The sequence below is a fragment of the Glycomyces salinus genome (assembly GCF_016428645.1).
GTDB lineage: Bacteria > Actinomycetota > Actinomycetes > Mycobacteriales > Micromonosporaceae > Glycomyces > Glycomyces salinus.
Map to the genome: position 1 here is coordinate 1 of NZ_JAELXW010000011.1, position 57,671 is coordinate 57,671.

The window sequence follows — 57,671 nt, forward strand, 5'->3', positions numbered from 1 at the left end:
CCGGTCCCCTCCGCGCCCCGCGGCCGGGCATGTCGCCACCCAAGATCTGAGCCGTGTTGCCGGGAGCCCTTCATTCGGAGGACACCGCCGTTTCCTGAGGTGGAGCCGCGTCAGCGCCCGTGACAGCGCCATGTCAGGCCGGTGTCAGCACGGGCGCCGACGCTTGCCCGCATGAACGAAACAGCGATTGCGGTCTCCGGACTGCGGAAGGCGTTCGGGGACAAGGTCGTGCTCGACGGCATCGACCTGGACGTCCCCGAAGGCACCATATTCTCCCTGCTCGGCCCCAACGGGGCCGGCAAGACCACGACGGTCAACGTGCTCACCACGTTGACGAGGGCCGACGGCGGAACGGCGCGCGTCGCCGGGCACGACGTCGCCACCGAGCAGAAGGCGGTGCGGTCGGCGATCGGCGTCACCGGCCAGTTCGCGGCCGTGGACGAACTGCTGACCGGCCAGGAGAACCTCCAGCTGATGGCGGACCTGAGCCCGGTGCCCCCGAAAGAGGGCAAGCGGATCGTCGCGGACCTGCTGGAGCGCTTCGAGTTGACCGAGGCGGCGGGCAAGCCCTCCTCGACCTACTCCGGCGGAATGCGCCGCAAGCTCGACCTGGCGATGACCCTGGTCGGCAGCCCGCGGGTCATCTTCCTCGACGAGCCGACCACCGGGCTGGACCCGCGCAGCCGCCGCACGATGTGGTCGATCATCCGCGAACTGGTGGCCGACGGCGTGACCGTCTTCCTCACCACCCAGTACCTCGAGGAGGCCGACCAGCTCGCCGACCGCATCGCGGTCCTCGACCAGGGCCGCCTGGTCGCCCAGGGCACCTCCGACGAGCTCAAGCGCCGCATCCCCGGAACCCACGTCCGGCTCCGGTTCACCAGCGCCGCCGAACTCGACGCGGCCGAACCGCTCTTCCCCGGCGCCACCCGGGACTACGAGGCGCTGTCCCTGCGCGTGCCCGGCGACGCGGGCACGCGGTCCCTGCGGGCCCTGCTCGACCGGCTCGACGAGCACTCCCTCAACGCCGAAGAACTCTCGGTCCACACGCCCGACCTCGACGACGTCTTCCTCGCCCTGACGGGCCACACCACGGAGGTGGAAGCGAAATGAAGTCCCATTCGATGGTGATGTTCCGCCGGAACGTCAAGCACGTCGCCCGGAACCCGTTCTCGGTGTTCAACGGCATCCTGATGCCGGTCATCGTCATGCTGATGTTCGTCTACATGATGGGCGACGCCTTCGACGTCGGCGTCGACTACATCGACTACTCGACACCGGGCCTGATGGCGCTGGCCGTCTGCTACGGGCTGTCGGGCATCGCGCTCGCGGTCAACTCTGACATGACCAAGGGCATCATCAACCGCTTCAAGGTCATGGACGTCTCCCGCAGCGCGGTGCTGAACGGCCACCTCATCGCCAGCGTGCTGACCAACCTGGTCGCCGTCGCCGCCCTCACCGGGGTGGCGTTCCTGCTGGGTCTCGACCCGGCGGCGGGAGTCGCCGAGTGGTTCGGCATCGCCGGCATGGTCGTCCTGCTCAGCATCGCGGCCGGCTGGATGACCGTCGCGATGGGCCTGGCCGCGAAGACCCCGGAGACGGCGGGCATGGCGACCGTGCCGCTGGTGATGCTGCCGTTCTTCAGCAGCGCGATCGTCCCGGCGGACGCGATGGGGACCGGGCTCAAGCAGTTCGCGGAGTATCAGCCCCTGACTCCGATCATCGAGACCGTGCGCGGACTGCTGGCCGGCTCGCCGGACGGCACCGACGCGATCATCGCCGTCGCCTGGTGCGTCGGCATCGCATTCATCGGCTACCTCTGGGCCAACGCCACCTTCAAGAAGCGGGCCTGACCGGTGGGCGCCGACTAGAACCTTCCTCAACACCCACACCCGAAGCCGTCTCGGTGGACCGCAAGCCACCGGGGCGGCTTCGGGCCGTCCCGGTCAGTCGCGCGGGACTGGATCTCACGCTGAGTCCGGCCGCCGCCCTGGTCGATCAGCCCGCGTTGGAGATATAGCCCTCGAGCTGTTCCTTCTCGAACTCGAGCTGCCCGATGCGTCCCTTCACGACGTCGCCGATGCTCACGATGCCCGCCAGGACACCGCTGGCGGTGAGGACCGGGACGTGCCGGACTCGCTGCTCGGTCATCAGCAGCATCAGGTCCTCGAGGGAGTCCTCGAGGGCGCATGTGTGCACGTCGGCGGTCATGATCCGCGAGACGGGCGCGTCCAGCAGATCGGGATCGGCGTGGAGGCCCCGGGCGACGTCGCGCTCCGAGGCGATACCGGCTACCGCGAGGCCGTCCGCACTCACCACGAGCGCGCCCAGATTATGCTCGGCCAGCTTGGCCAGCAAGGCGCGCACCGGCTCCTCGGGCCGGACGGTGACCACGACGGACCCCTTGGATCGCAGAATGTCACTTATTCTCACAGCGACCCTCCCGTGTGTATATCGGGTAATCCCTCACGATACAGGAGCCAAGGCCGGTGAAACAGAGCAAATGCCGGAAGAATGCGGCCCGGCGGGCTACGACCGCTCCACCGGAGGAGTGGTGCTTTCGCGGACGACCAGTTCGGTGGCGAGCTCGATCCGGGCCCGGGGGAGGGGACGGCCCTGGGAGAGGGCGACGACCATCTCCGCCGCCGTCGTGGCCATCTCCTTGAGCGGCTGGCGGATCGTGGTCAGCGGCGGGATGTTCCACTCCGCCATCGGCAGGTCGTCGAAGCCGACGACGCTCATGTCCCGGGGAATGCGCAGCCCGGCCTCGGCGGCCGCCTGGTAGACGCCGAGGGCCTCGCCGTCGTTGCAGGCGAACACGGCGGTCGGGGGATCGGGCAGCCGCAGCAGCTCGCGCGTGAAGCGCCGTCCGTCCTCGATCTGGAAGTCGCCGTGGCACACCAGGTCGGGATCGACCGCGACTCCGGCCATGTCGAGCGCGGCCCGGTAGCCGTCCAGTCGCGCCCGAGCCGCCAGCATGTGCTCGGGACCGGTGATCACGGCGATGCGGCGGTGGCCCAGATCGAGCAGATGCCGGGTCGCCGCGAGGCCGCCGTTCCAGTTCCCGGCCCCGACCGACGGCACCTCGTGGCTCGGCTCCCCGGTGGGGTCGACCATCACCAGTGGAATGTCGCGGCTGCGGACCTGGTCCAACTGCCGGTCGGTCAGGCTCGAGAAGACCGAGATGATCCCGGTCGGGCGGCGCGCCAGCACGTCCTCGACCCAGCCGCGGCCGGGCGTGTGGCGGCCCTGCAACTCGGTGACGACCACGCCGAGGTGCTCGCCCCGGGCCACCTCCGCCACCCCGTTGAGGATCTCGATCCCGTAGAGCCCCTGAAGCTCGTGGAAGACCACCTCCACCAGCGGATTCGCCTTCATGGGCCGCTTCTGCCTCCGGTAGCCGTGCTGGCGTATGAGCGCCTCGACCAAGTCCCGGGTACCGGGAGCGACGTCGACCCGCCCGTTCACCACCTTCGAGACGGTAGCGACAGAGACCCCCGCCCGCTCGGCGATCTGAGCGATGGTCAGCGGCCCGGCGTTCGTCGCGTCATCGGCGCTGCTGTCAGGACTGGAGGTCATCGCGAAAGTTTAGCGTCATGTCGTCGAAGCGCTTTCCAAGGTGATCGGCGATGTCACGGCTCACCGCGGAGGCCGAGCCCGTCCCGTCGCGGATTCCGGACACTGAACATAGAGGATCGACACCCGAATGCGAGCTCGGAGACAGGTCGTCTGCAACGGCATCGAGATTTCATACCTGGTCGACGGTCGGCCCAATGCGCCGGTGGTGGTGGTGCTGATCCACGGCGGCAGCCTCGATTCTGGTTCCTGGGCGGAAGTGCTGGACGAGCTCGTGGAGGACCATCGGGCGTACGCGCCGGAGATGCGGGGCCACGGGCGAGGCAGTTGGACACCGACGTATTCGTTCGATCTGCTCGCCGAGGATGTCGACGGCTTCGTCGAGTCGCTCGGGTTGTCGGAGGTCGCGTTGGTGGGGCGCTCAATCGGGGGCGCCGAGCGTATACCCGATGCCCGGGTCGAGGTCATCTCGGTCGGACACGGCATACATGAGGACGCTCCGGAGCGGTTCCTGCGGGCGCTGCTCGCGTTCTTGAGGCGGTGAACCTCACGCACCCCGGCGTTCGATCGGGCTGATTCCGAGGGCGGGGTCCGTGGAGGTGTTCTCAGTGTGTTCAAGCGTTTACTCTTTCTTGAGCTGCGGTGGGGGCGGGTAGTGGGGTGGGGGACTTGACTCGTATATGTAAGCGCTTTAATCTTGGTGACGCTCGGCCCAAGGATTTGTCCGGGATGTGATCTGGAGGTGGTCGCGCCGGCGGGTGTCGTCGGTGGCTCGGCTCGTTCCGGGGTCCGAGAGGACGCCCCCGCGTGGGCGCGGCAGCGGGTGGACCGGCCGTGATGGCCCCGGAGAGCCACCCGTCGGCGGCCCGCGCGTTCCGAAGAGAGAAGAAAGAGGTGGCCTGCGGGTGCCACGAATACCACTGCCGCCGACCGACGGGATCGGCTCGCCGTACACCGGATGGACCAGGGCCCACTGGGAGGCGGTCGCCGACCACCTGCTCGAAGCGGTCGTTCCGTTCGCGACGCCTGATTTCGCGCAGATCCGCCTGCCGGGGCGGACCGGTCGGGCCGGGCTGGAGAGCGACGGTCTGGAGGGGTTCGCGCGCACGTTCCTGCTCGCCGCGTGCCGCATCGGCGGCATCAAGCGGGCCGGAGACGCCGCCACCGGCGAGGTCGAGGACCGGCTGCTGGAGCGGTACGCGCGCGGCCTGGCGGCGGGCACCGACCCCGGTCACCGCCACGCCTGGCCGCAGATCTCGGACTGCTCCCAGCAGCTGGTCGAGGCGGCCTCGATCGCCGTGGCGCTGCACGAGACCCGGCCCTGGCTGTTCGACAGGCTCGACCCGGCCGTCCGCGAGCGGGTCGTGGGCTGGCTCGCCGGCGTCATCGGCAAGCGCACCCGCAACAGCAACTGGGCGCTCTTCCCGGTCGTGATCGAGCAGTTCCTCGCCTCCGTGGGCGGACCGCACGCTCCCGAGGACATCGAGGGCGGCCTGGACCGGATCGAGCAGTGGTACGCCGGCGACGGCTGGTACACCGACGGCGACGGCCAGTCCTTCGACTACTACGCCGGCTGGGCCATGCACCTGTACCCGCTGCTGTGGGCCCGCATGTCCGGAGACGAGGACCGCGGAGCGCTCTACCGCGAACGTCTGCGGCTCTTCCTGTCCGGATACCAGCACTTCTTCGCCGCCGACGGCGCGCCGATCCACCAGGGTCGGTCGCTCTGCTACCGGTTCGCCGCCGTCTCTCCCCTGTGGCTGGGGGAGCTGTCGGGCGCCGGACCGCTCCCGCCGGGCCGGACCCGCCGAATCGCCAGCGGCGCGCTGCGGCACTTCGTCGAACGCGGCGTCCCCGACTCCCGCGGTCTGCTCAGCCTCGGCTGGTACGACCGGTTCCTGCCCTCCACGCAGGCATACTCCGGTCCGGCCTCCCCCTACTGGGCGAGCAAGGCGTTCCTCGGCCTGCTCCTGCCGCCCGACCACCCCGTGTGGACGGCCCGGGAGGAGGGAGCGCCGATCGACGAGGACGACCAGGTCGTCGCGCTGCCGGCACCGGGCTGGATCCTGCACGGCACCCGGCACGACGGCGTGGTGCGGCTGCTCAACCACGGCAGCGACCGGGCCCGCCACCAGAGCCCGGACGGTATGGACGACCCGCACTACTCGCGCATCGCCTACTCCACGCACACCGCCCCCGAGACCGGCGAAGAGGCGCGGCGGCGCGCGGTCGACGGCCACGTCGCCGTGCACGACCGGGACGGCGCGGTCTCGCGTCGGCGCTACATCCAGCGCATCGGCGTGTTCGACCGGTTCGCCGCCTCCGCCTACGAGGACGAGCTGCCCTCCGGCCCGGTCCGCGTCGAGACCGCCTCGGTCGTCCGCGGCCCCTGGGAGGTCCGCATCAGCCGGGTCACGGCCTCGGCCGGGACCACCGTCAGGGACGGCGGCCACAGCCTGGCCCACGAAAGCCGGCCGACCGCCCGCTCCGGCGACGCCTGGTCGCTGGTCACGCGGCCTGACGGCCTCGGCAGCGCGATGGTCGCGCTGCACGGCTACCAGACCGCCGGGGTGGCGCGGGCCGCCTCGGCCAACGCCTTCGGCCCCTGCTCGGCCGCGCCCTGCCTATCGGCGCCCGACCATCCGGGCGGCACCACGATCCACGCGTCCCTGGCGGTCCTCACCGGCGACCGCCTCGACCCGGCCGCGCTGGCCGAGTCGGTGCGCGCCGAGGTCGACGGCGACCAGGTCACGGTGCGCTTCCCCGACGGCGAGCGAGTCGAAGTGACCCTGGGGGAGCGGCCCGCTTACGCGCGCCACCCGGCCGACGCCGCCGAGGCGGTGCACTGGCCCGGCTGACCGGCCCCGGCTTGACACCTTCTCGACGACCGGGAATCATTGTTTCTGAAACCGGTTGTCGAAAATTTTCAAGCAAGGTGGATTCGGTGGCGCGTAAGGCAGGCAAGTCCGAGGACGGGGCACGGCAGTCGACCATCCGCGAGGTCGCCGAACACGCCGGGGTCTCCATCGCCACCGTCTCCCGGATCCTGTCGGGCAGCTATCCGGCCTCCCCGGCCACCCGCGGCAAGGTCATGCGAGCGGTCGAGGAGCTGGACTACGTCGCCAACGTCCACGCCCGCGCGCTGGCCGGCACCTCGCGCAAGAGCGTGGCCATCGTCGTCAATTCGGTGGTCTCGCCGCACTACGCGCATGTAGCTCAAGGCGTCCAGGCGCAGACGGCCGAGGCCGGCCAACTGTGCCTGATCGGCACCACCGGAGGGGACGCCGAACGCGAACTGGACATGGTCCGGTTCATGCGCGAGCAGGGCGCCCAGGCGGTGATCCTGGTCGGGAACGTCGCGGTCGACGACTCCTACCGGGCCCGCATGAGCCGGTACGCGCACGCGCTGGCGGCGATCGGTTCGCGGCTGGTGCTGTGCGGGCGGCCGCCGCTGGGCCCTGACACCCCGGCGGTGGTCGTGGAGTGCGACTACATCGGCGGGGCGTTCGCCGCGACCAGCCACCTGCTGTCGGCCGGGCACAAGCGGATCCTCTTCCTCGGCAGCCGCCCCGGCTACACCACCGCCGAGGCCCGCGCCACCGGCTACCGGAACGCTCTGGCCGCGCACGGAGTGCCGCATGACCCGGACCTGGAGATGGAGGGCAGCTTCCTGCGGTTCGAGGGCTACCGGATGATGACCGAGCGCCTCGACTCGGACCGAATGGACTTCACGGCCGTGTTCGCCTGCAACGACCAGCTCGCGGCAGGGGCCCGGCAGGCCCTGGTCGAGCGCGGCCTGGGCGTGCCCGAGGACGTGTCCATGGTCGGCTTCGACGACCTGCCGCCGGCGGCCGACATCAACCTGACCACCATCTACCAGCCGCACGAGGAACTCGGGCGCACCGCCGTGCGGCTCGCGATGGAGCACGCCGAGCACGGCGGCCCCCCGCCGCACACGGTCCTCGGCACCCACCTGGTGGTGCGTGATTCGGTCCGGCCTCTGGTCGGGCCGCGACCGGGCGACTAGGACTCGGTGGGGTCGGTGGGCATGGGGTAGGGTTCGGCCTCGCTCATCCTCTCGTCGTCCCAGTACTCGCTGAGCTCCTCGCCCTCCAACTGCTCGGCGGGTGCGCTGTCGGGACTGACGATCTCGTCCGGGGCCGGCTCGCCGGGCGACTGGCCCGGACGCGAGACGGCGAGAACGACGCTTCCGATCGCCACCAGGACGGTGACGCCCGCCACCAGGTATACCGTTCGACTGACCATGGCTTCCTCCCGACGGTCGGGGGCGGCGGTGCCACCGCCCCCGATCTGTTCATCGCCTTACAGGGCGCTCATCTGCGTGTAGAAGTTCCAGACCGAGTCGTCGAAGTAAGGACTGAAGTTCGCTCCATCCGACGACCGCCAGGTGGACATGGTTCCATTCGCCACTCCGAGTCCGGTGTAGACGGAAGAGTAGTTCATCAGCCATGGACCGCCGCTGGCTCCGAAGTTGAAGTCGCAGTCCAGCCTCACCTGGGGGTTGAACAGCCCTGCCCGGGACACGTCGCCCCAGCAGTGCCACTGAATCTGGTTGTTGTCGTGGTTCTGCGGATAGCCGATCACGTGCAGTTCGTGCCCGTAGCCCTGGCCGGTGGAGAGTCCATGGCCGCCGGTGACCTGGGTGAGGTTCTGTCCGCTGGAGTTCGGACTGACCAGGTACATGCCGACGTCGCGCTGGAGATTGCCGCTGCTGTACCAGGAGCTGAAGACGTTCTCGGTGGCGTAGATTCCGTTCCAGGTCCCGCGCGGGCGGTTCCCGTTGTTATAGCCGGGTATGAAGATCACGTTCGTGGACCAGCTCGACGCGGATCCGTTGCCCGCGTGCAGGCAGTGTCCCGCGGTCAGCACCACGCTCTGGTTGCCGCTCGAGACGGCCGAGGCGGAGCAACTGTACGAGCCGCCGTCCTGGTTGAAGAACATCCGGCCCGTCGCGTAGGAGTGGTCCACCTGGGTGTCCACGCCGCCGTCGGGCATGCTCGGTGCGATCTCCCGAACCATCCCGGGATCGAAATCCGTCACCGGGTCGGGGGCCGACTTCGGCTGCGCCAGGTCGAGTGGCACCGTATCGGCGATGCGCTCGTCGGTCCAGTAGGCGTCGAGGTCCTTCTGCGCGCCCACGGCGGGGCCCGTTGGCGAGGCCAGGTCGGCTACGACCTCGTCCGCCCGGTCCGACTCGGCCGTGGCGGAACCTGGAAGGAAGAACACGGCGGCGAGGACCGCCGAGATGAGGATCGCGAGCAGCTTCGCCGGTCGCCTGATTTCATGGGGGAGTATCAAGAATCCTCCTAGAATCTCGAAAGAATGGGGTTTCGTAAGTCAACATAATGTGGATTGTTCATGATCACAATGGGCAAAGATTGATCAGTTTTAAATGGAGCGGGTCCATGGTTCAAAACCGATCTTGTTTATTGAAGATTACGAATATAACTACGATCGACCGTGTAACGAAGTCACAGCTCTTCAACTATCTCGTGGGATATTCAGGCGAGGCTAGTCGTCTGCTCAGGAGGCATACTTCTTCATGAATGTTGCTGTCAGAGCACGGATGTGCTCGAGTGGGCGGCGGAGAGTTCAGGGGCTGGTGGTGCGAGCAGTGGCTGAGGAGTCGCGTGCTGTAGTGATGTGATTATCCGGGTCCCCTGGTCGGGTAAGAGGTGTGAAAGGATCCCGGAAATCGGTGCGGATCGGTTACTGAACAGGATTGAACGACCCGGAGAGTTCACTTTGAATCTCCATTGTCGGCATTTTTGAGATAGATTGGAACTGTCACAATGAGAGGTCCCGGGCGGAACGACGGTCCAACTAGAGTCCACGCACATCTCCACGAGCGGTGCCGCTCCACCGGACCGGCGCGCAGGTCTACCATGTGAGCTCTGCCTATATGGGAGGCGCGCCTTGAGCGGTTTCATCGAGACCCACGCGGTCACGAACCAGCCTCCGCCGCTGGTCGACCGGAACCTGTTCGACACGAACACGCCCCTGCGCGAGGCCGCCGAATGGTCGGGCGCGGGCTGGATCGCCGGGCGGGCGAGCGCGCTCGGCGAGGTCCTGGCCGGCGCCGAGGCCGCCGGATGGGCCGAGGAGGCCCACCGGCACCCGCCGGTGCTGCGGACCCACGACCGCTACGGCAACCGCGTCGACGAGGTCGACTTCCACCCCTCCTGGCACCACCTCATGCGGCTCGCGGTCGAGAACGGCGCGCACGCGCTGCCCTGGGCCGAGCCGAGGCCGGGCGCCCACGCCGCGCGGGCGGTGCTGCTGTCGATGCTCGCCCAGACCGAGCCCGGGCACTGCTGCCCGATCTCGATGACCTACGCCGCCGTCCCGGCCCTGCGCGCGAGCCCCGAACTGGCCGCCGAATGGGAACCGCGCATCACCGCCCCCGTTTACGACCCCGGCCTGCGTCCGCCCCAGTCCAAGAGCGGCGTGCTCGTCGGCATGGCGATGACCGAGAAGCAGGGCGGCTCCGACGTCCGCGCCAACACCACGACCGCGACCCCGACCGGGGAGGGCACCTATGTGCTGCGCGGGCACAAGTGGTTCTGCTCGGCGCCGATGAACGACGCGTTCCTCGTCCTCGCGCAGGCCCCCGGCGGGCTCTCGTGCTTCCTCTTGCCCCGCGTCCTCCCCGACGGCACCCGCAACGCGATCCGCTTGCAGCGCCTGAAGGACAAGCTCGGGAACCGCTCCAACGCCTCGGCCGAGATCGAACTGGACGACGCGGTCGCCCACCTGGTCGGCCAGGAGGGACGCGGGGTGCCCACCATCATCGAGATGGTCGGCCACACCCGCTTGGACTGCGTCATCGCCACCGCCGCCGGGATGCGCCAGAGCGTCGCCGAGGCCGCCTGGCACGCCGCGCACCGCAGTGCCTTCGGCCGGCGGCTGATCGATCAGCCGGCCATGACGCAGGTCCTGGCCGACCTGAGCGTCGAGTCCGAGGCCGCCACCGCCATGATGATGCGCCTGGCCTCGGCCTACGACGAACCGGCCGAGGCCCCGTTCCGGCGGCTGGCGACCGCCGTCGCCAAGTACTGGGTGTGCAAGCGCGGTCCGGCGCACGCCGCCGAGGCCCTGGAATGCCTGGGAGGCAACGGCTACATCGAGGAGGCGTCGCTGGCGCGACGTTACCGCGAGCAGCCCCTCATGTCCATATGGGAGGGATCGGGGAACGTCATCTGCCTCGACGTCCTCCGCGCGCTGGCCTCGGCCCCCGAGACCGCCGAGGCGGTCCTGGCCGAGATCGAACCGGCCGCCTCCTCCGACGCCCTCCTCGGCGCGCACCTCGAGCGCCTGAAGCAGACCCTCGCCGCGGGATCGGACCAGGCCGAGGCCCGCCGCCTCACCGAGGACCTCGGCCTGGCGCTCCAGGCGTCCCTGCTGATCCGCCACGCCCCGGCCGAGGTCGCCGACGCGTTCTGCGCCTCGCGCCTCGGACCCGGCCGCGGCCTGAACTACGGCGCCGTGCCGACCCCGGCGGCGGAGGCGATCGTCGCCAGGCACCTCCCGGGCCCTGGGGCTCAGAGCTCCATGTAGTCGATGTTCGGCAGGCCGCCCGAGCCGGTCGCCACCAGTGCGACGGTGTTCGCCACTTCCTCCAGGTCGACGGTCACGGTCTCGGTCGACCAGCCGTTCCAGGCGCCGGTGGGCTCGAACGAGACCGAGGCGGCGGGGGAGCCGTCGACGACCACGTCGGCGTCCCGGGCGCTCGACGTGCCGTTGGCGAACCGGATCTCGATCGCGACCGGGCCGGTTCCGTCGGCCTCGACGCTGAACGTCGCGGCCGCCCCGACGGTGTTCTCGGTGTTGCAGAACCCGCTGCCGGAGTAGCCGGAGTGGTTCGAGTCGATCGTGCCGTCGCAGTCGGCCGACGCGTCCTCGGCCTCGTAGCGGTCGGAGCCGGGCTCGTCGCCGTCGCCGAAGTCCGCGCCGAGGCCCGGATAGCCCTCCGGCCGCAGGAAGTCCGTGGCCGGGATCGAGCCGTCCGCCTCGCGCGGCCCCTTGATGGCCGCGGCATCGGTGCTGACCAGGTCGGCGTCGCTCCAGTCGTCCTTGATGTCCCAGGAGTTCCCGCTCCCGCCGGAGGCACCGAGGCTGGCGGCGTCGGTGTTGGAGACCGAGAGGTTCCGGTTCAGGGTCGAGGTCGAGCGGTCGAAGACGAACCCGGTGCCGCCATTGGCCCAGGCGGTGTTGTTCTCGATGCTCAGCGAGGCGGTGTTCCCGTTGTCGATGACGCCGTGGTGGGCGTTGTCGAAGGCGATGCTGCCGGTCACGACGTGGTTCGCGTCGCCGCGGCCGAGCTTGAAGCCGTTGCCGTCGCCCTCCCAGTCCGGGAAGCCCCAGCGGTCGAAGCCGTTGCCCCAGGCCGCCGAGTCCTCGATCGTGATCGGGGACAGGAAGTCCCAGGAGTCGAAGCCGTCGTCGGCGTTGTTCCACGTCCGGGCCCCGACGACGACGTTGCCCGATCCGGAGCCCTGCTTGATGGCCAGGCCGTCGGCGCTCTCGCCGTTCTTGCGCGGGTCGCGGTTGCCGTAGCTGTCGAGGTTGATGACCTGGTTGTCGCTGGAGTCCAGGACCAGGTGCAGGCCGGTCTCGTAGTTGTCGCGGGTGACCAGGTCCCGGTAGACGTTGTGGCTGGACTCGATGGCGAAGATGCCGTAGGGCCCGTTGATCAGCTCCAGGCCCTCGAACCGCCACCAGTCCCCGGCGACGTGGATCGCGCCCCGCTCGATGCGCGGATACGACTCGCCGACCGGGGCCGGGGTGTTCGGCATGTTCTCCCCGTCGATGACCACGTGCTCGCCGCCGTAGGCGCGCATGGTGATCGGCTCGGATGAGGTGCCGCTCGTCTCGATGCGGATGTTGACCTCGGGCGCGTAGGTGCCGCCGCGGATCTGGATCACGGTGCCGGGTTCGGCCAGATCCACGGCGCGCTGGACGCTGCGCAGGGGCGATGAGACGGTGCCGGGGTTGGAGTCGCTGCCGTCGGTGGCGACGGTGAGCGTCCCGGTCTGGGCGGTGGCCGGCTGCGACAGCGCGAGGGCCGCGAGCAGGCCGAGTGCGGCCGTCGCGATCGCGACCGGCAGCGCTCTCGGTCGGTGTCGGGTGCTGCTGACGGACATGGGATATCGGCCCCTCTCGGGTCGGTGACGAGTGGATGCAAACGGTTGCACGCAACCTGTCCGAGCAGCGTAGCGACGAATCGACATTGAAGTCAACTATTCAGATGTATGAATCAAACGGCGCGACCGCGGGAGCTCCCGCGCCTCTTCCGCGGAGGTGGGGGACAATCCCCGCATGGCACAGCGCTCCCGACATCCCCGAAAGCCCCGTCCGGCCGCCCGGCCCGAGGCGTGCCCGTGCGGCAGCGGTACCGGCTACGCCGAATGCTGCGGCCCGCTGCACTCCGGGGCGGCCAGGGCCGGGACCGCCGAGGCGCTCATGCGCTCGCGCTACAGCGCCTTCGCGGTCGGCGACACCGCCTACCTGCTGCGCACCTGGCATCCGCGCACCCGTCCGGCCGGGATCGACCTGTCCGGCGGCCTGACCTGGACCGGCCTGGAGATCACCGGCACCTCCGGCGGCACCGCGCTGCACACCACCGGCACGGTCGCCTTCCGCGCCCGCTTCAACGACGCCGACGGGCCCGGCGTCCAGGTCGAGACCAGCGCGTTCGAGCGGGTCGACGGCGATTGGCTCTACGTCGAGGCGGCCGATCCGGGAGTGCCGTAGCGGGGCCCTGGCCGGCGGATCTCCGCTGTCGAGACCACTCGAAACCGCAGTGGTATGTGATATGTTACTGTCGACGCGGCGGCACGGAGACGGCGATCCGTGCGACGCCCAGTGGCATATCACATGTCACATAGAAGACCGATGCAAATGCGAACGGGCACCGGACCGGACGGCACGCGAGCGGCGCCTCGCGTTCCCCGGATCGGCCGACCGGTCGCGAGGGCACCGTGGCCCGCAGGTTCGCAGAACCACCGAAGCCAGCAGCTCCGGCCCCCGGGCAACCGACGGGACCGACCGGCGCGAAGAAGCGATTGGAATTCCCTCATGATCAAGAAACTGACGCGCGCCTCGGCGGGCCTGGCGGCAGCGGCACTGCTGCTGTCGGCCTGTTCGGGCGGCAGCGGCGGCTCCGAGGACGGCGGCGGAGACGGCCCCGTCTCCGGCGGAACCGTCCACATGCTCCAGAACGCCGACTTCTCCTACCTCGACCCGGCCCGCGGCTGGGACGGCGGCGTGAACGCGTTCTACCGGCTGATCTACCGCGGCCTGACCATGCAGGCGGCCGGCGACGCCGAGGACCCCAACGCGATCGTCCCCGACCTGGCCGAAAGCCTCGGCACCGCCTCGGAGGACGGTCTCACCTGGACCTACACCCTCAAGGACGACCTGAAGTTCGACAACGGCGACCCCATCACCTCCGCCGAGATGGCCTTCGGCATCTCCCGCGCCTGGGACCCCGAGATCGGCATCGGCTCGCCGTACCTGAAGAAGACCATCGACGCGCCCGAGGACTACCAGGGCCCCTACATCTCCGGCGAGCACCCCGGCATCGAGACCCCGGACGAGAACACCATCGTCTTCCACCTCAAGGAGCCTTTCCCCGAGTTCGACAACGTGCTCGCGCAGCCGAACGCGGTGCCGTTCCCGGTCGACTCCGGAGCCGGGGACGAGTTCATCAACGACATCATCGCCTCCGGGCCCTACACCCTCGAGACCTACACGCCCGGCAGCCTCATCAAGCTGGAGCGCAACGAGCACTGGGACCCGGACACCGACGACGTCCGCAAGGCCTACCCCGACGCCTGGGAGTTCGAGATCGGCCTCGAAGGCGCCACGATCGACGAGCGGCTCCTGGCCGGCCAGGGCGGCGACGTCAACGCCATCTCCGGGAGAGTCCAGCCGGCCACCCTGGCGCGGCTCCAGTCCCCTGAAGTGGCCGACCGGGTCCTGACCGCGGACGCCTACTGCACGACCTACATGGGCATGAACACCACCAAGGCCCCGTTCGACCAGGTCGAGGTCCGCCAGGCGATCAACTACGCGATCGACCGCGAGTCGCTGGTGACCGCCTCGGGCGGCACCCAGCTGGCCGACCCCGCCACCACGATCATCCCCCCGTCGGTCACCGGCCACCGCGACTTCGACCTCTACCCGAGCGATGACAATGCCGGCGACCCCGACCAGGCGGTCGAACTGCTCACCGAGGCGGGACTCGAGGACGGCTTCACCTTCACCCTCGACATCCGCTCGCAGCCGGCCATGCAGGCCCAGGCCGAGGCCATCCAGCAGGCGCTGGCCGAGATCGACGTCGAGGTCGAGCTGAACGTCATCGACACCTCCACCTACTACGAGACGATCGGCACGCCCTCGCAGCAGTCCGACGCCGCCATCACCGGCTGGTGCCCCGACTGGGCCTCCAGCGCCAGCACCATGGTCCCGCCGCTGGTCGACGGGGACGCCATCACCGACAAGGGCAACACCAACCTGGCCCAGATCGACGACCCCGAGATCAACGACCGCATCGACCAGATCATGGCGATGACCGACCTCGAGGCCGCCAACCAGGAGTGGGGCGCCTTCGACGAGGAGGTCATGGCCCTGGCGCCGATGGCCCCGATCCTGTGGGAGAAGGGCATCTTCCTCCCCGGCGAGAACATCGCCGGCTACATCCCCAACACCAGCATGACCGATCTGACGATCATCGGGCTGAAGGACCCGTCCCTGGGCTGATATCCATGACCTTCACTCCGACAGATCTCGAAGTCGAAGGTGCGGCGGGCGGCGAGACGGCGGGCGAATCCCTGCCGGCCTCGCCGCCGGCCTCCGGGCGGCGCCTGGTCCGCACCTTCCTCCGCGACCGCGCGGCCGTCGCCTGCTGCGTCTACATCCTGCTGGTGATCGTCGTCGCCCTGGCCGCGCCCCTGCTGGTCAAGATCAGCGGCTGGGGACCGTACGAGTTCGACCAGAGCGCCGTCGACCCCGATCTGGGCGGCATCCCTCTGGGGACCGCCGGCGGGATCAGCGCCGAGCACTGGTTCGGCGTCGAGCCCGGCAACGGGCGCGACATCTTCGCGCGCATCGTCTACGGCGCGCGCGTGTCGATGACGATCGCGCTCCTGGCGACCGTGCTCACCAGCGTCCTCGGCGTCGTCTTCGGCCTCATCGCCGGATACTTCGGCGGCCGGGTGGACATGATCGTCTCCCGCGTCATGGAGTTCCTCATGGCCTTCCCGGCGCTGATCTTCATGATCGCCGTCCTCTCGGCGCTTCCGGCCGAGAACCGGCAGCTCCTGCTGGTCGTCGTCATCTCCTTCTTCGGCTGGCCGTACCTGGCCCGCATCGTCCGCGGCCAGACCATGTCGATCAAGGAGCGCGAGTTCGTCGAGTCCGCGCGTGCCTCGGGCGCCTCCAGCGCGCAGATCATCTTCAAGGAGATCCTGCCGAACCTCACCTCAACCATCATCGTGATGACCACCCTGGCCGTCCCCGGCTACGTCGGCACCGAGGCCGGGCTGTCGTTCCTCGGCGTCGGCGTCGTCCCCCCGACCCCCTCGTGGGGCCAGATGATCGCCGGCTCCGTGCCCTGGTACGCCGTCGACCCGGCCTACTTCCTGTTCCCGGGGGCCTGCCTGTTCCTGCTCGTCCTGTCGTTCACCGTCCTCGGTGACCGCGTCAAGAAGATCGCCGAGTCCGGGGAGGGCCGGGTATGAGCCGCTTCCTGATCAACCGCGTGCTCGGCATGGCCGTCGTGCTGTTTCTGGTGTGCCTGTTCACCTTCGTGGTCTTCTTCGTCCTCTCGCCCGACCCGGCGGTGCAGATCTGCGGCAAGAACTGCACCCCCGAGGCGATCGACCAGATCCGCGCGAACCTCGGCCTCGACCAGCCGTTCTGGACCCAGTTCTGGACGTTCCTCAGCGGCCTGTTCGCCGGGCGCACCTACGGGACCGGCGCGAACGCCATCGAGTGCGCCGCCCCGTGCCTGGGGTACTCCTTCCAGACCAGCCAGCCGGTCACCGACATGATCGTGCAGCGGCTCCCGGTCTCGGCGACCGTCGCGATCGGAGCAGCGGTGCTGTGGCTGCTCGCCGGGGTCTCGGCCGGACTCGTCAGCGCCGTCCGCGAAGGGCGCTTCGCCGACCGCTTCGTCACCGGCCTCACCCTCACCGGCATGTCCATCCCCAACTACGTGCTGGCGCTGTCGCTCCAGTTCCTGCTCGTGGTCACACTCGGCTGGCTGCCGTTCCCGCAGGCGGTCCCGTTCGCCGACGACCCGGTGCGCTGGTTCCTGAACTTCCTGATGCCCTGGATCGTGCTCGCCATCGGCGCCGCGGCCGTCTACACCAGACTCACGCGGGCCAACGTCATCGACACCCTCCAGGAGAACTACGTCCGCACCGCGCGGGCCAAGGGACTCAGACCCGACCTGGTCTGGCGGCGGCACGCGCTGCGCCCGGCCCTGACCCCGATCGTCACCATCTTCGGCATGGACTTCGCCAACCTGCTCGGCGGCGCCCTCATCACCGAGACCGTCTTCGGGCTCAACGGCATCGGCAAGCTCGCCGCCGACTCGATCACCAAGAACGACCAGCCGGTCATCATGGGAGTCACGCTCCTGGCCGCGTTCCTCGTGGTCGTCGGCAACATGGTGGTCGACCTGACGTACACCGCCATCGACCCGCGCGTGCGAGTGGGGAGCGCCAAATGACCACGACCGCACCCGAAACCGGCGCCGACCCGACGCTGCTGCGCGTCCGCGACCTGACCGTCGGCTTCACCACCGCCCAGGGCCCGGTCGACGTGGTCGAAAACCTCGACTTCGACCTGGAACGGGGCGGCGCGCTCGGCATCGTCGGCGAATCCGGCTCGGGCAAGTCCATGACGAGCCTGGCGATCATGGGTTTGCTGCCCAAGGGCGCCAGGCGCTCCGGTTCCATCGAGTTCGCCGGGACCGAGCTGACCGGCCTGCCCGAGCGGGGCATGCGGGCCGTCCGCGGCGACCGCATCGGCATGATCTTCCAGGACCCGCTCTCGTCGCTGAACCCGTACTACACCGTCGGCACCCAGATCGCCGAGGCGTACCGGTCGCACCGCAAGGGCGTGACCAGGCGGCAGGCGAGGACCGTCGCGATCGAGGCGATGGAGCGGGTCCACATCCGCGACGCCGCCCGCCGCGTCGACCACTACCCGCACCAGTTCTCCGGCGGCATGCGCCAGCGCGTGATGATCGCGATGACCCTCAGCATGGAGCCCGAACTGATCATCGCCGACGAGCCGACCACGGCCCTCGACGTCACTGTGCAGGCCCAGATCCTCGACCTGCTGGCCGAGATCCGCGCCGAGACCGGCGCCGGACTCATCCTCATCACCCACGACCTGGCCGTGGTCAGCGAGGTGACCGACCACATCGTCGTCCTGCGCGACGGCGACCTGGTCGAGGCCGGACCGGTCGAGCGGATCTTCACCGACCCGCAGGAGGAGTACACGCGCATGCTGCTGGACGCCGTGCCCCGCATCGACGACGAGATCGGGCTGCTGCGCACCACCTCGGCCGCGGAGGAGGGGCGATGACCGACACTCCCGAACCCCTGCTGCGGGCCCGCGACCTCGTCAAGGAGTTCGCCATTCCCGGCGGCGGGCCGCTGAGCCGGGCCAGGCGGTTCCGCGCCGTCGACGACGTCTCCCTCGAAGTCCGCACCGGAGAGACCCTCGCCCTGGTCGGCGAGTCGGGCTCCGGCAAGTCCACCACCGCGCGCCTGATCGCGCGGCTCATCGACATCACCAGCGGCTCGATCGAGTTCGCCGGCAGGGAGGTCCACGCTCTCACCGGCCGGGCCCTGCACGCCTACCGCAGCGAGGTGCAGGTCGTCTTCCAGGACCCGTACTCCTCGCTCAACCCCAGGCACTCGGTCGAGCGGATCGTGACCGCGCCCCTGGTCTACCAGCGGCGCCGCGTACCCGGCGGCGCGAGGGCCTTCACCAAGGAGCTCATGGAGCGCGTCGGCCTCGACCCCGACCACTCGGCCCGGTTCCCCTCCCAGTTCTCCGGAGGGCAGGCCCAGCGCATCGGCATCGCCCGCGCGCTCGCCGTCTCACCGAAGCTGATCATCGCCGACGAGGCGGTCTCAGCCCTCGACGTCTCGGTGCAGGCGCAGGTGATCAACCTGCTCCGGCGGCTCCAGGACGAGGAGGGGTTCAGCTACCTCTTCATCGCCCACGACCTCGCGGTGGTCCGCCAGATCGCGACCAGGGTCGCGGTCATGAACGGCGGCCGCATCGTCGAGACCGGCGACCGGGACCAGGTGTTCGAGGAACCCCGCGACGACTACACGAAGAAGCTGCTGTCCGCGATCCCGCGCATCAGGCCCGAGTGGGACGCTGCACGACGGAGGAACGAGCGGGCCCGCCGGGACCGAGAGCGACAGGAGGCGGTCGAATCATGAGAGAAGCGCACGTGGAGTACTCGATGCCGGGCATGCGGGTGCGCGAGCGGACCGTCCGCGTCCCCCTTGACTGGTGGGACCGCGACCGAGGCGAGATCGAGGTCTTCGTCCGCGAGATCGTCGACCCCGACAAGCGCGGCGACGACCTGCCGCTGCTGACCTACCTCCAAGGCGGCCCCGGCGGGGCGAACCCGCGCCCCACCGAGGCCTCCGGCTGGATGGAGGAGGCACTCAAGGACTACCGCGTCGTCCTCGTCGACCAGCGCGGCACCGGACGCAGCACCCCCGTCGACGCCCGCACGGTCGCCGAGATCGGCGACGCGCAGGCCGGCGCCGAGTACCTCGCCAGGTTCCGCGCCGACTCGATCGTCCGCGACCTCGAGCACGTGAGGACGGTGCTCTACGAGGGACGGAAATGGGCCACCCTCGCGCAGAGCTACGGCGGCTGGCTCACCCTCGCCTACCTCTCGCACGCACCGGAGGCGCTGGCGGCCTGCTACGTGTGCGGCGGCATCCCCGGGAACCCCATGAGCGCCGAGGAGGTCTACCGGCGCACCTTCGACCGCGTCGCGGACAAGACCGCCGAGTACTACCGGCGGTACCCCCAGGACGTCGAGAAGGTCGCCGCGATCGCCGACCGGCTCGCGGCGGAGACCGTCCTGCTGCCCGACGGCGACCGGCTCACCGTGCGGCGCTTCCAGTCGCTCGGCCTCGACCTGGGCATGAAACCGGGCCTGGAGCGGATGCACTGGCTGGTCGAGGACGCGTTCATCACCGCGGACCGCCTCTCCGAGGGCTTCCTCGCCGCCGTCCTCGCCCGCACCTCCTCGGCGGCCAACCCGCTGTTCTGGACGCTCCAGGAGTCGATCTACGGCGACGGCGCCAACGGCCCCACCGACTGGGCGGCCCAACGCGAACGCGACCGCCGCCCCGAGTTCGGCGAGGAGGTGCGCCCGCTCCAGTTCACCGGCGAGATGGCCTTCCCCTGGATGTTCGACGAGGTCAGGCTCCTGCGCGGGTTCGGCCCGGCCGTGCGCGACCTGGCCGAGCGCCGCGAGTGGAGCCCGGTGTTCGACGCCGACCGACTCGAATCGAACGAGGTACCGGTGGCCGCGGCCGTCTACTTCGAGGACATGTTCGTCGACTCGGGGCTGCAACTGGACACCCTCAAGGGCCTGGGCAACTCCCAGTCCTGGGTCACCAACGAGTTCGAACACGACGGCATCGGGTCGGGACGGGTCCTCACCCGCCTGCGAGAGATGGTCCGCGACCGAGGAGGCGAGCGCCGATGACCGAAACGAGCCGTCCGCCCTACGCGGGCACCCGCTACCCGAGACTGTCCGAAGTCGAGGCGTTCACCGAGTTCGTCGCGACCGGCTGGAGCGACGAACCGGTACCGGCGACGCCGGTCGAGGGCGCCGCGGGGGCCGCCGCCTCCCACCGCGGGCGGCTGAGCGAGCGCCTCCCCGGCCGGACCGTCGTCGTCTCGGCCGGGACCGCCCCGATCCGCAACGACGACAACGACTACCCCTTCCGCGCCGACAGCGACTTCGTCTGGCTCACCGGCTGCCAGGCCGAAGGCGGCACCCTCGTGATGCGGCCCCGGCCCGGCGGACACGACGCGACCCTGTACCTGCCCCCGCCGTTCCGGCCCGGCGAGACCGGGTTCTTCGGCTCCGTCTCCCACGGCGAACTGTGGGTCGGCGCCTCGCCCGGACTGCGCGAATGGTCCGAGGCGCTCGAGATCGCCGTCGAACCGGTGGCCGCCATCGACGAGGCGACCATCGACGGCGCCCTGGCGAGCGACTCGGTGAGCGAAGCCCTCGTGCGAAAGCATGGGCTCGAACGATCCGCGCTCCTCGAACGCCACCTCTCCCGGTTGCGGATGATCAAGGACGCCTGGGAGATCGAACAGCTCCGCGGAGCGGTCGACGCGACCGTCGCCGGTTTCACCGCCGTCGCCGAGCAGATCCCGCGCGCCGTCCGCGACGGACTCGGTGAACGCTGGCTCCAAGGCACGTTCGACCGCCACGCGCGCACCTTCGGCAACGGCACCGGATACACGACCATCGTCGGCTCCGGCCCGCACGCGCCCGTGCTCCACTGGGTCCGCTGCGACGGGCCGATCCTGCCCGAGGCCGTGATCCTGCTGGACATGGGCGTCGAAGCCCGCAGCCTCTACACCGCCGACGTCACCCGGACCCTCCCGGCGAGCGGTGCCTTCGATACCGAGCAGCGCGCCGTCCACGACCTGGTCGAACGGGCCCACCGGGCCGGGCTGGAACGGATCCGGCCCGGCACGAACTACCTCGACTTCCACTTCGCCGCCATGGAGGTCATCGCCCAGGGCCTGCACGACTGGGGGCTCCTCCCGGTCTCGGTCGACGAGGCCCTGTCCCCGCGGGGCCAGCAGCACCGCCGCTACCTCGCCTGCGGCATCGGCCACCACCTCGGCCTGGACGTCCACGACTGCGGAAGCGCCGAATACGAGGACTACATGGGCGCCGACCTCGAACCGGGCGTGGTGATGACGGTCGAACCCGGCCTGTACTTCCATGCAGGCGACCTCACCGTCCCACCCGAGCTGCGCGGAATCGGCGTCCGCCTCGAAGACGACGTGCTCGTCACCGACACCGGCTCGGAAGTCCTCTCCGCGGCGCTGCCGATCGACGCCGACGGCATCGAAGCCTGGACGAAGGAACAGCAGCGATGACCGCACCGACACCCTTGCGGCCCTTCGCGCTGGAGGCGGTCCGCATCGACGGCGCCAGTGTCTTCGCCCGCGCCCGCGACGAGATCCTGCACCTGGCGCGCGCCTACCCGGTCGACCGCCTGCTGGCCGTCTTCCGCCGCAACGCGGGCCTGGACACCCGCGGCGCGGCCCCGCCCGGCAACTGGGAGGACTTCGGCCACGCCAACGAGGAGCCCTGGAGCGAGACCGACTACCCCGGCCGCGAACGCGCCCAGACCGCGAACCTGCTCCGGGGTCACTACGCCGGGCACTTCCTCTCGATGCTCGCCATGGCCGCGGCCGGAGAGCGGGACCGGTCCCTGCGCGCGAAGACCGAAGAACTCGTCTCCGGACTCGGCGAGGTCCAGGACACCCTCGCCGCGACCGGCCGCTACACCCACCCCGGATTCCTCGCCGCCTACGGCGAATGGCAGTTCTCGCGCCTGGAGGACTTCGCCCCCTACGGCGAGATCTGGGCGCCCTACTACACCTGCCACAAGATCATGGCCGGACTCCTCGACGCCCACCGGCTCACCGGCTCGGACCGTGCCCTGGAGATCGCCACCGCCATGGGCCACTGGGTCCACCACCGGCTCTCGCGCCTCGAACCCGAACGCCGCCAACGCATGTGGTCGATCTACATCGCCGGAGAGTTCGGCGGCATGAACGAGACGCTCGCTCGACTCGCCGCGGCCGCCGCCGAGCCGACCTTCGCCGACACCGCCGCGTTCTTCGACCAGGAGAACCTGCTCGAAGCGGGCGCCTCCGGCGCCGACATCCTCGACGACATGCACGCCAACCAGCACCTGCCCCAGCTCATCGGCTACATCGAGCAGTACGAGCTGACCGGCGAGCGCCGCTACCTCGAAGCCTCGAAGGGCCTGTGGGACCAGATCGTCCCCGGCCGCACCTACGCCCACGGCGGCACCGGCGAGAGCGAACTGTGGGGCCCGCCCGAGACGGTCGCCGGCGACATCGGGCACCGCAACGCCGAGACCTGCGCCAGCTACAACCTGCTCAAACTCGCCCGGAAGCTGTTCGCGCACACCCGCGAGGCGCGCTACATGGACTACTACGAGCGGACCGTCCTCAACCACATCCTCGGATCCCGCAAGACCGCCCGCTCCGATGTCGGCCCCGAGGTCGCCTACATGTTCCCGGTCCACCCCGGCGCGCTCCGCGAATACGACAACGTCGGAACCTGCTGCGGCGGCACCGGACTGGAGAACCACGTCAAATACCAGGAGGCCGTCTACCTCCGGGACGACGACGGCCTGTACGTGAACCTGCCGATCGACTCCGAGGCCGACTGGGACGAGGCGGGCCTGCGCATCGGGCTCGAATCCGGCTACCCCTTGGGGAGCGAGCTCGCGCTCCGCTTCGACCGGCTCGACGGGGCCGAACCCGACCGCGCCGAGCGCACGATCCGCCTGCGCGTCCCCGCCTGGGCCGCGGGCGAACTCGAACTGCGGCTGAACGGCGCGCCGAGCGGCGTCGAACCCGTCCCGGGCGAGTACGCCGCGATCACCCGCGCCTGGCGGCCCGGAGACGAGCTGCGCCTGGACACCCCCGCCGCCCTCCGGGCCGAGGCCACGATCGACGACCCCGGCCTGTGCGCGCTCCGGCTCGGCGCGACCGTGCTGCTGGCGCGGTCCGAATCGACCACCCGCATGCGGTTCCCGCTGGCCGGCCGGCTCGACGGCGGCCCGGTCGAGGGCAGGACCGGCGCCGAACTGCTGGCCGAGCTCGCCCGGGAAGGCACCGTGCGGCTCGACGGCGTCGACTTCGAACCCTGCTGGTCCGGCCTGGAGACCAGGTACCACATGTACGTGCGCTCCAGAGCGGCCGAAGCCGCCTACGCCGGCCGGCCCGGCGGCCCCGGGCTCGCCATCGAGGTCCTCGACGAGCCGGCCCCGTCCGGCTGGTACACGACCGCGCCGACGATCCGCCTGCGCGCCTTCGGCACCGGTGATCGGCCCGGCCTGGAGCTGCGCGTCGCCGGAGGCGACTGGACCCCCTACACCGAGCCGGTCCGGATCACCGCCGAAGGCGAGCACCTCATCGAGGCGCGCGCCACCGGCCCGGACGGGTCCGCGGTCACGGCGAGCCGCGAGATCAGCGTGGACACCGACCCGCCGAAGTCGTACGCGACGGTCAAAGACCTCGGCGCGGGCGTCGAGATCACCCTCCACGCCACCGACGAGGTCTCCGGCGTCGAACGCATCCAGTGGGAGGGCCCCGGCACGTTCTGGGGCACCTTCCAGGAGGCGTTCGTGCGGGCGATCGACGACGAGCCGCAGGTCATCGAGTTCGCCGCGACCGACCGGGCGGGCAACGAGGAACCGCGCCGAAGACTCGTGCTCCCCGGCCGAGAGGGCTCACAATGAACACCGGAACGGAAGGCCGCCCAGACCGTGCGGTGTACCCTGCAAAGCGACGGCATCGGTCTCGACCGTGCGTTACAGAAAGGCAAGCGGGAGAGTGACGTTGCTATCCATCCAACGGCTGGAACCGGGCGAGAGCCTGCGGGCGAGGGTCGAGCGCACCCTGTCGCTGGCCATCATCTCCGGTGAGCTCGCGCCGGGGACGCTGCTGACCGTGCCGACCCTGGCCGAGAGGTTCGACGTGTCGGCCACGCCGGTCCGCGAGGCCATGCTCGACCTGGAGAAGCGCGGCTTCGTCGAGCCGGTGCGCAACAAGGGCTTCCGCGTGACGGCCGTCAGCGACGACCTGCTCCACGACATTGTGGAGATCCGGCTGCTGCTCGAACCGCCCGCCATGGCTCGCCTGGCCGAGTCGTTCCCGGCCGAGCGGCTGGCGGAGTTCCGCACCCAGGCCGACGAGATCGTCACCGGCGCCCACTCGGGCGACCTGACCGCCTACCTCCTGGCCGACCAGCACTTCCATCTCGAACTGACCTCCCTGCTCGGCAACCCCGTGCTGGTGGAGACGATCGCCGAGCTGCGCGCGCGCACCCGGCTGGTCGGGCTCGTCTCGATGCTGGAGACGAGCATGCTCCACGTCTCGGCCGAAGAGCACCACCGGCTGCTCGACAACCTCGCCGCCGGCGACGCGGACGCGGCGGCCGACCTCATGCGGCAGCACATCAGGCACGCCGTCGGCTGGTGGGCCGGCAAGACCGAGGATGACGCGGGGGAGTAGCCCCCGCGGTCGAGTGAACGAATCCGAGTGTCGCACATATAAATGTGTGACATATTACTGGAGCGGGAGGTGGCCATGAGAACCGACGTCGTCATCGTCGGTGCCGGCATCATCGGCGCCGCGTGCGCGCGCGAGGCCGCGCGCGCCGGACTGAGCGTCACCGTCGTCGACCGAGGCGCGGCGGCCAGCGCCACCAGCGCCCGCGGCGAAGGGAACCTCCTGGTATCCGACAAGGCCCCGGGCCCCGAGCTCGACCTCGCCCTGCTGGCCGCCGACCACTGGCCCGGTCTGGCCGCCGAGCTCGCCGACGAACTCGGCGGAGCGTTCCCCGACATCGAATACCAGCGCAAGGGCGGCGTCGTCGTCGCCACGACACCCGAAGGCGCCGAACCCCTCCGCGCCTTCGCCCGCCGCCAGACCGAACTCGGCGTCGAGGCCGCCGACCTGTCCGTCCCCGAGGCCCTCGAACTCGAACCCCACCTCGACCCCGCCGTCGCCGCGGCCGTCCACTACCCGCAGGACGCGCAGGTCCAACCCGTCATCGCCACCGAGGCCCTGCTCGCCTCCGCCAGGCGTGCGGGCGCGAAGATACTGCCCCACAGCGAAGTCGTCGGCCCGGTCCGTGACAGGAACGGCCGCCTCGGCGGCGTCCGCACCGCCGCCGAGGCGATCTCGGCCGGAGCGGTCCTCGTCGCCGCCGGGCCCTGGTCCGGCGAGGTCGCCCGGACGCTCGGCGCGGATCTGCCGGTCCGCCCCCGCCGCGGCATGGTCCTGGTGACCTCCCGCATGCGGCAGCGGGTCTTCCACAAGGTGTACGACGCCGACTACTTCGGCGCGACCCAGTCCTCGGACGAGGGCCTACAGACCTCCAGCGTCATCGAGTCCACTCCCGGCGGAACCGTCCTCATCGGCTCGAGCCGCCAGCAGATCGGCTTCGACGACCGGCTGCGCGTCGAGGTCCTGGCGCGCATCGCCCGCAAGGCGCTGCGCCTGTTCCCGTTCCTGGAGACCACCTCCGCGATCCGGGCCTACGGAGGCTTCCGCCCCTACGTGCCCGACCACCTCCCGGTCATCGGCGAGGACCACCGCGACCCCGGACTCTGGTACGCCACCGGACACGAAGGCGCCGGGATCGGCCTCGCCGGCGTCACCGGAGCCCTGATCGGCGCCCAGCTCACCGGTGCCGAACCCGCCCTCGACCCGAGACCGTTCCAGCTCTCCAGGCCGAGCCTGGCCGCCCACCTGAGCCCCGGAGGTCCGACGTGAGCAGCATCGTCCCCTTCGAATCCGACCCGATCCGGCCCGCCGAACCGCGATGCCTGACCATCAGCGTCGACGGCGAGCGGATCGAAGGGCTGCGAGGGCAGTCCATCGCCGGAATCCTCCTCGCCCAGGGCCGGACCGCCTGGCGCACCACCGTCGCCGGCCGCGAGCGCGGCGTCTTCTGCGGCATCGGCGTCTGCTTCGACTGCGTCGGCACCGTCAACGGCGAGAGCGACGTCCGCCTGTGCCTGCGGCGGGCCCGCGACGGCGACACCGTGGAGACCCAGGACGACTCCGAGGAGGACACCCGATGAAGCACGTCCTCGTCATCGGCGCCGGACCGGCCGGACTGACCGCCGCCGTCGCGGCGGCCGACGCCGGAGCGCGCGTCACCGTCCTCGACTCCGGCACCGGCCCCGGCGGCCAGTACTGGCGGCACCTGCCCCCCGAGCGCCCGAGCCGCCGCGAAGCCCGGCTCCACCATGGCTGGTCCGAATTCGAGCGGCTGCGCGAGCGCACCGAACGCGACGGGTCGATCGACGTGGTCACCGAGGCCCAGGCCTGGGCGATCGAGACCACCGGCGGCGCGACCGTCCACGCCTTGATCGGGCCGAGCGACGCCGCCGGACGCGAGGCGCTCGCACTGGAAGCCGACTCACTCGTGTTCGCCACCGGCGCCCACGACCGCACCCTGCCCTTCCCCGGCTGGAACCTCCCCGGCGTGTTCTCCGCCGGAGCCGCCCAGGCCCTGGCCAAAGGCGAGCGGATCGCCGTCGGGCGCCGCGCCGTCGTCGCCGGAGCCGGGCCGTTCCTGCTGCCGGTCGCCCAGTCGCTCACCGCTACCGGGTCGACCGTCCTCGGCGTATACGAGGCCGCGCGCACCCCGGCCCTCGCGAAAGGCTGGCTGCCGCGCCCGTGGCGACTGCTGTCCTCGGCGCGCAAGGGAGGCGAACTCGCCGGCTACCTGGCCCACCACCTCCGCCACCGCGTGCCCTACCGCCTCGGCCGGGCCGTGGTCGAAGCGCGCGGCGACGGCCGCGTCGAAGAGGCCGTCATCGCGCGCCTGGACGCCGACTGGTCCCCGATACCCGGCACCGAACTCACCGTCGCCGCCGACGCCGTATGCGTCAGCCACGGCTTCACCCCGCGACTCGAACTGCCCATCGCCGCCGGATGCGAGATCGGCCCCGACCGCTTCGTCACCGTCGACGACGACCAGCGCACCAGCGTCGACGGCGTCTGGGCGGCCGGAGAGATCACCGGCATCGGCGGCGTCGACGCCGCGCTCGCCGAGGGCCGCGTCGCCGGACACCTCGCGGCCGGAGGCGACCGGTCCGCGATCGGACCCGCCCGGCGCCGCCGCCGCGCGAGTGCCGATTTCGCCCGCCGCATCGAGGCCGCCCACGGCGTCCGGCCCGGCTGGACCGCCTGGATGCGCGAGGACACCGTCGTCTGCCGCTGCGAAGAGGTCGCCTACGGCGCGCTGCTCGGCACCGCCGCGGCGACCGAGCAGGGCTCGCTGCGCTCGGTCAAGCTCACGACCCGGGCGGGCCTGGGCATCTGCCAGGCCCGCATGTGCGGCCGCACGGTCGAGGAGCTCACCGGAGCCGACCCCTCTCGCGCCGCCGACACCTCCGACCGGCGGCCCCTGGCCGCCCCAGTTCGACTCGGCGACCTCGCCGGGCTCTCCAGCAAGGACGACCCCCAGAAAGGTGAACACTGATGAGCGAGAAGAACTTCGACCTAGGCGGCGTCATCGTCGCGACGACGCTGGCGTTCAAGGAGGACCCGAAGGCCCCCGGCGGACTGGCCGTCGACTACGACAAGTTCGCCGAGCACTGCGACTTCCTCATCGAGAACGGATGCCGCGGCGTCGGACCCAACGGCTCGCTCGGCGAGTACTCGTCCCTGACCGACGCCGAGCGCCGCAAGGTCGTCCAGGTGGCCGTCGAGACCGTCGGCGACCGCGGCCTGGTCGTCGCCGGAGTCCACGGCGTCGGCTGGCACCAGTCCGTCAAGTGGGCCGAGTACGCCGAAGAGGACGGCGCCGACGGCCTGCTGCTGCTGCCGCCCACGATCTACCGCTCCAACCGCGCCGAAGTGATCGAGCACTACACCAAGGTCGACGAGGTCGGCCTGCCGATCATGATGTACAACAACCCGATCGACACCAAGGTCGACATGGAGCCCGACCTCATCGCCGAGCTGTTCCAGCTCGAGAACGTCGTGGCCGTCAAGGAGTTCTCCACCGACGTCCGCCGCGTCCTGGAGATCAAGGAGCTGTGCGACATCGACGTCATCGCCGGCGCCGACGACCTCCTGTTCGAGTCCCTGGTCGTCGGGGCCGTCGGCTGGTTCGCCGGATACCCGAACGCGTTCCCGCGCGAGGCGGTGGAAATCTACGATCTCGTCCAGGCCGGCGAGATCGCCCGCGCCCGCGAGCTCTACACCGGCCTGGTCCCGGTGTTCCGCTGGGACACCAAGACCGAGTTCGTGCAGGCCATCAAGCTGTCGATGGACGTCGCCGGCAACAGCTACGGCGGCCCGACCCGCCCGCCGCGCGGGCCGCTCACGGCCGCCCAGCGCGAGCAGGTCGTCCGCGACACCCGCCGCGCCCTGGACCACTCCGCCCGGACCTTCGGAGCCGGCGCGGCCCGCTAGCGGCTACCCCGCGAGAGGACGGATATGAGAACGACACGGCTGATCAGCGCGGTCGACTCGCACACCGAGGGCATGCCGACCCGTGTGGTCACCGGCGGCGTCGGCCCGATTCCCGGCGCGACGATGAACGACAAGCGCCTCCACTTCATCGACCACATGGACGACATCCGCCGGTTCCTGGTCAACGAGCCGCGCGGCCACGCGGCGATGAGCGGCGCGATCCTGCAACCGCCGACCCGGCCCGACTGCGACTGGGGCGTGGTCTTCATCGAAGTGTCGGGCTGCCTGCCGATGTGCGGGCACGGCACGATCGGCGTCGCCACGGTCCTGGTCGAGACCGGCATGGTCCCGGTCGTCGAACCGGTAACCGAGATCCGGCTCGACACCCCGGCCGGCCCCGTCACCGCCCGCGTCGCCGTCTCCGGAGGCCACGCCGACTCGGTCACCATCGAGAACGTCCCGAGCTACGCCGAGACGCTCGACGCGACCGTGGAGGTTTCCGGGCTCGGCACCGTCCCGTACTCGATGGCCTTCGGCGGCAACTTCTACGCCATGGTCGACCTCGACGACGTCGGGCTGCCGTTCGACCGCTCCCGCCAGCGGGAGATCCTGGAGGCGGGCCTGGCGATCATGGACGCGGTCAACCGGACCGCGCCGCCGGTGCACCCGCACATAGCCGGGCTCGACCACTGCCACCACGTCGAGTTCATCGCGCCCGGCTCGACCGCGGCGCACTCGCGGCACGCCATGGCCATCCACCCCGGCTGGTTCGACCGGTCCCCGTGCGGGACCGGCACCTCGGCCCGGATGGCCGAACTGTGGGCCCGCGGCGAACTGGCCCTCGGGTCCGACTTCGTCAACGAGTCTTTCATCGGCTCCCGCTTCACCGGACGCCTCGTCGCCGAGACCACCGTCGGCGACCGCCCGGCGGTGGTCCCCGCGATCACCGGCCGCGCCTGGGTCACCGGCACCGCCCAGTACATGCTCGACCCCGCCGACCCGTTCCCCACCGGCTTCCAGTTCTAGGAGTATCGATGACCGACCAGACGCCCCCCGACCGCATCGACCAGACCGCCCGCGCCGCCGACGCGGCCGCCCGCGCGCTCGCGGCGGTCCCCCCGGCGACCCGCGCCGCCGCGCTCGTGGCGGCGGCCGACGCGGTCACCGCGCACGCCGACGAGCTGGTGCCGCTGGCGATGGACGAGACGGGCCTGACCGAGCCGCGGCTGCGCGCCGAGCTGAAGCGCACGGCCGTCCAGCTGCGGCTGTTCGCCGACACCATCGTCGACGGCGCCTACCTCGACGCCCGGATCGATCGGGCCGACCCCGAGTTCGCGCTCGGTCCCCGGCCCGACGTGCGCCGCGTCAACGAACCGGTCGGGCCCGTGCTGAACTTCGCCGCCGGCAACTTCCCGTTCGCGTTCTCGGTCGCCGGAGGGGACACCGCCTCGGCCCTGGCCGCGGGCAACCCGGTGATCGTCAAGGCCCACCCCGGGCATCCGCGACTGTCGGAGCGCACCGCCGCGATCGTGGCCGCCGCGCTCGAAGAGGCCGGACTCCCGGAGACGGCGCTGCAATTGATCGAGGGCCGGGAGGCCGGGGTGGCGATGCTGAAGCACCCGCTGGTCAAGGCGTCGACCTTCACCGGGTCGATCCCCGGGGGCCAGTTCCTCGCGGGCGAGGCCGCCTCCAGGCCGGTCCCGATTCCGTTCTACGGCGAGCTCGGCAGCGTGAACCCGGTCTTCGCCACCGCGGGCGCCGTCGCCGAGCGCGCCGAGTCGTTCGTGTCCGGGATGGTCGCGAGCGTGGCCGGTTCCGCCGGGCAGCTGTGCACCAAGCCCGGATTCGTGTTCCTCCCGGCCGACCACGGGCTCGAGGAGGCGATCGCGGAGGCCGCGGGCGGCGTGGCCGAGCACCGGATGCTCGATGCGCGCATCGCCGGCGGATACCGGGAGCGGCGCGCGACGATCCTCGACAGCGCGGGCGTCCGTGTCGTCGCCGAGGGCTCGATCCGGATCGACGCGGACGGCCACGGCTGGGCGACCCCCACGATCGCGGCCGTCGGCCTGGACGGCCTGCGCGAGGCGTTCGACGCGCTGCGGGACGAATGCTTCGGCCCGCTGGCGATCCTCGTCGAGGTCCCGGCCGAAACCGACTACGCGGACCTGCTGGGGGAGTTCTTCGAGGGCGACCTGACCGTCACCGTGCACCGGACCGAGGGCGAGAACGTCGAGCGCCTCGTCCGGGCCGCGGCCGGTCACGCCGGGCGGGTCCTGTTCGACGGATGGCCGACCGGTGTGGCCGTCACCCCGGCGATGCAGCACGGCGGGCCGTGGCCCGCGACGACGTCGGGCGGCACGAGCGTCGGCACGGCGGCCATCGCCAGGTTCGTGCGGGCGGTGGCCTACCAGAACGCGCCGGCCGACCTGCTCCCGCCGCCGGTGCGCGACGACAACCCGTGGGGCGTCCCGCAGCGGATCGCCGCGCCCGGCGAGTCGTCCCGGTGGGGCGACCGCTCGGCGCGGCGTTGAGGCGACCGGCGGGCCGGTCAGTCGGTGAGCAGGCGCGCTTCCCGCTGGAGGCGGAGCGCCGCGAACATCGGGTGCCTGGACGGTGATTCGGCCAGGCCGCTGTAGAGGACCGCCTTGATGGCGACTCCGGCGGCGGCCTGGTCGGCGGCGGTGACGCCCGCGGCGATCATGTCGAGGATCTCGTCGGCGGCGGCCGCCACGAGCGCGGGATCGGCCGTCTTGGCCGCTTTGGAGAACCCGAAGGCGAGGTCCTTGTCGCCGGTGACCTTCCGGGCGGCGCAGGTGTGGATGCGTCGCCCCAGTCCGGTGCCCTCGATCCAGGTGTCGATCTGGTACACGAGGGTCAGTTCCGCCTGATCCCACAGCATGTCACCGTCGAGGAGGTCCGACAGCGCGGGCAGCCGCCGCGCTTCGGGGTATTTGGATTCGACCACGGCCGCGGCAGCGGCCTGAGAAAGATAGCTGTAGGTCATACATGAACCGTATCCTGCGGGGACGGTAACGCCACGTCCCGATACGACCGATTTCGGCGCCGAGGCGGCGCCCCGGCCGAGAGAGTGGTCACCGCAGCGCCGTGACGTCGAAGACCGCGACGGTCCGTTCGCTGGTCAGGACCGCCAGCAGGTCTCCGGACAGCTTCATGCTCTCGGGTGTTTCGGCTCCGACCTCCTGGGGCGCCGTCCGCGTCCCCGAGGCGACGTCCCAGACGATGGCGTCGTAGACGATCCGCCCGTCTCGGTCCCCGGTGGCGTTCACGGCGGCGAGTCCCTCGTTGACCGCCTGCGCCTCCCGGTACATCGCGGGCTCCAAGATCGACTCGCCGTCGTCACCGAGCAGTCGGGCGTTCCAGATGGACGGGAGGCTGGCGAAGGGCTTGTCCCCGAAGACCATGCCGTCCGGGGCGGTGTACCAGGCCGCGTCCATCGACCAGTCCACCGGCATCGACCACGCCTGTTCGCCGTCCTCGATGTCGACGGCGATCATCCGGGACAGGTCGCCGTCGCCGGTGTTCCCGATCGCGGCGCAGACCCGCGTCGCTCCGCACGGTTTGACGACCTCGATGCCGTCGCCGGCGTCGAGCGGGAGCTCCCACATCTGCTCCAGCCCGGACAGCGAGTAGGCCGCCAGGACGTCGCGGCCCGGCGACGCGTCGTCGGAGAGCTTCCCGATCGCCAGGTCCTCGTATACGGTCCAGAACTCGGCGTCGAGCGGCAGCGAGCCGCTGGCCTCCGACTCCCCGGTGGCCGCGTCGCGAATGTACCCGGTGTCGGTCTCCGGGTCGATCTCGATGATCCGGGGGCCCGCGATCAGGTTGTCATGGAGCGCACCCGAGTCCGGCGCGAGAGCTCCGGCGGCCTCACCACCGTCGTCCCAATACGTGGACGGCTGGATGCGCCGCTCGTCGCTGATCCACAGACCGTCGGGTCCGGCCTCGGTCCACACCTCGTCTCCGGTGGCGAGGTCGATGCCGAGCGCGGCGTTGTCGTAGATGCCGTCGTTGACCTCGACGACGACCTGGGTGCCGTAGTAGGCGACCTCCCGGCGCAGGTCCTCCCACGGGCCCTTCCACTGGAGTTCACCGTCCTCCAGAGACACGACGACCCGCATGTCCCGGCCGTCGTCGGTGGCGGACTCCTCGGCGTCGACGACGAGCAGGCCGCCGACGACGGTCATCTGCAACTCGGTCGGCTCGATATCGAAGGCGCCGGCCCACACCTGCTCGCCTTCGATCCCGGTCAATGCGCTGATCTCGGTCTGCCCGTCCACGGCCTCGGCGATGAGCGCCAACTCGTCGGTGACCGCCACGGCGGCGGCTCCGGTCCCGGCCAGCTCCCACTCGTGCAGCCGCGGCATTTCGACCTCGCCGCCGTCGCCGCTCGCGGTTCCGCCGTCTCCTCCCAGCGCCGCCAGGTCCTCGGTGAGGTTCCAGTCGTAGCGCTGGATCACGAGACCGAGCGCCACGGCGACGGCGATGACCAGCGCCGCGGCCACATATCCGGCAGCCCGGCCGCGCCTTTGCGTCGGTCGGGGCGGAGGCGGCCCGGTCTGCGGCAGCGGGAACGCCGGGGTCGGATCCGGCACACGGCCGCCCGCCGGCGGCGTGGCGTCCGGACCCGGCGCCGGGTATGGCGCGTACTGCACCGGCGTCAGCGGTTCGGGCCGCGGCGAGACCGAGGCGGGAGGCGTTCGGGGAGGCGAGTCGGCGGCCCGCTCGGCCTCGGCCAAGCCGTGCAGCAGCGCACCGTAGGCGACCGGCAGCTCCGGCTGCTCGGGCACGACCGGGGCGACGCCGAGGCGGGCGTGGAGGCGGGTGGCGACCTGCGGCATCCGGCTGGTCCCGCCGACCAGCAGCAGCATGGCCAGGTCGGGCGGGGCGATCCCGGCGCGCTCGATGGTCCGGCGGGTCTCGTCGACGGCGCGGGCGATCAGCGGGTCGGCCAGGCTCGTCAGCTCGTCGCGGGTCAGGTGCAGGTCGGTCGAGTCGCGGCCGGGCACGGCCACGGGCGCGCTCGAAGCGCGCGAGAGCATCTCCTTGGCGGCGCGCACTTCGGACCAGAACGCCAGTCGGTCGCGGCGGTCGGCGGCCTCGTCGGGCCGGTCGAGGCGGCGCCACAGCTCGGGGTCGCGGGAGGCCAGGATGCGGCCGAGGTGGGCGACGAGCGTGTGGTCGATGTCCAGGCCGCCGAGGTCGTCGAGGCCGCCGACGGCGAGAGTGCGCGTCTCGGCGTCCCCCGGATGGCCGCGTCGGACCACGGCGACGTCGAGGGTGCCGCCCCCGAAGTCGAAGATGGCGATGCCCGCGCCGTGGGAGATATCGCCGTCGAGCTCCTGCGTGCAGTAGGTTGCGGCCGCCACCGGCTCGGGGAGCAGCCGGACCGGGCCGAGGCCGGCCTCGGCGGCGGCCCGCTCCAGGATGCCGCGGCGGACCGGGCCCCAGTCGGCCGGGTGGGTGAGGATCACGTGCGAGGGGCGGAGCCCGGAGCCGGCCGCTTCCTCGGCGACCCGGCGCAGACCGGCGGTGAGCAGTCCCTCCACCGGGACCTCGCGGTCGCCGAGCAGGACGCTGCCGTCGTCGATGCGGCGCTTCGGATGCGGCTCGAAGCGGTCGGGCTCGGTCGAGGCCAGGCGCTGCGCGTCGCGTCCGGTGTGGAGCGAGCCGCCGGAGTCGAGGTAGACGCCGGAGGGAAGCAGCGGGGAGCCGTCGAACAGCAGGGCACGAGGCCGCTGGTCACCGCGGCCCACCACGGCGACGGTGTGGGTGGTGCCTAGATCGACGGCCAGCCGGACGGAGGTCGGGGGTTGGGGCACAGGCCGAGAATACAGTCCCGAGTCGACGATCGCGAAGGTCGAGCCCGCGACCGTCCGGGTCCGGTGGGGCGCGCCCCACCGGACCCGGAGAGGTCAGTCGAGGACGGCGAACGCCTCGACCTCGACGAGCACGTCCGGCTCGAACAGGTAGTCCACGCCGATGAGCGAGACCGGCGGCAGCGGCTGCGGCAGTTCGAGCTCTTCGACGACCTTCTCGATGCCCGCCATGAACGCGTCGGCCTTGTCCGGGCTCCATTCGGTGACGAAGAACCTGAGGCGCACCACATCGGAGAAGGTCGCTCCGGCCCCGGCCAAGCCGCGCGCGGTGTTGCGCAGGGCCTGGACGACCTGGCCGGTGAGGTCGCCGGTCGCGATGCGGTTCGCCTCGCCGTCGCGGGCGATCTGTCCGGCCACGTGGATCTGGCGAGACCCGGTGCCGATCGCGACGTGGTGGTAGGGCACGGGCTGGAACATGCTTTCGGGGGTGAGCAGTCGGACGGTCATGGGGTTCCCTTCGTTCGGCGACTTGCAGGTATCTGATGTATACCTGGTTTACGAAGGGAACTTCAACTATACTAGGTTTCATGGCCGAAACCGCGAAGCCCGCCACCGATCCGCCCCGTCTCGACTCCGCCCACCGCGAGCTGCTCGACCAGGTGCTCGACAAGTGGTCGTTGCAGGTCCTGGACCGGCTCTGCGAACGGCCCTCGCGATTCAACGAACTCCGCCGGGCCATCCCGGTCGTGACCCAGAAGTCGCTCACCGCGACCCTGCGGCGCCTCGAACGCAACGGCATGGTCGACCGCGTGATCGTCGGCACCAGGCCCATCGCCGTCGAGTACCGCATCTCGGCGCTCGGGAAGACCCTCCAAGGCCTCATCGACGCGCTCCTGCACTGGTCGACGACCAACATGCCCGACGTCGAACGCGCGAGAGAGCGGTTCGACCGGCAAGGGGACTGACCCCGGCCGAATGCGACGACGCCGATTCGCGGCCGGGCGGTTCGGCGGCGGGAGCCCGGCAGCACCGCTCCTCTGTTATGGAATCGTCACCGAATTATGATCTAGTGCATGACCCGTCACCGCCCCGTCGAGGAAGAGCCCGGTCTGCGCGTGGACCTCCTGGGCCCATTGGTGGTCTCGGTGGAAGGCAGCGTCGTCCGGCCCACCGGCAGCCAGGTGCCCCGGCTCCTGTCGCTCCTCGCCCTGCGCAACGGCATGCCGGTCCGGATCGAGACCGTCATCGACGTGATCTGGTCCGACTCGCCCCCGGCCCAGTCGAGGCGCGTGGCCCTCAACCTCGTGGGCCGCCTGCGGCGGCTCGTCGGCGGCCGGTCGGCCGTCACCCACCAGGGCGCGATCTCCCTGGCCGGAGCGACGACCGACCTCGACCGGTTCCGGGAGCTGTGCGCCGACGCCTACCGACTGCGCCGCGCGGGCGACGAGACCCGCGAACGAGCCTCCCTGGAGGCGGCGCTCCGACTCGTCCGCGGCGTCCCCTTCGCCGAATGGGAGGACGACGCCTTCTTCAACGGCGAATCGGCCCGGCTTCAGCGCGAGATCGACCGGGCCCGGCTGCGGGAATCCAAACTGGCGCTCGACCAAGGAGACCACGACGCCGCCCGCCGCGGTGCCGAGGCGGTGCTCGCGGGCGATCCACTGTCCCAGGAGGCGCTCGGCATCCTTATGTCCGCGCTGGCCGCCGCCGGCCGGGTCCACGAGGCGCTGGCCGCCTATCAGGACGTCAAGGGGATGCTGGCCGAGGAGACCGGCCTGGACCCCGACCCGGGCCTGACGGCCCTCTACTCCGAGATCCTCCGCACCGACGGCGGCGACGCCTCCGAGCCGGCGCCCGAGCCCGCTCCCGTCCCGCGGCAGCTTCCCCGGCTGCCCGACCACGTATCGGTCCATCCGCGCGAGCGCACACGCGCCCGCAGGGCCATGTCGGTCCTGGACACGACCTCGCCGGCCATCGTCGCCGTCAACGGTCCCGGAGGGATCGGCAAGTCCGCCTTCGCGCTCGAACTGGCCCACAGCCTCAAGAAGTGCTATCCCGACGGCCAGCTCTTCGCCGACCTCCACGGCAACGCCCCCGGGCACGAGCCCCTCGACACCGGACAGGTCGTCAGGCGCTTCCTCCGGTCGCTGGGCGCCGGGGGCGACCAGTGGATCGACGTCGAGGAGGCGGCCGCGCACTTCCGCTCGGTCACCGCCGACCGCCAGGTGCTCATCGTCCTGGACGATGTCCGCGACGCCGCGCAGATCCGCCCGCTGCTGCCCAACGGCTCCAGCTGCGGAGTCATCGTCACCAGCAGGCGCGCGCTCCCCTCGCTGCGAGGAGCCCGCCACATCAGCCTGTCTTATCTCGATAGAGAAACTTCCCGCGTGCTGTTCAGGGACGGCGTCGACCACCGGTTCACCTCGGAGGACGAAGCGGCGCTCGACGGCGTGCTCGACCGCTGCGGCGGGCTGCCGCTGGCGCTGTGCATCGCGGCGGCCCGCTTCAACGCGGGCGAGCCGGGTTCGCTGCCGGTCATCCTGGACGGCCTGTCCGACGAGAGGCTCGGCCTGTCGGGCTTCGACGACGGTGAGAACTCGCTCGCCGCTTCGCTGGCGGGGAGCCTCGAAGCCCTCGCCGCCACCGATTTCGGGGCGGAGGCGGCGGAGCTGTTCACCCTGCTGGCCCTGCATCCCGGACCGGCGGTTCCGGTCGAGATCGCCGCCGCACTGGCGGACAAGCCGGTGCCGAGGACGCGGCACCTCGGCGAGCTGCTGCGCCGCTACCGGCTGGTCGAACAGGACCGCCTCGGCGACCTGGCGATGCACGACCTGGTCCGGTCGTTCGCGGCGGAGGAGGCCCGAAAGCTCGACCGGTCCGAGGTCGCGGCGGCCGAGAAGCGAATGCGCTCGGCCTATCTGGGGATCGCCGTGGATGCCTACCGGTTCTACCGGAAGCAGGTCGACAAGTCGGTGGTCCGCAATCGCCTGGACCTCATGTCCGAACATCCGGCCTCACCGATCGAGTTCGCCTCCTCCCAGGAGATCGACGAATGGCTCGTGGCGCGCCTGCCCGCCCTCACCGAAGTCGCGCGCACCGCCGGTGAGGCCGACCGGCGATTCCCCGGACTGATCTTCATCCTCGTCGGGCCCCCGGTCGGGGTCCGGGCCGGGATGATCTCCGAGCTGGTGGCGATCGGCGAAGCGGCATCGGCCGCGCCCTGGATCGACGACGAGCCGTGGTCGGTGTACTTCCACCACGACCTCGCGGCCAAGTACTCCTGGCTGGGCGACCACGACGCGGGAATCCGCGGTCTCGGCGACGCCGAGCGGTCCGCCCTCAAGCACGGCCTCATCGCCGAGGCGCTCGCCGTGAGGGCCACACTGGTCAGGGCTCTTCAGCGCCACGGCAGGGAGGACGAGGCGCTGGAACTGGCCGACAAGACCATCGCCGAGGCCCGGCAGCGGGACCTGCCCGACGTCGCCGAGCGGGTCTGCGCCTTCAGGTCGTACATCCTCGATCGGCGCGGAGAGCACGATGCGGCCATCGAGCAGAGCGCCCAACTGGCGGCGCTGGCCGAGGACGAGACGGCGGGCGTCGCGCCGCTTCGCCGGTCGATGCATCTGATCAACCACGCCTTTCGGCTGGTGCACGGCGGCAGGGCCGCCGAGGGCCTCACCTTCGCCGAAGCGGCTCGGGCCATCGCGGTGGAAGAGGGCTTCGAGAAGTCCGAGACCTACATCGAGATCCTCTGGGGCCAGGCCGAGGCCCAGCAGGCGCTCGGCGACGCCGCCGCGGCGGAGTGCCTTTGGAAGGAAGCGGCCGAGCTCATGCTGGCCAGCGGCCAAATCGACCAGGCCGAGTACGACGACATCCTGGCCGGGCGCAGACCCCGGGTCGACCCGGCCAACTGAGAGCGCGTCGTCGACCGGGACGCGCCGGGATCTTGACGGAAGGCCCCGCGGCTGCTGGAATGTCGAGAAGTACCGAAACTTCCATGGAAATTGGTGACCCATGACCGAAATTTCCGAGATCCGCAGGCACCGAGCCGCCGATGCGACCGTCACCGTGACCCGCGACGGCGAGCCGCTGGCCGGGCACGAAGTCGAACTCCACCAGGTGCGCCACCGCTTCCTGTTCGGATGCACCGGATTCGAGTTCATCGACTACGCGAACGGCGAATCGGAGGACCCCGAGCGGGACGGGCGCGCGGTCGAACTCTGGGAGGGCCTGTTCAACTTCGCGACCCTGCCGTTCTACTGGGGCCGCTTCGAGCCCGAGCGCGGCAAGCCGGACACGCACCGCCTGCTCGGGGCAGCGCGCTGGCTGGCCGACCGCGGCCACACCGTCAAGGGCCACCCGCTGACCTGGCACACCGTGACCGCCGACTGGCTGCTCGACCTCGACAACGCCGAGATCGCGCGGGTCCAGACCGACCGCATCCGCCGCGAGATGAGCGACTTCGCGGGCGTGATCGACATGTGGGACGTCATCAACGAGGTCGTCATCATGCCGATCTTCGCGCAGTACGACAACGGGATCACCAGGCTCTGCCGCGAGATCGGCCGGATTCCGATGGTGCGGATGGTCTTCGACGCCGCCCGGGAGGCCAACCCCGGAGCGGTGCTGCTGCTCAACGACTTCGACATGTCGGCCGCCTACGAATGCCTCATCGAGGGCCTGCTCGAAGCGGGCGTCCGCATCGACGCGCTCGGCCTCCAGAGCCACATGCACCAGGGCTACTGGGGAGAGGAGAAGACCCTGTCGATCCTGGAGCGGTTCTCCCGCTACGGCCTGCCGATCCACTTCACCGAGACGACCATTCTCTCGGGGCACCTGATGCCGCCCGAGATCGTCGACCTCAACGACTACCAGATCGACCGGTGGCCAACCACGCCCGAAGGCGAAGAGTGCCAGGCCGACGAGATCGAACGCCACTACCGGACCCTGCTCTCCCACCCCTCGGTCGAGGCGATCACCTACTGGGGCATGGGCGACGGCGGCTGGCTCGGCGCCCCGGGCGGCTTCGTGCGCGCCGACGGGACGCCCAAGCCCTCCTACGAGCGGCTCCACCGACTGGTCAACGAGGAATGGGGAACGCCGCCGACCAAGGCCGTCACCGACGCCGAGGGCCGCCTCCGCTTCAACGGCTTCCTGGGCGACTACCGCCTCACCTGGCAGGACCGCACCGCCGAGTTCGCGATCGAGGCCACCGGCGACCAGCGCCTGGACGTCGGCCTCCGCTGAGCCGCCTACCGGCCGCCGCCCGAGTCGGACCGCGCGACGGTCTCCCAGGCGAACCCGTCGGGGTCGGTGAACGGCTCGGCGTCGGTGCCGATCGTGATCCGGTGGGACCCGCTCCCCTCGGGATCGACCCCGGCGAGCTTGGCGAGGCCGCGGCGGCCGTAGAGAGCCAGCTTCACCGGGGAGCCCGTCGCGTCGAACTCGACGTACTTGCGGCCGAAGCTCTTGGCCACCTCGAGCCCGTGGTCGACGTAGAACTGCTTGGTCGCGAGCATGTCCTCGACGCCCAGCAGCAGCACGACGTCGTCGATCTCCCGGGTGGCCGGGCCGGTGTCCTTCTTCTGGGAGGTCGAGATCTGCCAGATCGTCCCGTCCGGGGCCTGCACGATGCCGCCGAAGCCCCAGAACGACTTCTTGGCCGGTTTCAACGAGGTCGCCCCGGCCTCCAGCGCCGAGTCGAAGAACCCCCGGGCGGTCGCCGGTTGCGACACGATCAACGAGACCGTGAACCCTCGGAACCCGGAGGCGGGCGCCTCGGCGGTGCGCGTGCGCACCCGCGAGTCCAGGCCGAACGCGACGGAGTAGAACCGGTCGGCGGCGGTGGCGTCGTCGACCTCGAGCGTGATGGATTCGATGGAAGTCATGGTCACCACGCTATGCGCCCACCGGCACCCCCGCTTCTCGATTCCTGACCGACCCGCGTCGTCGCCCCGGGACGCCCCGGTTTGCCGTTCTGCCGCGACGGGTACCTCCCGCGGATGACACGGGGGGACCGGTTGGACGAATACCGGAGGAAACGGGATCTTTCGCAGTCCGGGGAGCCGTCGGGAGGCCGGCGCAAGGGCGGCGGCGACCAGTTCGTCGTCCAGCGGCACGACGCCTCCTCGCTGCACTTCGACTTCCGGCTCCAGGTCGGCGAGGTCCTGGTGTCCTGGGCGGTGCCCAAGGGCCCGTCGGTCGATCCGGGCGAGAAGCGGCTGGCCGTGCGCACCGAGGACCACCCGGTGGACTACGCCGACTTCGAGGGCCGCATCCCGTCCGACCAGTACGGCGGCGGGACGGTCGTGGTGTGGGACTCCGGCACCTACCAAAACCTCACCGAGAAGGACGGCCGGGAGGTCCCCGTCACCGACGCCGTCGAGGACGGCCACCTGGTGGTCCGGCTCGACGGGGAGAAGCTCGCCGGGGCGTTCGCCATGACCAGGATGCGCGGCCGCGACCAGTGGCTGCTGGTGAAGAAGGACGACCAGGGCGCCGACCGCCGCCGCAAACCGGCCAAGACCCAGCCCGAGTCGGTGCTGTCCGGGTGGACCAACGAGGATCTGGAGGACCAGTGAGCCGCTGGCGCGAACCGATGCCGGCGACGCTCACCGAGCGTCGCTTCTCCGACCCCGACCGGATCGCCGCGACCGGGGTCGCCGTCTACTACTACACCGAATAGACCGGCGACGGACTGCTGCGGCACCCCCGCTACCAGGGAATCCGCACCGACAAGTCGCCCGACGACGTAGTGAGGGAGACGAGCTGATGGCACCGCCCACGATCCACGCCGACGGGCGCGACGTCGACGTGTCCAGACTCGACAAGGAGTTCTATCCCGAAGACCACGTCAGCAAGGGCGACGTGCTCGACCACTACCGCGCGGTCGCCGACACCATGCTTCCGCATCTGGCCGGGCGGCCCCTGACCATGCGCCGCTTCCCCGACGGGATCGGCGCCGAGGGGTTCTTCCAGAAGCACGCCTCCGACCACTTCCCCGAATGGCTCCGCATCGCTCCGATGCGGCAGCGCGGCGACGGTTCGGTCAGGCACGTCGTGTGCGACGACGAGGCCACCCTGATATACCTGGTCGACCAGGCCACCATCGAGTTCCACGTCTGGCTCTCCACTGTCGACCGGCCGGAGTCGCCCGACCGCCTGGTGATCGACATCGACCCGCCGCCCCGCACCGAGGCGGCCACACTGCACCAGGTCGCGCGCCGGGTGCGGGACCTCGGCAGCGAGATCGGCCTCGCCCCGTTCTTGCAGGCCACGGGCGGCAAGGGCTACCACGTCGTGGCGCCGCTGGACCGCTCCGCGGAGTTCGACCTCGTGCGCGGCCTGGCCGCCGACATGGCCGACCTCCTGGTCGAGCGCGACCCCGACCTGCTGACCACCGCGCAGCGCAAGGACAAGCGCGGCGACCGGATCTTCCTCGACGTCAACCGGAACGCCTACGGGCAGACGTTCATCGCCCCGTACTCGCTGCGCGCCCGGCCCGGCGCGTCGGTGGCCACGCCGCTGGACTGGTCCGAGCTCGGCCGCTCCGCCCCGAACGGCCACACGCCGGAGACCGTCCGGCGCCGGCTCGCGCAGAAGTCCGACCCGTGGTCGAGCCTCGCCGAGCACGCCGCCGCGCCCGCGGCCGCCCGGGAACGCCTGGACGCCGTCGGCCGCTGAGCGGGTGACCGCGACCCTGGCGATCACCCGTTCGGCGGAACACCCGCGACCGATCCCGGCGGACCGGCGCTCGGGTTCAGCGGCGCTTGAAGTTGTCGAGCAGCCCGAACGGGTAGGGCTTCTTGAGCTCGCTGACCTCGGTGAGGCGCCCGGCCAGCTCCGGGTCCAACTCTTGCTCGACGGCGGCGAGGTTGTCCTCCAGGTGCTCGGGCGTTCGTGCGCCGATGATCGGGGCCGTCACGCCCGGCCGGTCCTTGACCCACTGCACCGCGACCCGGGACGGGCTGCCGCCGGTCTTCTCTGCTACCTCCAGGAGGGTGTCGATCACGTTCCAGGTGCGGTCGTTCGCGTAGACGTCCCAGGCCTCGGGCCAGCCTCCGCCGTTGTTCTCGGCGCGGCTGCCCTCGGGAGGTCCGTCCATGCCGCGCCGGTATCGGCCCGAGAGCCACCCGCCCCGCAGCGGGCTCCACGGGATGACCCCCAGGCCCTCCTCCTGGCAGACCGGGATCAGGTCCCACTCGGTCTCCCGGTCGAGGAGGTTGTAGAGCGGCTGGAGGCACGAGAAGCGCTCCCAGCCGCGCATGCTCGACACGTCGATCGACTTCTGGAGCTGCCAGCCGGCGTAGTTGCTGGCGCCCAGGAACCTGACCTTGCCGTCGTGGACGAGGTCGTCGAGCGTGCTGAGGGTCTCCTCGATCGGGGTCGCGTCGTCGAAGACGTGGACCTGGTAGAGGTCGATGTAGTCGGTCCTGAGGCGGCGCAGGCTGGCTTCGACGGCGCTGCGCAGGTGCTTGCGCCCGGCGCCGCCGTCGTTGGATCCCGGACCCATGTCGCCGTAGAACTTCGTGGCGACCACCAGGTCGTCCCGGTTCTGGCGCTCCAGCCAGCGCCCGAGGATCTCCTCGGAGACGCCGTTGCTGTAGACGTCGGCGGTGTCGATGAACGTCCCGCCCGCCTCCACGAAGCGGTCGAGCATGCGGTGGGCGGTCTCCTCGCCGGTGGCCGCGCCGAAGGACATCGTGCCGAAGCACAGTTCGCTGACTTTCAGGCCGGTTCGGCCCATGTATCGGTACTTCATGCGGGGGACGCTATTCCTTGGAGTGCACTCCAAGTCAAGTCGAGTCTCGAAGGCGGGCGCGGGAACTCAGCGGGCGGCGGCGCCTCGCAGGTGTCCGAGCAGGTCGTCGACCAGGTCACCGGGGTCGGCCCTGCCCTTGCCGTGAGCGGAGATGTGCCCGGCCAGAGCCAGGTCGGCCGCGCCGTGGGTCAGGGCGCGCAGCAGCGACGACAGCCGCTCCGGGTCCCCGGGCGGCAGGTCGCCGGACTCCTGGGCCGAGGCGACCACGTCCACGAAGGCCCCCTGGGCCTGCTCCGCGGCCTCGCCGAGCTCGGCCGATTCGATCGTCCAGGACTTGAACACGAGCCTGAACCGCTCGGGGTGGCGCTGGGCCCATTCGATGTAGCCGTGCAGGACCGCGCGCAGCGCCTCGCCGGGGGGCCGCTCGCGGCGCACCGAGTCGGTGAACGCCGCGCGCAGACCCTCGAGCTCGCGGGCCGCGATCGCCGCCAGCAGGGCCTCCTTGCCCGCGAAGTGCTTGTACGGCGCGTTGTGCGACACCCCGACCAGGCGTCCCACCTCGCGCAGCGTCACCGCCTCGACGCCGCCGCCGTCCAGGAGCCGGGCGGCCGACTCCACCAACGCGTCCCGCGTGTTGCTCATCACATCCTCCAGGGAGTAGGTTGACGGCATCAACCTAGCAGCCTCGGGTGGGCCGCCGACCGAAAGGAACCGAACCGCGCCGCCGCCCGCGAAAGCCGCGGTCACTGCCGGGCAGTGTCGGCGGCCCGGTCTACCGTGGCGGATATGAGCGACGACGACACCTGGTGGGAACCGCCCCTGGCCGGGACGGAGACCGAGCACCTGATCGGCTCTCTCGACCGGCTTCGCGCGACCTTCAGATGGAAGACCGACGACCTCGACGCGGACGGGCTCGCCCAGCGGATCGGCGCCTCGACGCTGACGCTAGGCGGGCTGCTCAAGCACCTGGCCGCGTGCGAAGACGTCATGTTCACCGGGAAGCTCTCCGGGAACCCGCCCGGCGAACCGTGGGAGTCCTTCGGCTGGAGCCCCCTCGGAGACTGGGCCTTCACCTTCGACACGACCGGCCATGCGCCCGAGGAGCTGTACGCGCTGTGGGACGGCGCGGTCGAGCGCAGCCGCGAGCGCCTCGGCGCGGTGCTGGAGGACGGCGGCCTCGACCGGCCGGTGTACCTGGAGTGGCCCGGCCGCGGGCATCTGAGCCTGCGGCGGCTGGTCTTCGACCTGGTCGAGGAGTACGGCAGGCACACCGGGCACGCCGACCTGCTGCGCGAGGCGGTGGACGGCCGAGCCGGCGAGGACCCACCGCCGGGTTGGAACCCGGTCAGCGGCCGTCCGTGACCGCCTCGCGCCGGCCCGGCCGTGCTCACTTGATGCCGGTGGTCGCTATGCCTTTGGTCAGGTAGCGCTGGCCGAAGACGAAAATGAGGAACATCGGGGCCAGGGAGACGATGCTCATGGCGAACATCGAGCCGTAGTCCGAAGTCGACTGGGCGTCGAGGAATCCCTTCAGCGCCACAGAGACCGGCCAGGACTCAGGTAGGCGCAGGTAGACCAGGGGGCCGAAGAAGTCCGCCCACGTCCAGATGAACGTGAAGATCGCCGTGGCCGCGAGGGCCGGCATGATCAGCGGAAGGGTGATCTGGAGGTACGAGCGCAGGTGCCCGGCGCCGTCGATGCGGGCGGCCTCGAAGATCTCCCTGGGCAGTCCCCGGATGAACTGCACCATCAAGAACACGAAGAACGCCTCGGTCGCGAGGAACTTCGGGGCGATGAGCGGCAGGAACGTGTTCAGCCAGCCCAGTTCCTTGAAGATCAGGAACTGCGGCACCAGCAGCACCTGGAACGGGAGCATGATCGAGCCGAGCATGATCGCGAACATCAGGTTGCGCCCGCGGAACCGCAACCGCGCGAAGGCGTAGGCCGCCAGGGAGCACGAGAACAGGTTCCCCGCGATCGCCCCGAAGGCGATGACCGAGGAGTTCAGGAGGAACACTCCGAACGGGAATTGCAGGTCGTTCCAGCCGTTGGCGTAGTTCTCCAGGGTCAGGTCGGTGGTGAAGATGCTCAGGTCGCGGAAGATCTCGCTGTTGGGCTTGAAGCTCGAGACGAGCAGCCAGAGCAGCGGGTAGATCATCACCAGCGACAGCGCGATCAGCATCGCGTGCTTCACCACGGAGCGGAACCCGCCCCGTCGCGTTCCGCCGGGGCGCCGGGCCGGAGCGGTCTCGGCGCGGACGAGGGTTTCGGTCTCAGTCGTCATAGAACACCCAGTACTTCGAGAGCCAGAAGTTGAACGCGGTGAAGGCGGCGATCACGATCACCAGGAACCAGGCCATGGCGGACGCGTAGCCCATGTTGAGCTCGGTGAATGCCTCCTTGTAGAGCAGGAGCGTGTAGAACATCGTCGAGTCGCCGGGGCCGCCGGTGCCCCCGGAGACCACGTACGCCTGCGTGAACGCCTGGAAGGCGAAGATGATCTGGAGCACCAGGTTGAAGAAGACGATCGGTGTCAGCAGCGGCAGCGTGATCGACAGGAACTGCCGGAACCGTCCGGCGCCGTCGATCGCGGCGGCCTCGTAGAACATCTCCGGGATCTGCCGCAGCCCGGCCAGGAAGATCACCATCGGCGAGCCGAACGTCCACACGTTCAGGACGATGAGGGTGCCGAGGGCGTAGTCCGGGTGGCCGATCCAGCCGGGACCGTCCACTCCGAACCAGGAGAGGGCGCCGTTGACCAGGCCCTCCTTGCCGAACACCTGCCGCCACAGGATCGCGATCGCGACCGACCCGCCCAGCAGGCTCGGCAGGTAGAACACCGATCGGTACAGCGACAGGCCCCGCATGCCCTTGTCCAGCAGCATCGCCAGTCCGAGGGCGAGCGCGAGTTGGATCGGGACGCCTACGAGCACGTAGACCGCGGTGACCCGGAACGAGTTCCAGAATCTCGCGTCGCCGAACATCGCGGTGAAGTTGTCCAGACCGGACCATTCGGGCGGTCGGAGCAGGTTGTAGTCCGTGAACGAGAGGTAGAGGGAGGCGATCATCGGTCCGATGGTCAGGCCGAGCAGGCCGATGAACCATGGGAGCAGGAAGAGGTACGCGGCCTTGTTGTCGGGGTACTTCTCCTCGGTGCGGCGCCCGCCCTTTCGTTTGTTCACGGCGATGCTGCGAAGCTCGCCGAGACTGCTCATACTTCCTCCTGGATAAGAGTCCGAAATGGAGAAAGCGATTACCCGACTGCGTTGATTATGGCCGCCCCCGAGTGGGCCGTCAATAGCCCCGGATCTACGAAACAGTTTCCCATTCTAGGGAGACCCGCTGGCGAGAGTCGGTAGATGGATGCACGGAGGGGAATATTGACATCCAGAGATGCGGATGTTAGGTTCGCTCAACAAGCGGTTGCATTCCCGACTGAAACCGCCGATGCCGGCTCCCTCACCGCGTACGAAAAAGTTTCCACGCGACCATCGGCTCCCCTAGGTGGCCCCGACACCACCCCGATTCACGAATTGAGGGCGCAAAGATGCGTACAAGACGTTCGCGCGTGGCCGTTGGAATCCTCGCGGCGACGACCCTGCTTCTGTCCGGATGCTTCGGCTCCGACGGCGGGTCCGCCGGAGAGTACGACCCGGACGAGGAGATCGAGCTCGAGATCTCCTGGTGGGGCGACGACAATCGCGCTCGCCTCTTCGGCGAGGTCATCGACCTGTTCGAGGATGAGCATCCCAACATCACCGTCGTCGAGACCCCGGTGGGAGCGCCCGACGACCTGTTCAACCGCCTCGCCACCGACTTCGCCGGCGGCGGGGACACCGCCCCCGACGTATTCGCGCTCGGCGGTGCCAAACCCCAGGAATACGGCGACCTCGGCGCCCTGCTCGACCTCTCGACCGTCGGCGACCGCCTCGACACCACGGCCTACCCCGACTTCTCGCTCACCAGCGCCATCGTCGACGACACGCTGTACGGCCTCCCGACCGGCGGGAACGCCACCGCCGCGTTCATCAACGCCGACATCTTCGAGCAGGCCGGCGTGCCCCTGCCCGAAGAGGGCTGGAACTGGGACCAGCTCGTCGAGGCTGCCGGACAGATCGGGAGCGCCGGTCTCACCAACGACGAGGGCAACCCGATCTTCGGCATCGACCTGCGCATCCAGGACATCCTCGGAACCTACGCGGGCCAGCTCAGCGAGGTCGGGATGTACGACTGGGACGGCGGGCTCGGTGTCGACGCCGACCAGATCGCCGGCTGGTACGAGATAGAAGAGCGGTTGCTGGACAACGGCGGACTGCCCGACCCGTCCATCGTGACCGCCAACTGGCAGCTCCCGCCCGACCAGCAGCCCTTCACCATCGGCCAGGCCGCCGTCACCTTCGGATACACCAACCTGATGTCGGCCTACAGCGCCGCCGGCGACGTCCGGATGATGCTGCCTCCGACCGACACCGGCGTGTCCGGGGTCGCACTGCTGCCCTCGGGCTTCTGGTCGGTCAACGCCGCCAGCCCGCACCCGGAGGCCGCGGCCATGCTCATCGACTGGTTCCTGCACGAGCCCGCCGCCGTCGAGCTGGTCCTCGACACCCGCGGCGTGCCGTTCAACCCCGACTCGCTCGAGATCGTCTCGCCCCTGCTGGACGAGCCCGGCCAGGCCGCGGCCGACTACGTCGGCATCGTCTTCGACGAGGGCGTGGTCGCGCCGCCGCAGCCGGCGGGCGGCTCGATCATGAACGAGCTGTCGCAGCGCATGGAGACCGAGGTCCTGTTCGGCCGGATGAGCTCCGACGAGGCCGCGGACCAATGGGTCCAGGAACTCGGGGAAGCGCTCGAGTGATCGAGGAGGCGCTGGCCCGTCTCCGCGCGGGCGACCCGGCCGAGCGCGCCGGCGTCCAGGGGACGGGCCTGGGCGCCGGACTCGCCGACCAGGGCGTGGGCTTCGCCGCCGTGGGCGGCCCGCTCGAGCGGCGCTGGCACCAGGCGCTCGCCGAGCTCGACCAGTGCGTGCGACCGCTCGGCGGCGGCGCCCCGGTCCTGAACGAAGGCGGCGTCTACGCGGGCGCGTGGCTGGAGAGCACCGGCACGATCAGCGCCGAAGTGCTCGCCCGCTTCGCGCCCGCCCTCGCCCGCGACACGCACCTGCTGTTCGCCGCCCACCGGCGCGAGGACGGCATGATCCCGTACAAGGTCACCGACTCCGGGCCCGGATTCAGCCAGATCCAGATCGTCACTCCGCTGGCGCGCACGGTGTGGCACCACTACCGGCTGACCGGGTGCGACCGGTCCTTCCTGGAGGCCGTGTACCCCGCGATGGCCTACTACGACGCCTGGCTCGAGCGCTACCGCGACACGAGGGGCACCGGCGGCGTCGAGGCGTTCTGCACCTTCGACACCGGGCACGACCTCTCGCCGCGGTTCTGGTTCGCGCCCGACCGCGCCTTCGGCGGCGACGCCCGCCGCTGCGACCCCGACTCGCCGACGCTCCCCTATGTGGCGCCCGACCTGACCGCGAACGTCGCCTGCCAGCGCGCTTACCTCGCGCGGATCGCAGAGGAGCTGGGGGAGGACGGCGAGCCGTGGCGGTCCCGGTCGCGCGCGTCGGTCGCGGCCCTGTACGCCCGTTGCTTCGACGCGGACGACGGGAGCTTCTACGACCTGGACCGGTCGGGCCGGCACGTCCGGGTGCGGTCCGATGTGCTGCTGCGGGTGCTGGCCTGCGAGATGGGGGACGGCGAGTTCTTCGACCGGGCGCTGCGCGAGCACCTGATGAACACCCGGAGGTTCCTGGCGCACTACGGGTTCACGTCGCTGGCCATGGACGACCCGCGGTTCGACGCCGACGCCTCGCACAACTCCTGGGGCGGGCCGGTCAACTTCCTGTCCCTGCTGCGCGCGCCGCACGCGTTCGAGCATCACGGCCGCGTCGCCGAACTGGCCGTGGCGACCGCGCCGGCCCTGGCCGCTACGGCGGTCGCCGACCGCTTCCCGCAGTGCCTCGACCCGTGGTCGGGCGCGCCGGGGTTCACCTCGGTGTACTCGCCGGCGATCCTGTGGTTCCTGGACACGGTGGAGCGCAGCGCGGGCATCCTGCCGCGCCCCGACGGCGAGGTGTGGTTCACCGGCACGCCGCCGACGCGGCTCGACCACGGCGCGGCCGCCCGGGCGACCGCCTACGCCCGGAGTGTCGGCGGGGCGCGGTACGAACTCGCCGCCGACGACGAGCGAGCCGAGGTCCACCGCGACGGGAGGCGGCTCTACTCCTTCCCGCGCGGGTGGCGGATCGCGACCGACTCCGCCGGGGCGGTCCGGGCGGTCGTCGGCATGAGCCCGGCGGCGGTCTCGGGGGACCTGGAGATCGGCGCCGGGCCGGGGGCGGCGCGGATTCCGTTGTCAGCCGCGGCCAATGAGCGGATCGAACTCGCCCCGGACGGCCGCGTCGAGGCCAGGTCTGCGGTGCCGTTCGTGCCGCCGGGAACCGGCTGAGGGGCGCGCTCACCGCAGGGCCATGCCGCCGGGGACCTCCTCGACCTCGATGAAGCGGGCCCGCTCCTCGGGGGTCCGGTTCGGCCGGTGGAGCGCCAGCAGCAGCCGTCCGGTCGCGTCCTCGAAGACCATCCCGTGGCCGCCGTCGGCCGGCCACAGCGGCTTGTGGGCCTGCCGCCAGGGTCCGTGCAGGCGGTCGGTCTCGGAGGCGGCGACCCCGAGGGCGTAGCCGTCCTCGCCCATGCTCGACCAGAGCATCAGCAGCCGGCCGTCGGAGTTGCGGTGCAGGAAGGGCCCGTCGGTGACGTGGGCGGTCGGCCCCGGCCTGTCGAGCGGGCGCGCCCACGGTGCCTGGGAGGCGGTGAACAGCAATTCCGGTTCGCCGATCGTCCCGCGCAGGTCCGGGGTCAGCCGCACCGAGCGGATCTCGCCGTCGCCGACGTCCTTCCACTCGTGGCAGAACACCATGTGGGGTTCGCCGTCCTCGACGTGGAGGGTGCCGTCGAGGCATTCCCAGTCGCGGGGCGTCAGGGGGCCGTCCGACCAGGGCTCGTACGGGCCCTCGGGGTTTTCGGACCGGAGTACCTGGGTGCCGCGGCAGTGCCCTTCGGCCGTGAACGTCGCGAACATGTAGTACGCCCCGCCGAAGCGGTGCACCTCCGGCGCCCAGTACTGGGTGCGCGACCAGAAGTCCGGGCCGGGCCGGAAGGCCGGGATCGGGCCGTGCCAATCGGCCAGGTCGGTGCTCCAGTACGTGTCGAACCCGGTCGCCGGTCCGCTCCAGATGTCCGGGTCGGTGCTGCCGAACAGGTAGTAGCGGTCCCGTTCGGGCACGCGGAGCACGAACGGGTCGCGGATCTGGATGTCGCTCAGTGCGGGCACTGTCGTCCTCTCGTCGCGGTCAGGCGGCGGCCAGGCGGATGATCGCCGCCGCCACGGCCGCCGGTTCCCGCAGCATGTGCAGGTGGCCGCCGTCCATCGTCTCGACCGGCCACCCGCGGCTCCGGGCGTCGTCCCGCTCGTCGGCGTAGGCGTCGCCGAACGCCAGGTAGGCGGCCGGGGCCCGGTCCCATCCGTCGGGGACCTCGACGCGGGCGTCCAGATAGGCCAGCGGCATGCGCCGCTGGCCGGCCTCGACGCTCGCCTTGGTCGCGGCGTCGGGGAACAGCTCGTCGACGACCCGCTCGGGCCACCATCCGGTCCAGGGAGGCAGCAGCCCGTCCTCGTCGGCCTCGGCCGCGAGCGCGTCGCGCAGGCCCGGCGGGGCCACGGGCAGGGTCCCGTTCGGCGGCGGCAGGATCGCGTCGACGAACACCACCCGGCGCCTCGGGGCGTCGAGCGCCAGCGCCGGTGCGTACAGGCCCGCGTTGCTGTGGGGGACGAGCAGGAGCTCCTCGCCGGGCGGCAGTCGCTCGCGCAGGGCGGCCAGGATCGCGTCCGGGTCAGAGGCGTCCGAGTCGTGGACCGCCACCGTGGTCGCGGGCGTCCCGAAGCCCTCGCGCAGTTCGGCCTCGACCCCGGACCATACGGCCGGGCCGAGGAACGGGCTGGAAATCAGGACCGCGGTAAGACTCATATCACCAAGCCGGATCGTTCGGGGGCTCCTCCGCTGCGACGCGGTGACCGACAACGCTATCAAAGGCCCCCGGCCCGGCCGGGGACTCGGACGCGCCGGTCGAGTCGTCCAGGGCACCGGGGCGCGGCCGCCCTTCGCGGCGACCGCACGGGAGTGAAAGATGACCACTCATGAGCGCATTCCCCACCGAGCCGTCGGCCTGGCTCCTGCTGGCGCTGGGCGCGGCCCTGGTCGGCTTCGCCAAGACCGGGTTCGGCGGCGTCGCCTCGCTGGCGATCCTGCTGTTCGCGACGGTCATCCCGGCCAAGGAGTCGACCGGGGCGCTGCTGCCGGTCTTGATCGTGGCCGACTTGTTCGCGATCCGCTTCTACCGCCACCACGTGGAGTGGCCGGTGCTGGTCGGGCTCGCCCCGTGGGTCGTGGCCGGTGTCGGGGTCGGCGCGGTCGTGCTGTGGTTCGCCGACGACTCGCACATGCGCGTCGTGATCGGGACGATCCTGCTGGCGCTGCTGGCGATGCAGGTCTACTCGAAGCTCCGCCCGAGTCCGGCGGAGGCGAGGCCGCCGAGCGGGCTCGCGCGCAGGAGCGCCGCCGCCGGAGCCGGGGTCGCGGCCGGGGCGGCGACGATGGTCGCCAACGCGGCCGGGCCGGTCATGGTGCTCTACCTGATGCTGTCGGGCTTCTCGAAGCTGCGGTTCCTGGGGACGATGGCGTGGTTCTTCTTCTCGGTGAACCTGTTCAAGGTCCCCTTCAGCGCCGCCCTGGGCCTGACCACCTGGCACACGCTCGCGCTGGCCGCGGCGCTGGTCCCCGCCGTCGCCTTGGGCGCCTTCGCGGGCCGGGCGCTGGTGCACCGGGTCGACCAGCGCCAGTTCGAGATCGCGACGCTCGTGCTCTCGGGAGTGGGCGCGGGGCTGCTCATCATCTGAGCGGGGCCGCGCCCGCGCGTGGAAGGATTGGTCGTGCCTCCCGGCGAATCCCGGTTCGGCGGCGGCCCGCGGAGTCCCTCTTATCTGGAACGGTGGTTGGAGATGTCAGCGACGCCGATCATTCCCGGGTTCTACCCCGACCCGACGATCTGCCGGGTCGGGGACGACTACTACCTGGCGAACTCGAGTTTCGAGTACTTTCCCGGCGCGCCGATCTTCCACAGCCGCGACCTGGTGACCTGGCGTCAGATCGGGAACATCCTGGACCGGCGCAGCCAGTTCGAGCGCGGCGACGGCCGCCCCTCCGGCGGGATCTACGGCTCGACGCTGCGCCACCACGGCGGCCGGTTCTGGTTCGTCACCACCAACGTCGGCGGCTCCGAGCCGGGCCAGACGATCGTGACCGCCGCCGATCCGGCCGGGTCGTGGAGCGAGCCGGTGTTCGTCCGGGAAGCGCTCGGCATCGACCCCGACCTTTGCTGGGACGAGGACGGCGAATGCTTCCTGACCTGGAAGGGGACGGTCGCCGGTGGCGAGGGCGACGGGATCTTCCAGGTCCGCCTCGACCCCGAGACCGGGATGTTCAAGAGCGAGCCCTACCCGGTCTGGCAGGGCCTCGGCCTCCACGCGCCCGAGGCCCCGCACCTGTACCGGATCGGCGAGCGGTGGTACCTGATCCTGGCCGAGGGCGGCACCGAACGCGGGCACACCGTCACCGTCGCGCGCGGCGAGAGCCCGGCCGGGCCGTTCGAGCCGTGCCCGGACAACCCCGTGTTCAGCCACCGCAGCACCCCGCACCCGGTGCAGAACACCGGCCACGCCGACCTGGTCCAGACCCCCGAGGGGGAGTGGGCGGCGGTCTACCTGGCGGTGCGCCCGCTCGGGTTCACCCCGCACTTCCACGTCCTGGGCCGCGAGACCTTCCTGGCCGGGGTCGACTGGGTCGACGGCTGGCCGGTCTTCGACGAGGAGCGCCACCGGGCGCCCGGGGCCGACACGGCCTTCACCGACGACTTCACCGGGCCCGGTCTCGATCCCCGCTGGGTCGCGCCGGGAGCCGAACCCGACTCGATCGCCCGGCCGCACCCCGACGGGGGACTGGAACTGCGCGACGCCCCGGACGGCGCCCCCGGCCTGCTGAGCGCGCGCGTCCGCGACCTGAGCTGGAGGGCCGAGGCGGTCCTGGCCGGGGCCGGGCGCTTCCAGGTCGGGATCGACGACCGCCACTGGTACGGGCTGACCTGGGAGGACGGGCAGGTGCGCGCCGAGGTCCGCATCGGCGGCCTCCTCCACCGGCTCGGCTCGGCCCCGTGCCCGGAGGAGCGGTCGGTGCTGCGCATCGAGGCGTTCCGGCCCGAGTCCGAGGGCGTCTTCCCCACCCGCGTCGGCCCGGATGAGATCGTGCTCGCCTTCGGCGACGGCGAGGCGTTCGAGGAGCTGGGGCGCATGGACGGCCGCTACCTGTCCACCGAGGTCGCCACCGGCTTCACCGGGAGAACGCTCGCGGTCTCGGCCGCTGCCGCGCCTTCCCGGGTCCTCTCGGTGGGGTACGAGCCGACGGCCTGACCGGCGCACCCGGCGGAATAGATGACAGATCACGTATGTTCCTGTGGTAGACAGCCGATCCGCGACGACGGGAAGCGACCATGAACAGCCCAGCGACACTCCAGCGGACCCTGAACCGGGTCGACGACAGCCAGCGCCTGGGCCCGGACTCCCAGGTCGACGACAAGGCGATCGCGTTCGCCCCGGCCGACCCGGCCCTGACCGACCCGTTCCTGATCATGGCCGAGGACTGGTTCTCCGAACCCGGCTTCGAATGGCACCCGCACCGCGGCCTGGAGACGGTCACACTCGTCGTCGACGGCGTGCTCGAACACGGCGACAACCTCGGCAACGCCGGGGCGCTCGAGCCGGGCGAAGTGCAGTGGATGACCGCCGGACACGGCATCATCCACCGCGAACTGGCCTACCGCAACGAGCACGCGCACACGATGCAGCTGTGGCTCAACCTGCCCAAGTCCAAGAAGATGACCGCCTCGCGGTACCAGGACCTCACCCGCGCGACCATGCCGCAGATCCACGCGCCCGGCGCCGTCATCGACGTCCACGCCGGCACCGTCGGCGGCGTCAGCGGCCGGGCCGAGACCCACCAGTCGGTGCAGGGCCTGCTCGCCACCCTCGACCCGCTCGCCTCCTACGAACTGACCGTCCCCGCCGAGCACCGCCTGTTCGCCCACGTCGCCGCCGGGCCGGTCCTGGTCGGCGGCCGCGAGCTCGCCGCCGGGCAGATCGGCTGGTCCGACCCGGTCGGCGCGGCCGAGACCACGACCCTGCACCTGTCGGTCCCCGACGGTGACGCGCCCGCGCGGGTCATGGTCTACAGCGGCACGCCGCTGCGCGAGCCGGTCGCCTTCGGCGGCCCGTTCGTGATGAACACCAGGTCCGAGATCAGCGAGGCGTTCCGCGACTTCCACGCCGGGGCCTTCGGCGACGTGCCGCGCCGGGCCCGGCTCGACTTCGACCTCTGAGCGGCCGAAACGCGCGAACCCGGACCTCGGTGCCGAAGCGGGGCGATTCCGGGTGTGGACAGGTCCCAGCCACCGGTACTAGCCGGCGTACCTGTGGGTAGTGTGGGACCAAAACCCTTCCAGAGCACCGTGGAACAACTAGTCCGGAAGGATCTCCATGTCTGACGAGCATGACCACAACGACGGCGCACTGGAAACCGGCGACGAGCCGCGCTGCCCCGTGAACCACGGGCGGGCCCCGCTCCCGTCCCAGGGCGGCGGCAACCGAGGCTGGTGGCCCGATCGCCTCAACCTCAAACTGCTGGCCAAGAACCCGGCCGAGACCAATCCGCTCGGCGAGGACTTCGACTACGCCGCGGCCTTCGAAAGCCTCGACCTGCCCGCCGTCAAGCGGGACATCGCCGAGGTCCTCACCGACTCCCAGGACTGGTGGCCCGCCGACTTCGGCCACTACGGCCCCCTGATGATCCGCATGGCCTGGCACAGCGCCGGAACCTACCGCATCAGCGACGGCCGCGGCGGCGCCGGCGCCGGGCAGCAGCGGTTCGCGCCGCTCAACAGCTGGCCCGACAACGTCAGCCTCGACAAGGCCCGCCGCCTGCTGTGGCCGGTGAAGCAGAAGTACGGGCAGAAGATCTCCTGGGCCGACCTGATGATCCTCACCGGCAACGTGGCACTCGAATCGATGGGCTTCAAGACCTTCGGCTTCGGCGGCGGCCGCGAGGACGTCTGGGAACCCGAGGAGGACGTCTACTGGGGCCCCGAGACGACCTGGCTCGAAGACGCCCGCTACAGCGGCGACCGCGAACTCGAGGAACCGCTCGCGGCCGTCCAGATGGGCCTGATCTACGTCAACCCGGAGGGCCCGAACGGCGAGCCCGACCCGATCGCCGCCGCCCGCGACATCCGCGAGACGTTCCGCCGCATGGCCATGAACGACGAGGAGACCGTCGCCCTGATCGTCGGCGGCCACACATTCGGCAAGACCCACGGGGCCTCCCCCGACGACGGCGTCGGCCCCGAACCCGAAGGGGCCCCCATGGAGGCGATGGGCCTGGGCTGGAAGAACGCCCACGGCACCGGCACGGGCGCCGACGCGATCACCAGCGGCCTCGAAGGCATCTGGACAGGCACCCCGACCAAGTGGGACAACAGCTTCCTGGAGATCCTGTTCGGCTACGAATGGGAGTTGACCCAGAGCCCGGGCGGGGCGCACCAGTGGCGGCCCAAGGACGGAGCGGGCGCCGGAACCGTGCCCGACGCGTACGACCCGTCCAAGAAGCACGCCCCGACGATGCTGACCACCGACCTCTCACTGCGCTTCGACCCGGTCTACGAGCCGATCTCGCGGCACTTCCTGGAGCACCCGGACGAACTGGCCGACGCCTTCGCGCGCGCCTGGTTCAAGCTGACCCACCGCGACATGGGCCCGATCGTCCGCTACCTCGGCCCCGAGGTGCCGGACGAGCAGCTGATCTGGCAGGACCCGCTGCCCGCGGTCGACCACGAGCTGATCGCCGCCGACGACGTCGCCGGACTCAAGGCCCGCGTCCTTGCCTCGGGCGTCGAACCCGCCGACCTGGTGTCCACCGCGTGGGCCGCGGCCTCCTCGTTCCGCGGCAGCGACAAGCGCGGCGGCGCCAACGGCGCGCGCATCCGCCTCGAACCGCAGAACGGCTGGGAGGTCAACGAGCCCGAACGGCTCGCGGTCGTCCTGAGCGCGCTCGAAGGTGTCCAAGCGGAGTTCAACGCCGCCCAGACCGGCGGCAAGCGCGTCTCGCTGGCCGACCTGATCGTCCTCGGCGGGTCCGCCGCCGTCGAGCAGGCCGCCGCGAACGCCGGCTTCGACATCGAGGTGCCCTTCGCGCCCGGTCGCGCCGACGCCACCCAGGCGCAGACCGACGTCGAGTCGTTCGCACCGCTGGAGCCGGTCGTGGACGGCTTCCGCAACTACCTCGCCAAGGACCTGCCGGTCCCGGCCGAGTTCGCGCTGGTCGACAGGGCCAACCTGCTGACCCTGACCGCGCCGGAGATGACCGTCCTCATCGGCGGCCTGCGCGTGCTGGGGGCGAACTTCCAGGGCTCGGAGCTCGGCGTGCTCACCGACCGGCCCGGGACGCTGACCAACGACTTCTTCGTGAACCTGCTCGACATGGGCACGACCTGGTCGCCGACCTCCGAGGACTCCCAGACCTTCGAGGGCCGCGACGCGAAGACCGGTGCGGCCAAGTGGACCGGCAGCCGTGCCGACCTCGTCTTCGGCTCCAACTCCGAGCTGCGGGCGGTCGCCGAGGTCTACGCTGGCGACGACGCGAAGGAGAAGTTCGTGCGCGACTTCGTCGCCGCCTGGACCAAGGTCATGAACCTCGACCGCTTCGACCTCGACTGACAACCGACGCGATCACGGCGGCGGAGCCTCACCGGCCCCGCCGCCGTCGCCCGTCTCTTCCCGGCCCGCCGGGCGCCCCGAACACGGCCCGCCGCGCGTCCGGGACGTCCTCGGTGTAGACCACGACCGAGCCCGCGACCAGGTCGTGGATGCCTCTGCGGTTCGTCCGATCCGCCAGCACGTACATCGCGTTGAGCCAGAATCCGATGACGGTCAGCCACAGCATCCAGTACACGACGGTGCGCGCCAGCGCCCGCCCG

The 57,671-nt window shown here is 70.8% G+C and carries 50 protein-coding genes (1 of these 50 running past the window's edge); 34 read left to right on the top strand and 16 right to left on the bottom strand.

The genetic code is table 11. From position 1 onward, the window contains the following. The first annotated feature begins 171 nt into the window (after positions 1–171). Together JFB92_RS04675 and JFB92_RS04680 are read left to right on the top strand one after the other, a co-directional pair. Positions 172–1,113: an ATP-binding cassette domain-containing protein gene (locus JFB92_RS04675; RefSeq protein WP_199035375.1), complete on the top strand. Its 942-nt coding sequence runs from the start codon at positions 172–174 to the stop codon at positions 1,111–1,113. Then, entirely contained in the window at positions 1,110–1,853 is a 744-nt protein-coding gene (locus JFB92_RS04680; protein WP_199035376.1) for an ABC transporter permease, read from the top strand. The genes JFB92_RS04675 and JFB92_RS04680 overlap by 4 nt, the downstream gene beginning before the upstream one ends. A gap of 145 nt (positions 1,854–1,998) precedes the next feature. On the opposite strand, the gene JFB92_RS04685 is transcribed toward JFB92_RS04680, so the two are convergent. Both JFB92_RS04685 and JFB92_RS04690 read right to left on the bottom strand, forming a co-directional pair. Next, positions 1,999–2,433 (bottom strand): CBS domain-containing protein, encoded by a 435-nt coding sequence (locus JFB92_RS04685; RefSeq protein ID WP_199035378.1) that lies wholly within the window; start codon positions 2,431–2,433, stop codon positions 1,999–2,001. A 96-nt stretch (positions 2,434–2,529) separates the two neighbouring features. Further along, on the bottom strand, positions 2,530–3,579 hold the full coding sequence (locus JFB92_RS04690) for a LacI family DNA-binding transcriptional regulator (protein ID WP_199035379.1): 1,050 nt from the start codon (positions 3,577–3,579) through the stop codon (positions 2,530–2,532). A gap of 202 nt (positions 3,580–3,781) precedes the next feature. On the opposite strand from JFB92_RS04690, the gene JFB92_RS04695 reads away from it, so the two are divergent. From JFB92_RS04695 to JFB92_RS04705, 3 genes are all read left to right on the top strand, one after another. After that, on the top strand, positions 3,782–4,120 hold the full coding sequence (locus tag JFB92_RS04695) for an alpha/beta fold hydrolase (protein WP_199035380.1): 339 nt from the start codon (positions 3,782–3,784) through the stop codon (positions 4,118–4,120). Positions 4,121–4,475: 355 nt separating this feature from the next. Next, entirely contained in the window at positions 4,476–6,434 is a 1,959-nt protein-coding gene (locus JFB92_RS04700; protein WP_372451574.1) for a DUF2264 domain-containing protein, read from the top strand. Positions 6,435–6,520: 86 nt separating this feature from the next. Further along, on the top strand, positions 6,521–7,603 hold the full coding sequence (locus JFB92_RS04705) for a LacI family DNA-binding transcriptional regulator (RefSeq protein ID WP_199035382.1): 1,083 nt from the start codon (positions 6,521–6,523) through the stop codon (positions 7,601–7,603). Here JFB92_RS04705 and JFB92_RS04710 read toward each other — a convergent pair. Both JFB92_RS04710 and JFB92_RS04715 read right to left on the bottom strand, forming a co-directional pair. Continuing rightward, a complete protein-coding gene (locus JFB92_RS04710) occupies positions 7,600–7,842 on the bottom strand; it encodes a hypothetical protein (protein ID WP_199035383.1) in 243 nt (80 codons plus the stop codon). The two genes, JFB92_RS04705 and JFB92_RS04710, sit on opposite strands and share 4 nt — an antisense overlap. 57 nt (positions 7,843–7,899) lie before the next feature. Beyond that, on the bottom strand, positions 7,900–8,895 hold the full coding sequence (locus tag JFB92_RS04715; RefSeq protein ID WP_199035385.1) for a trypsin-like serine peptidase: 996 nt from the start codon (positions 8,893–8,895) through the stop codon (positions 7,900–7,902). Between the two features lie 618 nt (positions 8,896–9,513). On the opposite strand from JFB92_RS04715, the gene JFB92_RS04720 reads away from it, so the two are divergent. Continuing rightward, complete coding sequence (locus tag JFB92_RS04720; RefSeq protein WP_233162324.1) at positions 9,514–11,154, top strand: acyl-CoA dehydrogenase family protein; 1,641 nt, start codon at positions 9,514–9,516, stop codon at positions 11,152–11,154. On the opposite strand, the gene JFB92_RS04725 is transcribed toward JFB92_RS04720, so the two are convergent. Then, positions 11,139–12,740, bottom strand: a complete 1,602-nt coding sequence (locus tag JFB92_RS04725) for a right-handed parallel beta-helix repeat-containing protein (RefSeq protein ID WP_199035386.1) — start codon at positions 12,738–12,740, stop codon at positions 11,139–11,141. The genes JFB92_RS04720 and JFB92_RS04725 overlap by 16 nt on opposite strands. A 175-nt stretch (positions 12,741–12,915) precedes the next feature. Here JFB92_RS04725 and JFB92_RS04730 point away from each other — a divergent pair, with 175 nt between their 5' ends. From JFB92_RS04730 to JFB92_RS04805, 16 genes are all read left to right on the top strand, one after another. Further along, entirely contained in the window at positions 12,916–13,350 is a 435-nt protein-coding gene (locus JFB92_RS04730; RefSeq protein WP_199035387.1) for a YchJ family protein, read from the top strand. 324 nt (positions 13,351–13,674) lie between these two features. Continuing rightward, positions 13,675–15,360, top strand: a complete 1,686-nt coding sequence (locus tag JFB92_RS04735; RefSeq protein ID WP_199035388.1) for an ABC transporter substrate-binding protein — start codon at positions 13,675–13,677, stop codon at positions 15,358–15,360. A 5-nt stretch (positions 15,361–15,365) separates the two neighbouring features. After that, the gene (locus JFB92_RS04740; RefSeq protein ID WP_199035389.1) at positions 15,366–16,340 is read left to right on the top strand and encodes an ABC transporter permease; all 975 of its coding nucleotides are present in this window, start codon (positions 15,366–15,368) and stop codon (positions 16,338–16,340) included. After that, positions 16,337–17,335, top strand: coding sequence for an ABC transporter permease (locus tag JFB92_RS04745; RefSeq protein ID WP_199035390.1), 999 nt, complete (start codon positions 16,337–16,339; stop codon positions 17,333–17,335). Before JFB92_RS04740 ends, JFB92_RS04745 begins: the two co-directional genes overlap by 4 nt. Beyond that, entirely contained in the window at positions 17,332–18,198 is an 867-nt protein-coding gene (locus JFB92_RS04750) for an ABC transporter ATP-binding protein (RefSeq protein ID WP_199035391.1), read from the top strand. Before JFB92_RS04745 ends, JFB92_RS04750 begins: the two co-directional genes overlap by 4 nt. After that, entirely contained in the window at positions 18,195–19,070 is an 876-nt protein-coding gene (locus tag JFB92_RS26005; RefSeq protein ID WP_199035392.1) for an ATP-binding cassette domain-containing protein, read from the top strand. Before JFB92_RS04750 ends, JFB92_RS26005 begins: the two co-directional genes overlap by 4 nt. Next, the gene (locus tag JFB92_RS04760; protein ID WP_199035394.1) at positions 19,067–20,362 is read left to right on the top strand and encodes an alpha/beta fold hydrolase; all 1,296 of its coding nucleotides are present in this window, start codon (positions 19,067–19,069) and stop codon (positions 20,360–20,362) included. Before JFB92_RS26005 ends, JFB92_RS04760 begins: the two co-directional genes overlap by 4 nt. Then, on the top strand, positions 20,359–21,783 hold the full coding sequence (locus JFB92_RS04765; RefSeq protein ID WP_199035395.1) for an aminopeptidase P family protein: 1,425 nt from the start codon (positions 20,359–20,361) through the stop codon (positions 21,781–21,783). Before JFB92_RS04760 ends, JFB92_RS04765 begins: the two co-directional genes overlap by 4 nt. After that, the gene (locus JFB92_RS04770; protein ID WP_199035396.1) at positions 21,780–24,188 is read left to right on the top strand and encodes a beta-L-arabinofuranosidase domain-containing protein; all 2,409 of its coding nucleotides are present in this window, start codon (positions 21,780–21,782) and stop codon (positions 24,186–24,188) included. Before JFB92_RS04765 ends, JFB92_RS04770 begins: the two co-directional genes overlap by 4 nt. Positions 24,189–24,282: 94 nt before the next feature. Further along, a complete protein-coding gene (locus tag JFB92_RS04775; RefSeq protein ID WP_199035397.1) occupies positions 24,283–24,963 on the top strand; it encodes a GntR family transcriptional regulator in 681 nt (226 codons plus the stop codon). Positions 24,964–25,038: 75 nt separating this feature from the next. Continuing rightward, positions 25,039–26,229, top strand: coding sequence for an NAD(P)/FAD-dependent oxidoreductase (locus JFB92_RS04780; protein WP_199035398.1), 1,191 nt, complete (start codon positions 25,039–25,041; stop codon positions 26,227–26,229). Beyond that, positions 26,226–26,540, top strand: coding sequence for a (2Fe-2S)-binding protein (locus JFB92_RS04785; protein ID WP_307789020.1), 315 nt, complete (start codon positions 26,226–26,228; stop codon positions 26,538–26,540). Before JFB92_RS04780 ends, JFB92_RS04785 begins: the two co-directional genes overlap by 4 nt. Continuing rightward, on the top strand, positions 26,537–27,949 hold the full coding sequence (locus tag JFB92_RS04790) for an FAD-dependent oxidoreductase (protein WP_199035399.1): 1,413 nt from the start codon (positions 26,537–26,539) through the stop codon (positions 27,947–27,949). The genes JFB92_RS04785 and JFB92_RS04790 overlap by 4 nt, the downstream gene beginning before the upstream one ends. Next, entirely contained in the window at positions 27,949–28,887 is a 939-nt protein-coding gene (locus JFB92_RS04795; RefSeq protein WP_233162326.1) for a dihydrodipicolinate synthase family protein, read from the top strand. Before JFB92_RS04790 ends, JFB92_RS04795 begins: the two co-directional genes overlap by 1 nt. A 24-nt stretch (positions 28,888–28,911) precedes the next feature. After that, positions 28,912–29,913, top strand: coding sequence for a proline racemase family protein (locus JFB92_RS04800; RefSeq protein WP_199035401.1), 1,002 nt, complete (start codon positions 28,912–28,914; stop codon positions 29,911–29,913). An 8-nt stretch (positions 29,914–29,921) separates the two neighbouring features. After that, on the top strand, positions 29,922–31,418 hold the full coding sequence (locus JFB92_RS04805; RefSeq protein WP_199035402.1) for an aldehyde dehydrogenase (NADP(+)): 1,497 nt from the start codon (positions 29,922–29,924) through the stop codon (positions 31,416–31,418). 17 nt (positions 31,419–31,435) lie between these two features. Here JFB92_RS04805 and JFB92_RS04810 read toward each other — a convergent pair whose 3' ends face one another. From JFB92_RS04810 to JFB92_RS04820, 3 genes are all read right to left on the bottom strand, one after another. After that, positions 31,436–31,891, bottom strand: a complete 456-nt coding sequence (locus JFB92_RS04810; protein ID WP_199035403.1) for a hypothetical protein — start codon at positions 31,889–31,891, stop codon at positions 31,436–31,438. A gap of 88 nt (positions 31,892–31,979) precedes the next feature. Continuing rightward, positions 31,980–34,727 carry an Hsp70 family protein gene (locus tag JFB92_RS26010; RefSeq protein ID WP_199035404.1) on the bottom strand — a complete coding sequence of 916 codons (2,748 nt, stop codon included), beginning with the start codon at positions 34,725–34,727 and terminating at the stop codon, positions 31,980–31,982. Positions 34,728–34,820: 93 nt separating this feature from the next. Beyond that, complete coding sequence (locus JFB92_RS04820) at positions 34,821–35,231, bottom strand: RidA family protein (protein ID WP_233162328.1); 411 nt, start codon at positions 35,229–35,231, stop codon at positions 34,821–34,823. An 80-nt stretch (positions 35,232–35,311) separates the two neighbouring features. On the opposite strand from JFB92_RS04820, the gene JFB92_RS04825 reads away from it, so the two are divergent. The 3 genes from JFB92_RS04825 to JFB92_RS04835 all read left to right on the top strand — a co-directional run bounded on the left by JFB92_RS04825 (position 35,312) and on the right by JFB92_RS04835 (position 39,971). Beyond that, a complete protein-coding gene (locus JFB92_RS04825; protein ID WP_199035405.1) occupies positions 35,312–35,689 on the top strand; it encodes a winged helix-turn-helix transcriptional regulator in 378 nt (125 codons plus the stop codon). Positions 35,690–35,797: 108 nt separating this feature from the next. After that, positions 35,798–38,638, top strand: a complete 2,841-nt coding sequence (locus JFB92_RS04830; protein WP_199035406.1) for an AfsR/SARP family transcriptional regulator — start codon at positions 35,798–35,800, stop codon at positions 38,636–38,638. A gap of 100 nt (positions 38,639–38,738) precedes the next feature. After that, entirely contained in the window at positions 38,739–39,971 is a 1,233-nt protein-coding gene (locus JFB92_RS04835) for an endo-1,4-beta-xylanase (RefSeq protein WP_199035407.1), read from the top strand. 5 nt (positions 39,972–39,976) lie between these two features. Here the strand turns inward: JFB92_RS04835 and JFB92_RS04840 are convergent, their stop codons facing one another. Further along, entirely contained in the window at positions 39,977–40,612 is a 636-nt protein-coding gene (locus JFB92_RS04840) for a VOC family protein (protein WP_199035409.1), read from the bottom strand. A 114-nt stretch (positions 40,613–40,726) separates the two neighbouring features. On the opposite strand from JFB92_RS04840, the gene JFB92_RS04845 reads away from it, so the two are divergent. Both JFB92_RS04845 and ligD read left to right on the top strand, forming a co-directional pair. Further along, the gene (locus tag JFB92_RS04845) at positions 40,727–41,305 is read left to right on the top strand and encodes a DNA polymerase ligase N-terminal domain-containing protein (RefSeq protein WP_199035411.1); all 579 of its coding nucleotides are present in this window, start codon (positions 40,727–40,729) and stop codon (positions 41,303–41,305) included. Positions 41,306–41,495: 190 nt separating this feature from the next. Next, a complete protein-coding gene (gene ligD, locus JFB92_RS04850; RefSeq protein ID WP_199035413.1) occupies positions 41,496–42,407 on the top strand; it encodes a non-homologous end-joining DNA ligase in 912 nt (303 codons plus the stop codon). A gap of 76 nt (positions 42,408–42,483) precedes the next feature. Here ligD and JFB92_RS04855 read toward each other — a convergent pair whose 3' ends face one another. Together JFB92_RS04855 and JFB92_RS04860 are read right to left on the bottom strand one after the other, a co-directional pair. Beyond that, on the bottom strand, positions 42,484–43,485 hold the full coding sequence (locus JFB92_RS04855) for an aldo/keto reductase (protein ID WP_199035414.1): 1,002 nt from the start codon (positions 43,483–43,485) through the stop codon (positions 42,484–42,486). Between the two features lie 66 nt (positions 43,486–43,551). Next, complete coding sequence (locus JFB92_RS04860) at positions 43,552–44,127, bottom strand: TetR/AcrR family transcriptional regulator (protein ID WP_199035415.1); 576 nt, start codon at positions 44,125–44,127, stop codon at positions 43,552–43,554. Between the two features lie 144 nt (positions 44,128–44,271). On the opposite strand from JFB92_RS04860, the gene JFB92_RS04865 reads away from it, so the two are divergent. Next, the gene (locus JFB92_RS04865) at positions 44,272–44,847 is read left to right on the top strand and encodes a mycothiol transferase (protein ID WP_199035416.1); all 576 of its coding nucleotides are present in this window, start codon (positions 44,272–44,274) and stop codon (positions 44,845–44,847) included. Positions 44,848–44,872: 25 nt separating this feature from the next. On the opposite strand, the gene JFB92_RS04870 is transcribed toward JFB92_RS04865, so the two are convergent. After that, complete coding sequence (locus JFB92_RS04870; RefSeq protein ID WP_199035417.1) at positions 44,873–45,769, bottom strand: carbohydrate ABC transporter permease; 897 nt, start codon at positions 45,767–45,769, stop codon at positions 44,873–44,875. After that, on the bottom strand, positions 45,759–46,700 hold the full coding sequence (locus JFB92_RS04875; RefSeq protein ID WP_199035418.1) for a carbohydrate ABC transporter permease: 942 nt from the start codon (positions 46,698–46,700) through the stop codon (positions 45,759–45,761). The genes JFB92_RS04870 and JFB92_RS04875 overlap by 11 nt, the downstream gene beginning before the upstream one ends. A gap of 353 nt (positions 46,701–47,053) precedes the next feature. Between JFB92_RS04875 and JFB92_RS04880 the strand changes: the two genes are divergently transcribed. Continuing rightward, positions 47,054–48,340, top strand: coding sequence for an ABC transporter substrate-binding protein (locus tag JFB92_RS04880; RefSeq protein ID WP_199035425.1), 1,287 nt, complete (start codon positions 47,054–47,056; stop codon positions 48,338–48,340). Beyond that, complete coding sequence (locus JFB92_RS04885; protein WP_199035427.1) at positions 48,337–49,986, top strand: MGH1-like glycoside hydrolase domain-containing protein; 1,650 nt, start codon at positions 48,337–48,339, stop codon at positions 49,984–49,986. The genes JFB92_RS04880 and JFB92_RS04885 overlap by 4 nt, the downstream gene beginning before the upstream one ends. 9 nt (positions 49,987–49,995) lie before the next feature. Here the strand turns inward: JFB92_RS04885 and JFB92_RS04890 are convergent, their stop codons facing one another. Continuing rightward, the gene (locus JFB92_RS04890; RefSeq protein WP_199035429.1) at positions 49,996–50,868 is read right to left on the bottom strand and encodes a glycoside hydrolase family 43 protein; all 873 of its coding nucleotides are present in this window, start codon (positions 50,866–50,868) and stop codon (positions 49,996–49,998) included. Between the two features lie 19 nt (positions 50,869–50,887). Further along, positions 50,888–51,562: a hypothetical protein gene (locus JFB92_RS04895; RefSeq protein ID WP_199035431.1), complete on the bottom strand. Its 675-nt coding sequence runs from the start codon at positions 51,560–51,562 to the stop codon at positions 50,888–50,890. Positions 51,563–51,732: 170 nt separating this feature from the next. On the opposite strand from JFB92_RS04895, the gene JFB92_RS04900 reads away from it, so the two are divergent. The 4 genes from JFB92_RS04900 to katG all read left to right on the top strand — a co-directional run bounded on the left by JFB92_RS04900 (position 51,733) and on the right by katG (position 57,411). Then, on the top strand, positions 51,733–52,491 hold the full coding sequence (locus tag JFB92_RS04900) for a sulfite exporter TauE/SafE family protein (protein WP_199035433.1): 759 nt from the start codon (positions 51,733–51,735) through the stop codon (positions 52,489–52,491). Between the two features lie 102 nt (positions 52,492–52,593). Beyond that, positions 52,594–54,057 carry a glycoside hydrolase family 43 protein gene (locus JFB92_RS04905; RefSeq protein WP_199035435.1) on the top strand — a complete coding sequence of 488 codons (1,464 nt, stop codon included), beginning with the start codon at positions 52,594–52,596 and terminating at the stop codon, positions 54,055–54,057. 80 nt (positions 54,058–54,137) lie between these two features. Beyond that, positions 54,138–55,022, top strand: coding sequence for a pirin family protein (locus JFB92_RS04910; protein WP_199035437.1), 885 nt, complete (start codon positions 54,138–54,140; stop codon positions 55,020–55,022). Between the two features lie 157 nt (positions 55,023–55,179). Continuing rightward, positions 55,180–57,411, top strand: a complete 2,232-nt coding sequence (katG, locus tag JFB92_RS04915; protein ID WP_199035440.1) for a catalase/peroxidase HPI — start codon at positions 55,180–55,182, stop codon at positions 57,409–57,411. Between the two features lie 28 nt (positions 57,412–57,439). Here the strand turns inward: katG and JFB92_RS04920 are convergent, their stop codons facing one another. After that, positions 57,440–57,671: the final stretch of an RDD family protein gene (locus JFB92_RS04920; protein WP_199035441.1), read on the bottom strand. The gene runs 311 nt beyond the window's last position; only the last 232 of its 543 coding nucleotides appear in the window; its start codon lies beyond the right edge, outside the window; it ends in the stop codon at positions 57,440–57,442.

Bases quoted from the DNA above. Each gene is read 5' to 3' on its own strand.
- JFB92_RS04675 (WP_199035375.1), top strand. From the start codon at position 172: ATGAACGAAACAGCGATTGCGGTCTCCGGACTGCGGAAGGCGTTCGGG.
- JFB92_RS04680 (WP_199035376.1), top strand. From the start codon at position 1,110: ATGAAGTCCCATTCGATGGTGATGTTCCGCCGGAACGTCAAGCACGTC.
- JFB92_RS04690 (WP_199035379.1), bottom strand. From the start codon at position 3,579: ATGACCTCCAGTCCTGACAGCAGCGCCGATGACGCGACGAACGCCGGG.
- JFB92_RS04710 (WP_199035383.1), bottom strand. From the start codon at position 7,842: ATGGTCAGTCGAACGGTATACCTGGTGGCGGGCGTCACCGTCCTGGTG.
- JFB92_RS04725 (WP_199035386.1), bottom strand. From the start codon at position 12,740: ATGTCCGTCAGCAGCACCCGACACCGACCGAGAGCGCTGCCGGTCGCG.
- JFB92_RS04730 (WP_199035387.1), top strand. From the start codon at position 12,916: ATGGCACAGCGCTCCCGACATCCCCGAAAGCCCCGTCCGGCCGCCCGG.
- JFB92_RS04735 (WP_199035388.1), top strand. From the start codon at position 13,675: ATGATCAAGAAACTGACGCGCGCCTCGGCGGGCCTGGCGGCAGCGGCA.
- JFB92_RS04740 (WP_199035389.1), top strand. From the start codon at position 15,366: ATGACCTTCACTCCGACAGATCTCGAAGTCGAAGGTGCGGCGGGCGGC.
- JFB92_RS04745 (WP_199035390.1), top strand. From the start codon at position 16,337: ATGAGCCGCTTCCTGATCAACCGCGTGCTCGGCATGGCCGTCGTGCTG.
- JFB92_RS04750 (WP_199035391.1), top strand. From the start codon at position 17,332: ATGACCACGACCGCACCCGAAACCGGCGCCGACCCGACGCTGCTGCGC.
- JFB92_RS26005 (WP_199035392.1), top strand. From the start codon at position 18,195: ATGACCGACACTCCCGAACCCCTGCTGCGGGCCCGCGACCTCGTCAAG.
- JFB92_RS04760 (WP_199035394.1), top strand. From the start codon at position 19,067: ATGAGAGAAGCGCACGTGGAGTACTCGATGCCGGGCATGCGGGTGCGC.
- JFB92_RS04765 (WP_199035395.1), top strand. From the start codon at position 20,359: ATGACCGAAACGAGCCGTCCGCCCTACGCGGGCACCCGCTACCCGAGA.
- JFB92_RS04770 (WP_199035396.1), top strand. From the start codon at position 21,780: ATGACCGCACCGACACCCTTGCGGCCCTTCGCGCTGGAGGCGGTCCGC.
- JFB92_RS04780 (WP_199035398.1), top strand. From the start codon at position 25,039: ATGAGAACCGACGTCGTCATCGTCGGTGCCGGCATCATCGGCGCCGCG.
- JFB92_RS04790 (WP_199035399.1), top strand. From the start codon at position 26,537: ATGAAGCACGTCCTCGTCATCGGCGCCGGACCGGCCGGACTGACCGCC.
- JFB92_RS04795 (WP_233162326.1), top strand. From the start codon at position 27,949: ATGAGCGAGAAGAACTTCGACCTAGGCGGCGTCATCGTCGCGACGACG.
- JFB92_RS04800 (WP_199035401.1), top strand. From the start codon at position 28,912: ATGAGAACGACACGGCTGATCAGCGCGGTCGACTCGCACACCGAGGGC.
- JFB92_RS04805 (WP_199035402.1), top strand. From the start codon at position 29,922: ATGACCGACCAGACGCCCCCCGACCGCATCGACCAGACCGCCCGCGCC.
- JFB92_RS04810 (WP_199035403.1), bottom strand. From the start codon at position 31,891: ATGACCTACAGCTATCTTTCTCAGGCCGCTGCCGCGGCCGTGGTCGAA.
- JFB92_RS04820 (WP_233162328.1), bottom strand. From the start codon at position 35,231: ATGACCGTCCGACTGCTCACCCCCGAAAGCATGTTCCAGCCCGTGCCC.
- JFB92_RS04825 (WP_199035405.1), top strand. From the start codon at position 35,312: ATGGCCGAAACCGCGAAGCCCGCCACCGATCCGCCCCGTCTCGACTCC.
- JFB92_RS04830 (WP_199035406.1), top strand. From the start codon at position 35,798: ATGACCCGTCACCGCCCCGTCGAGGAAGAGCCCGGTCTGCGCGTGGAC.
- JFB92_RS04835 (WP_199035407.1), top strand. From the start codon at position 38,739: ATGACCGAAATTTCCGAGATCCGCAGGCACCGAGCCGCCGATGCGACC.
- JFB92_RS04840 (WP_199035409.1), bottom strand. From the start codon at position 40,612: ATGACTTCCATCGAATCCATCACGCTCGAGGTCGACGACGCCACCGCC.
- JFB92_RS04845 (WP_199035411.1), top strand. From the start codon at position 40,727: ATGACACGGGGGGACCGGTTGGACGAATACCGGAGGAAACGGGATCTT.
- ligD (WP_199035413.1), top strand. From the start codon at position 41,496: ATGGCACCGCCCACGATCCACGCCGACGGGCGCGACGTCGACGTGTCC.
- JFB92_RS04855 (WP_199035414.1), bottom strand. From the start codon at position 43,485: ATGAAGTACCGATACATGGGCCGAACCGGCCTGAAAGTCAGCGAACTG.
- JFB92_RS04860 (WP_199035415.1), bottom strand. From the start codon at position 44,127: ATGAGCAACACGCGGGACGCGTTGGTGGAGTCGGCCGCCCGGCTCCTG.
- JFB92_RS04865 (WP_199035416.1), top strand. From the start codon at position 44,272: ATGAGCGACGACGACACCTGGTGGGAACCGCCCCTGGCCGGGACGGAG.
- JFB92_RS04870 (WP_199035417.1), bottom strand. From the start codon at position 45,769: ATGACGACTGAGACCGAAACCCTCGTCCGCGCCGAGACCGCTCCGGCC.
- JFB92_RS04875 (WP_199035418.1), bottom strand. From the start codon at position 46,700: ATGAGCAGTCTCGGCGAGCTTCGCAGCATCGCCGTGAACAAACGAAAG.
- JFB92_RS04895 (WP_199035431.1), bottom strand. From the start codon at position 51,562: ATGAGTCTTACCGCGGTCCTGATTTCCAGCCCGTTCCTCGGCCCGGCC.
- JFB92_RS04900 (WP_199035433.1), top strand. From the start codon at position 51,733: ATGAGCGCATTCCCCACCGAGCCGTCGGCCTGGCTCCTGCTGGCGCTG.
- JFB92_RS04905 (WP_199035435.1), top strand. From the start codon at position 52,594: ATGTCAGCGACGCCGATCATTCCCGGGTTCTACCCCGACCCGACGATC.
- JFB92_RS04910 (WP_199035437.1), top strand. From the start codon at position 54,138: ATGAACAGCCCAGCGACACTCCAGCGGACCCTGAACCGGGTCGACGAC.
- katG (WP_199035440.1), top strand. From the start codon at position 55,180: ATGTCTGACGAGCATGACCACAACGACGGCGCACTGGAAACCGGCGAC.